The sequence below is a fragment of the Brevundimonas guildfordensis genome (assembly GCF_014836405.1).
GTDB classification, from domain to species: Bacteria; Pseudomonadota; Alphaproteobacteria; order Caulobacterales; family Caulobacteraceae; genus Brevundimonas; species Brevundimonas guildfordensis.
The window spans coordinates 112,244-164,853 of the sequence record NZ_JACSQU010000002.1; the positions used below are offsets into that span (position 1 = coordinate 112,244).

General features: G+C 68.4%; 62 protein-coding genes, 1 tRNA gene, 1 other RNA gene and 1 pseudogene (2 of these 65 running past the window's edge). 45 read left to right on the forward strand and 20 right to left on the reverse strand.

The annotated features are described in order from the left end of the window. On the reverse strand, positions 1–135 hold the 5' end (the start) of the coding sequence (locus tag H9656_RS08940) for an ABC transporter ATP-binding protein (protein WP_191743923.1). Its footprint begins 840 nt before the window's first position; only the first 135 of its 975 coding nucleotides appear in the window; its start codon is at positions 133–135; the stop codon falls past the left edge of the window. A gap of 189 nt (positions 136–324) precedes the next feature. Here H9656_RS08940 and H9656_RS08945 point away from each other — a divergent pair, with 189 nt between their 5' ends. The 10 genes from H9656_RS08945 (at position 325) to H9656_RS08990 (ending at position 7,836) form a co-directional block, all read left to right on the forward strand. After that, complete coding sequence (locus tag H9656_RS08945) at positions 325–615, forward strand: hypothetical protein (protein WP_191743924.1); 291 nt, start codon at positions 325–327, stop codon at positions 613–615. Positions 616–672: 57 nt separating this feature from the next. Next, positions 673–912: a zinc-finger domain-containing protein gene (locus tag H9656_RS08950; protein WP_024355136.1), complete on the forward strand. Its 240-nt coding sequence runs from the start codon at positions 673–675 to the stop codon at positions 910–912. 8 nt (positions 913–920) lie between these two features. After that, on the forward strand, positions 921–1,361 hold the full coding sequence (locus H9656_RS08955; RefSeq protein ID WP_191743925.1) for a VOC family protein: 441 nt from the start codon (positions 921–923) through the stop codon (positions 1,359–1,361). Then, positions 1,358–1,975 carry a DUF6655 family protein gene (locus H9656_RS08960; RefSeq protein WP_318240624.1) on the forward strand — a complete coding sequence of 206 codons (618 nt, stop codon included), beginning with the start codon at positions 1,358–1,360 and terminating at the stop codon, positions 1,973–1,975. Before H9656_RS08955 ends, H9656_RS08960 begins: the two co-directional genes overlap by 4 nt. 135 nt (positions 1,976–2,110) lie before the next feature. Beyond that, a complete protein-coding gene (locus H9656_RS08965) occupies positions 2,111–2,797 on the forward strand; it encodes a nicotinate-nucleotide adenylyltransferase (protein WP_191743926.1) in 687 nt (228 codons plus the stop codon). Between the two features lie 114 nt (positions 2,798–2,911). Next, positions 2,912–3,346 (forward strand): ribosome silencing factor, encoded by a 435-nt coding sequence (rsfS, locus tag H9656_RS08970; protein ID WP_191743927.1) that lies wholly within the window; start codon positions 2,912–2,914, stop codon positions 3,344–3,346. Between the two features lie 24 nt (positions 3,347–3,370). Further along, complete coding sequence (gene rlmH, locus H9656_RS08975) at positions 3,371–3,835, forward strand: 23S rRNA (pseudouridine(1915)-N(3))-methyltransferase RlmH (protein WP_191743928.1); 465 nt, start codon at positions 3,371–3,373, stop codon at positions 3,833–3,835. Continuing rightward, the gene (locus tag H9656_RS08980) at positions 3,835–4,929 is read left to right on the forward strand and encodes a murein hydrolase activator EnvC family protein (protein ID WP_191743929.1); all 1,095 of its coding nucleotides are present in this window, start codon (positions 3,835–3,837) and stop codon (positions 4,927–4,929) included. The genes rlmH and H9656_RS08980 overlap by 1 nt, the downstream gene beginning before the upstream one ends. A gap of 137 nt (positions 4,930–5,066) precedes the next feature. Then, complete coding sequence (locus tag H9656_RS08985) at positions 5,067–6,509, forward strand: S41 family peptidase (RefSeq protein WP_191743930.1); 1,443 nt, start codon at positions 5,067–5,069, stop codon at positions 6,507–6,509. A gap of 121 nt (positions 6,510–6,630) precedes the next feature. Beyond that, positions 6,631–7,836: a divergent polysaccharide deacetylase family protein gene (locus H9656_RS08990; RefSeq protein ID WP_191743931.1), complete on the forward strand. Its 1,206-nt coding sequence runs from the start codon at positions 6,631–6,633 to the stop codon at positions 7,834–7,836. A gap of 21 nt (positions 7,837–7,857) precedes the next feature. On the opposite strand, the gene H9656_RS08995 is transcribed toward H9656_RS08990, so the two are convergent. Further along, positions 7,858–8,631: a CPBP family intramembrane glutamic endopeptidase gene (locus H9656_RS08995; RefSeq protein WP_191743932.1), complete on the reverse strand. Its 774-nt coding sequence runs from the start codon at positions 8,629–8,631 to the stop codon at positions 7,858–7,860. 159 nt (positions 8,632–8,790) lie between these two features. Between H9656_RS08995 and H9656_RS09000 the strand changes: the two genes are divergently transcribed. Genes H9656_RS09000 through H9656_RS09010 form a run of 3 tightly spaced genes read left to right on the forward strand, consistent with a single transcriptional unit; the run spans position 8,791 to position 10,403 of the window. Then, positions 8,791–9,756 carry a hypothetical protein gene (locus tag H9656_RS09000; RefSeq protein WP_191743933.1) on the forward strand — a complete coding sequence of 322 codons (966 nt, stop codon included), beginning with the start codon at positions 8,791–8,793 and terminating at the stop codon, positions 9,754–9,756. Between the two features lie 50 nt (positions 9,757–9,806). Next, positions 9,807–10,004: a hypothetical protein gene (locus tag H9656_RS09005; RefSeq protein WP_191743934.1), complete on the forward strand. Its 198-nt coding sequence runs from the start codon at positions 9,807–9,809 to the stop codon at positions 10,002–10,004. Between the two features lie 51 nt (positions 10,005–10,055). Then, positions 10,056–10,403, forward strand: a complete 348-nt coding sequence (locus H9656_RS09010; protein WP_191743935.1) for a hypothetical protein — start codon at positions 10,056–10,058, stop codon at positions 10,401–10,403. Here the strand turns inward: H9656_RS09010 and bioB are convergent. Further along, the gene (gene bioB / locus H9656_RS09015; protein WP_191743936.1) at positions 10,400–11,416 is read right to left on the reverse strand and encodes a biotin synthase BioB; all 1,017 of its coding nucleotides are present in this window, start codon (positions 11,414–11,416) and stop codon (positions 10,400–10,402) included. The two genes, H9656_RS09010 and bioB, sit on opposite strands and share 4 nt — an antisense overlap. 72 nt (positions 11,417–11,488) lie before the next feature. Beyond that, positions 11,489–12,991: a globin-coupled sensor protein gene (locus tag H9656_RS09020; protein WP_191743937.1), complete on the reverse strand. Its 1,503-nt coding sequence runs from the start codon at positions 12,989–12,991 to the stop codon at positions 11,489–11,491. A 224-nt stretch (positions 12,992–13,215) separates the two neighbouring features. On the opposite strand from H9656_RS09020, the gene ahcY reads away from it, so the two are divergent. Continuing rightward, entirely contained in the window at positions 13,216–14,607 is a 1,392-nt protein-coding gene (ahcY, locus tag H9656_RS09025) for an adenosylhomocysteinase (protein WP_191743938.1), read from the forward strand. 58 nt (positions 14,608–14,665) lie between these two features. Here ahcY and H9656_RS09030 read toward each other — a convergent pair whose 3' ends face one another. After that, positions 14,666–15,790: a hypothetical protein gene (locus H9656_RS09030; protein ID WP_191743939.1), complete on the reverse strand. Its 1,125-nt coding sequence runs from the start codon at positions 15,788–15,790 to the stop codon at positions 14,666–14,668. Positions 15,791–15,907: 117 nt separating this feature from the next. Continuing rightward, positions 15,908–18,067, reverse strand: a complete 2,160-nt coding sequence (locus H9656_RS09035; protein WP_191743940.1) for a TonB-dependent receptor domain-containing protein — start codon at positions 18,065–18,067, stop codon at positions 15,908–15,910. Between the two features lie 141 nt (positions 18,068–18,208). Here H9656_RS09035 and H9656_RS09040 point away from each other — a divergent pair, with 141 nt between their 5' ends. Both H9656_RS09040 and H9656_RS09045 read left to right on the forward strand, forming a co-directional pair. Next, positions 18,209–18,412: a twin transmembrane helix small protein gene (locus H9656_RS09040; protein ID WP_191743941.1), complete on the forward strand. Its 204-nt coding sequence runs from the start codon at positions 18,209–18,211 to the stop codon at positions 18,410–18,412. A gap of 34 nt (positions 18,413–18,446) precedes the next feature. Next, complete coding sequence (locus H9656_RS09045; protein WP_191743942.1) at positions 18,447–19,019, forward strand: cob(I)yrinic acid a,c-diamide adenosyltransferase; 573 nt, start codon at positions 18,447–18,449, stop codon at positions 19,017–19,019. Between the two features lie 10 nt (positions 19,020–19,029). Here H9656_RS09045 and H9656_RS09050 read toward each other — a convergent pair whose 3' ends face one another. Further along, a complete protein-coding gene (locus H9656_RS09050) occupies positions 19,030–19,371 on the reverse strand; it encodes a hypothetical protein (RefSeq protein ID WP_191743943.1) in 342 nt (113 codons plus the stop codon). 125 nt (positions 19,372–19,496) lie between these two features. On the opposite strand from H9656_RS09050, the gene H9656_RS09055 reads away from it, so the two are divergent. The 5 genes from H9656_RS09055 to H9656_RS09075 all read left to right on the forward strand — a co-directional run bounded on the left by H9656_RS09055 (position 19,497) and on the right by H9656_RS09075 (position 24,702). Further along, positions 19,497–20,261: an electron transfer flavoprotein subunit beta/FixA family protein gene (locus H9656_RS09055; RefSeq protein ID WP_191743944.1), complete on the forward strand. Its 765-nt coding sequence runs from the start codon at positions 19,497–19,499 to the stop codon at positions 20,259–20,261. After that, complete coding sequence (locus H9656_RS09060) at positions 20,261–21,190, forward strand: electron transfer flavoprotein subunit alpha/FixB family protein (RefSeq protein ID WP_191743945.1); 930 nt, start codon at positions 20,261–20,263, stop codon at positions 21,188–21,190. Before H9656_RS09055 ends, H9656_RS09060 begins: the two co-directional genes overlap by 1 nt. A gap of 270 nt (positions 21,191–21,460) precedes the next feature. Then, positions 21,461–21,742, forward strand: a complete 282-nt coding sequence (locus H9656_RS09065; RefSeq protein ID WP_191743946.1) for a DUF167 domain-containing protein — start codon at positions 21,461–21,463, stop codon at positions 21,740–21,742. A gap of 116 nt (positions 21,743–21,858) precedes the next feature. Next, the gene (locus H9656_RS09070) at positions 21,859–23,355 is read left to right on the forward strand and encodes an amidohydrolase (protein ID WP_191743947.1); all 1,497 of its coding nucleotides are present in this window, start codon (positions 21,859–21,861) and stop codon (positions 23,353–23,355) included. A 3-nt stretch (positions 23,356–23,358) separates the two neighbouring features. Then, complete coding sequence (locus H9656_RS09075; protein ID WP_191743948.1) at positions 23,359–24,702, forward strand: amidohydrolase family protein; 1,344 nt, start codon at positions 23,359–23,361, stop codon at positions 24,700–24,702. Between the two features lie 79 nt (positions 24,703–24,781). Here the strand turns inward: H9656_RS09075 and H9656_RS09080 are convergent, their stop codons facing one another. Next, positions 24,782–25,573 (reverse strand): SDR family oxidoreductase, encoded by a 792-nt coding sequence (locus H9656_RS09080; protein ID WP_191743949.1) that lies wholly within the window; start codon positions 25,571–25,573, stop codon positions 24,782–24,784. Beyond that, complete coding sequence (locus H9656_RS09085) at positions 25,573–25,869, reverse strand: 4a-hydroxytetrahydrobiopterin dehydratase (RefSeq protein ID WP_191743950.1); 297 nt, start codon at positions 25,867–25,869, stop codon at positions 25,573–25,575. The genes H9656_RS09080 and H9656_RS09085 overlap by 1 nt, the downstream gene beginning before the upstream one ends. A gap of 124 nt (positions 25,870–25,993) precedes the next feature. On the opposite strand from H9656_RS09085, the gene H9656_RS09090 reads away from it, so the two are divergent. The 3 genes from H9656_RS09090 to H9656_RS09100 are packed head-to-tail and all read left to right on the forward strand — an operon-like array spanning position 25,994 to position 28,862. Further along, on the forward strand, positions 25,994–26,779 hold the full coding sequence (locus H9656_RS09090) for a class I SAM-dependent methyltransferase (RefSeq protein ID WP_191743951.1): 786 nt from the start codon (positions 25,994–25,996) through the stop codon (positions 26,777–26,779). Next, positions 26,767–28,350 (forward strand): 2-polyprenylphenol 6-hydroxylase, encoded by a 1,584-nt coding sequence (ubiB, locus tag H9656_RS09095; RefSeq protein ID WP_191743952.1) that lies wholly within the window; start codon positions 26,767–26,769, stop codon positions 28,348–28,350. The genes H9656_RS09090 and ubiB overlap by 13 nt, the downstream gene beginning before the upstream one ends. 20 nt (positions 28,351–28,370) lie before the next feature. Beyond that, entirely contained in the window at positions 28,371–28,862 is a 492-nt protein-coding gene (locus tag H9656_RS09100; RefSeq protein WP_191743953.1) for a hypothetical protein, read from the forward strand. Here the strand turns inward: H9656_RS09100 and arfB are convergent, their stop codons facing one another. From arfB to H9656_RS09130, 6 genes are all read right to left on the reverse strand, one after another. After that, positions 28,863–29,264 carry an alternative ribosome rescue aminoacyl-tRNA hydrolase ArfB gene (gene arfB, locus H9656_RS09105; protein WP_191743954.1) on the reverse strand — a complete coding sequence of 134 codons (402 nt, stop codon included), beginning with the start codon at positions 29,262–29,264 and terminating at the stop codon, positions 28,863–28,865. Then, complete coding sequence (locus H9656_RS09110) at positions 29,261–29,719, reverse strand: YaiI/YqxD family protein (RefSeq protein ID WP_191743955.1); 459 nt, start codon at positions 29,717–29,719, stop codon at positions 29,261–29,263. Before H9656_RS09110 ends, arfB begins: the two co-directional genes overlap by 4 nt. Before the next feature lie 180 nt (positions 29,720–29,899). Then, positions 29,900–31,840 carry a threonine--tRNA ligase gene (gene thrS / locus H9656_RS09115; protein WP_191743956.1) on the reverse strand — a complete coding sequence of 647 codons (1,941 nt, stop codon included), beginning with the start codon at positions 31,838–31,840 and terminating at the stop codon, positions 29,900–29,902. Continuing rightward, a complete protein-coding gene (yidD, locus tag H9656_RS09120) occupies positions 31,837–32,085 on the reverse strand; it encodes a membrane protein insertion efficiency factor YidD (RefSeq protein ID WP_046652428.1) in 249 nt (82 codons plus the stop codon). The genes thrS and yidD overlap by 4 nt, the downstream gene beginning before the upstream one ends. 80 nt (positions 32,086–32,165) lie before the next feature. After that, on the reverse strand, positions 32,166–32,651 hold the full coding sequence (locus H9656_RS09125; protein ID WP_191743957.1) for an iron-sulfur cluster assembly scaffold protein: 486 nt from the start codon (positions 32,649–32,651) through the stop codon (positions 32,166–32,168). 38 nt (positions 32,652–32,689) lie between these two features. Next, positions 32,690–33,502 (reverse strand): tetratricopeptide repeat protein, encoded by an 813-nt coding sequence (locus H9656_RS09130; protein WP_191743958.1) that lies wholly within the window; start codon positions 33,500–33,502, stop codon positions 32,690–32,692. An 89-nt stretch (positions 33,503–33,591) separates the two neighbouring features. On the opposite strand from H9656_RS09130, the gene H9656_RS09135 reads away from it, so the two are divergent. Continuing rightward, complete coding sequence (locus tag H9656_RS09135; protein WP_191743959.1) at positions 33,592–34,974, forward strand: leucyl aminopeptidase family protein; 1,383 nt, start codon at positions 33,592–33,594, stop codon at positions 34,972–34,974. Between the two features lie 80 nt (positions 34,975–35,054). Then, positions 35,055–35,855: a C40 family peptidase gene (locus tag H9656_RS09140; RefSeq protein ID WP_191743960.1), complete on the forward strand. Its 801-nt coding sequence runs from the start codon at positions 35,055–35,057 to the stop codon at positions 35,853–35,855. Between the two features lie 76 nt (positions 35,856–35,931). On the opposite strand, the gene H9656_RS09145 is transcribed toward H9656_RS09140, so the two are convergent. After that, positions 35,932–36,648 (reverse strand): c-type cytochrome, encoded by a 717-nt coding sequence (locus H9656_RS09145; RefSeq protein ID WP_225212415.1) that lies wholly within the window; start codon positions 36,646–36,648, stop codon positions 35,932–35,934. A gap of 133 nt (positions 36,649–36,781) precedes the next feature. Between H9656_RS09145 and H9656_RS09150 the strand changes: the two genes are divergently transcribed. Then, a complete protein-coding gene (locus H9656_RS09150) occupies positions 36,782–37,504 on the forward strand; it encodes a 3-deoxy-manno-octulosonate cytidylyltransferase (RefSeq protein ID WP_191743961.1) in 723 nt (240 codons plus the stop codon). A 33-nt stretch (positions 37,505–37,537) separates the two neighbouring features. Here the strand turns inward: H9656_RS09150 and nudC are convergent, their stop codons facing one another. Then, entirely contained in the window at positions 37,538–38,455 is a 918-nt protein-coding gene (gene nudC / locus H9656_RS09155; RefSeq protein ID WP_191743962.1) for an NAD(+) diphosphatase, read from the reverse strand. A 71-nt stretch (positions 38,456–38,526) separates the two neighbouring features. Between nudC and ffs the strand changes: the two genes are divergently transcribed. The 3 genes from ffs to H9656_RS09170 all read left to right on the forward strand — a co-directional run bounded on the left by ffs (position 38,527) and on the right by H9656_RS09170 (position 41,140). Further along, positions 38,527–38,620: signal recognition particle sRNA small type (gene ffs, locus H9656_RS09160), an RNA gene on the forward strand. 207 nt (positions 38,621–38,827) lie between these two features. Continuing rightward, positions 38,828–39,217 carry a DUF3597 domain-containing protein gene (locus H9656_RS09165; protein WP_191743963.1) on the forward strand — a complete coding sequence of 130 codons (390 nt, stop codon included), beginning with the start codon at positions 38,828–38,830 and terminating at the stop codon, positions 39,215–39,217. A gap of 57 nt (positions 39,218–39,274) precedes the next feature. Further along, a complete protein-coding gene (locus H9656_RS09170; protein ID WP_191743964.1) occupies positions 39,275–41,140 on the forward strand; it encodes a DNA polymerase III subunit gamma/tau in 1,866 nt (621 codons plus the stop codon). A gap of 134 nt (positions 41,141–41,274) precedes the next feature. Here H9656_RS09170 and H9656_RS09175 read toward each other — a convergent pair whose 3' ends face one another. Beyond that, positions 41,275–41,889: a malonic semialdehyde reductase gene (locus H9656_RS09175; protein ID WP_191743965.1), complete on the reverse strand. Its 615-nt coding sequence runs from the start codon at positions 41,887–41,889 to the stop codon at positions 41,275–41,277. Between the two features lie 172 nt (positions 41,890–42,061). On the opposite strand from H9656_RS09175, the gene H9656_RS09180 reads away from it, so the two are divergent. The 7 genes from H9656_RS09180 to H9656_RS09210 all read left to right on the forward strand — a co-directional run bounded on the left by H9656_RS09180 (position 42,062) and on the right by H9656_RS09210 (position 46,160). Continuing rightward, positions 42,062–42,391, forward strand: a complete 330-nt coding sequence (locus H9656_RS09180; RefSeq protein ID WP_191743966.1) for a YbaB/EbfC family nucleoid-associated protein — start codon at positions 42,062–42,064, stop codon at positions 42,389–42,391. Next, positions 42,391–43,008 (forward strand): recombination mediator RecR, encoded by a 618-nt coding sequence (gene recR / locus H9656_RS09185; protein WP_191743967.1) that lies wholly within the window; start codon positions 42,391–42,393, stop codon positions 43,006–43,008. The genes H9656_RS09180 and recR overlap by 1 nt, the downstream gene beginning before the upstream one ends. Before the next feature lie 54 nt (positions 43,009–43,062). Continuing rightward, on the forward strand, positions 43,063–44,277 hold the full coding sequence (locus H9656_RS09190; RefSeq protein ID WP_191743968.1) for a DNA recombination protein RmuC: 1,215 nt from the start codon (positions 43,063–43,065) through the stop codon (positions 44,275–44,277). Between the two features lie 86 nt (positions 44,278–44,363). After that, positions 44,364–44,801 carry a hypothetical protein gene (locus tag H9656_RS09195; RefSeq protein ID WP_191743969.1) on the forward strand — a complete coding sequence of 146 codons (438 nt, stop codon included), beginning with the start codon at positions 44,364–44,366 and terminating at the stop codon, positions 44,799–44,801. Between the two features lie 10 nt (positions 44,802–44,811). Continuing rightward, on the forward strand, positions 44,812–45,009 hold the full coding sequence (locus H9656_RS09200; protein ID WP_191743970.1) for a helix-turn-helix transcriptional regulator: 198 nt from the start codon (positions 44,812–44,814) through the stop codon (positions 45,007–45,009). Between the two features lie 32 nt (positions 45,010–45,041). After that, positions 45,042–45,986, forward strand: a complete 945-nt coding sequence (locus tag H9656_RS09205; protein ID WP_191743971.1) for a TraB/GumN family protein — start codon at positions 45,042–45,044, stop codon at positions 45,984–45,986. Between the two features lie 99 nt (positions 45,987–46,085). Continuing rightward, positions 46,086–46,160: transfer RNA gene (locus H9656_RS09210), tRNA-Gly, on the forward strand. A gap of 55 nt (positions 46,161–46,215) precedes the next feature. Here H9656_RS09210 and H9656_RS14260 read toward each other — a convergent pair. Then, positions 46,216–47,340: a tyrosine-type recombinase/integrase gene (locus H9656_RS14260; RefSeq protein WP_318240625.1), complete on the reverse strand. Its 1,125-nt coding sequence runs from the start codon at positions 47,338–47,340 to the stop codon at positions 46,216–46,218. Further along, entirely contained in the window at positions 47,321–47,689 is a 369-nt protein-coding gene (locus H9656_RS14130; RefSeq protein WP_225212498.1) for a hypothetical protein, read from the reverse strand. The genes H9656_RS14260 and H9656_RS14130 overlap by 20 nt, the downstream gene beginning before the upstream one ends. On the opposite strand from H9656_RS14130, the pseudogene H9656_RS14320 reads away from it, so the two are divergent. The 8 genes and pseudogenes from H9656_RS14320 to H9656_RS09255 all read left to right on the forward strand — a co-directional run. Next, positions 47,570–47,959: pseudogene (locus H9656_RS14320) on the forward strand (glycerophosphodiester phosphodiesterase); the annotation flags it as partial. The gene H9656_RS14130 and the pseudogene H9656_RS14320 overlap by 120 nt on opposite strands. A gap of 109 nt (positions 47,960–48,068) precedes the next feature. Next, positions 48,069–48,497: a hypothetical protein gene (locus H9656_RS14220; protein ID WP_263598620.1), complete on the forward strand. Its 429-nt coding sequence runs from the start codon at positions 48,069–48,071 to the stop codon at positions 48,495–48,497. Between the two features lie 591 nt (positions 48,498–49,088). Continuing rightward, positions 49,089–49,325: an acyltransferase gene (locus H9656_RS14265; protein ID WP_404821566.1), complete on the forward strand. Its 237-nt coding sequence runs from the start codon at positions 49,089–49,091 to the stop codon at positions 49,323–49,325. A gap of 315 nt (positions 49,326–49,640) precedes the next feature. Further along, a complete protein-coding gene (locus H9656_RS09235; protein ID WP_191743974.1) occupies positions 49,641–50,489 on the forward strand; it encodes a hypothetical protein in 849 nt (282 codons plus the stop codon). A gap of 11 nt (positions 50,490–50,500) precedes the next feature. Beyond that, a complete protein-coding gene (locus H9656_RS09240) occupies positions 50,501–50,992 on the forward strand; it encodes a DUF4376 domain-containing protein (RefSeq protein WP_191743975.1) in 492 nt (163 codons plus the stop codon). A gap of 171 nt (positions 50,993–51,163) precedes the next feature. Next, a complete protein-coding gene (locus H9656_RS09245) occupies positions 51,164–51,499 on the forward strand; it encodes a hypothetical protein (RefSeq protein WP_225212417.1) in 336 nt (111 codons plus the stop codon). Beyond that, the gene (locus H9656_RS09250; RefSeq protein WP_191743976.1) at positions 51,496–52,008 is read left to right on the forward strand and encodes a hypothetical protein; all 513 of its coding nucleotides are present in this window, start codon (positions 51,496–51,498) and stop codon (positions 52,006–52,008) included. The genes H9656_RS09245 and H9656_RS09250 overlap by 4 nt, the downstream gene beginning before the upstream one ends. A 257-nt stretch (positions 52,009–52,265) precedes the next feature. Then, a protein-coding gene (locus tag H9656_RS09255; RefSeq protein WP_191743977.1) for an alpha/beta hydrolase crosses the window boundary here: on the forward strand, positions 52,266–52,610 show its start. 780 nt of this gene lie beyond the right edge of the window; only the first 345 of its 1,125 coding nucleotides appear in the window; it begins with the start codon at positions 52,266–52,268; its stop codon lies beyond the right edge, outside the window.

Genomic DNA, 52,610 nt, shown 5'->3' on the forward strand with positions numbered 1-52,610 from the left:
CATCGAGCCGCGCGGAACCGTCAGATCGACGCCGCGCAGGGCCGTCTTCGGCGGCGACTTGCGCGAGCCCTTGTAGGTCTTCTTCAGCCCCCTGACCTCGATGGCGTTGACGGGCAGGGCGGGGGCTTGGGTCATGGCGCGGACTTCGACTCGGGCAGGTATGGGCGGACGGCATAGGTAGGGGGCGCGGCGCGGTTCGCCAAGGCGTCGTCGCGAGGGCGGAGACAAGTCTGCGAGACGATATGTAAAAGTCGCTTGACGGGGTGCAGAGGTGTGTCTAGCTTGCTTGTCAGAAAGACAACTTCGCTTGGATAAGGAAACGCCATGACCACCGCCATCGCCTCGCGCAAACCGCTGACCCGCACTCGCCTGATCGGCTTCATCGCCATGGGCTTCTGCGCCGTCGGCTACGTCGGCTTCGCCCTGGCCCTGGGCGCGGGCAAGCTGGAGTATCTGCCGATGACCCAGGCGGCGATCATCGCCGCTGTCGCCGCCGTGGTCGGCGAGGTCGGCCTGTGGGTCGGCGCCGGCTGCCTGGGCCTGACCCTGTTCAAGAAGCGCAAGGCGCTGTTCGACAAGGTGATGGGCCGCAAGCCCGCCGCGTCGGACGTTTGACCTGAGGTTCCGGTCCGCCTAGGAACGGCGCAAAGCCTCTCCAGACCGGACCGGATCATGCCTCCCCGCCATCTCGAAGCCGTCATTCCTCCCCCCGAAGAGATCGTCGTCTCGACCAAGCGCGTCGCCTGCGACGGCGGCGGCGGCGCCCTGGGCCACCCGCTGGTCTATATGGACATGGGCGAGGACGACTTCATCGAGTGCGGCTATTGCGACCGCCGCTTCGTGCTGTCGGCGCATCCGCAGCCGGAGAACGAATACCTCGACCCGGCGGCCCGCCCGCCCGAGGCGCACTGAGGCCGGTCATGCGTTATCTGCACACCATGGTCCGGGTGAAGGACCTGGACGCCTCGATGCGTTTCTACTGCGACCTGCTGGGTCTGCAGGAGACGCGCCGCGCCGACTATGAAGCCGGGCGTTTCACCCTGGTCTACCTGGCCGCCCCTGCGGACAAGGCGCGAGCCGAGGCCGAGAAGTCGCCTGAGGTCGAGCTGACCTACAATTGGGACGATCAGGATTACGACGGCGGCCGCAATTTCGGCCACCTGGCGTTCCAGGTCGACGACATCTACGCCGCCTGCCAGCGCCTGATGGACGGCGGCGTCGTCATCAACCGCCCGCCGCGCGACGGCCACATGGCCTTCGTCCGTTCGCCGGACGGCATTTCGATCGAACTGCTCCAGGCGGGCGAGCGTCTGGCTCCGGCCGAGCCGTGGGCCTCCATGCCCAACGTGGGCGCCTGGTGAGGGCTGTTCGCAGGCTGCTGCCCGCCGCCCTGCTCTTGATCCTGGGCGCCTGCGCCATGGTGACCGAGACCAATCCGGCGCGGACGGCCACCGACATGCTGCTGGTCAATCGCGCCGCCGACCGCGCGGTCGAGGGGCTGACGCTGCCGATCCCCCAGGGGGCGCGCGTCTTTGTCGACGAGACCTATTTCCAGGCCGAGAACGCCCGTTATGCGCTGAGCGCCATCCGCGCCGCCCTGTCGGAAGCCGGCTACGCCATCGTGCGCGAGCGCGGCGAGGCGGACGCCATCTTCGAGGTGCGGGCCGGGGCCCTGTCGCTGGACCAGCTGCGCCGGGTGGTGGGCATCCCCGACATGCGCGTGCCGATCAATGAGAGCCTGAACGTCGTCTCCATCCCCGAGGTGTCGCTCTATTCCAACCGCGACCGCATGGGCGTGGCCGAGTTCTCGGGCTTTCTTTACGACGCACGCACCGGCATGCCGCTGGGGGCGGTGACGCCGATGATCGGCCAGTACAAGATCCGCGCCCACAAGGCCTTCATGATGATCACCTGGGGGCAGCAGCTGGCCCAGCCGGGCGAGCGCGATCCGGGGTCGAGCTGGAAGGAATTCTAGGGCGCGGCCAAGGCGCGCGCGGGTCTCTCAGTCCGTTCGCGGAGCGAGACAGCCGCTTCGGAGCGTGTTAGGGCGCAGGTGAGCATAAGGCGTTGGCCGCGCTCATTCGTTCGCCGCCCGCCGCAAGAGACGCCCTTGTCCTTCTTCCACGCCGGTCCTGCGCCGAAAGGCTCCGGTCTTCGCCGAGGCGCCCTGCGCGACGGGCTGAACCTGGCGCCGGGGATGAAGGTCGGCCTGCTCGGCGGCTCGTTCAATCCGGCCCACGACGGCCATGCCCATGTCGCGGCCACGGCTATGCAGAGACTGGGGCTGGATCGCGTGGTCTGGCTGGTGTCGCCGCAAAACCCTCTGAAGTCCGCCCATGAGACCGCGCCGCTGGCCGAGCGCATGGCCTCGGCGCAGGCGGCGGCCGAGACGGTCGGCCCGGCGATGATCGTGTCGGATTTCGAGACCCGGGCGGGCACGCGCTGGACCGTCGACACCTTGCGCGCCATCGTCGCGCGCCATCCGGGCGTGCAGTTCGTTTGGCTGATGGGATCCGACAACCTGGCTGATTTCCACCGCTGGCGCGGCTGGACCGATATCATGCGGCTGGTCCCCGTGGCGGTCATCGCCCGGCCGGGCAGCCTGCTGGACAGCCGCACCGCGCCGGCGGCCGTGCGGTTCGCGCGGTATCGCGTGCCCATGGCCCAGGCGGGGCTGCTGCCCAGCCTTGAGGCGCCGGCCTGGACCTATCTCTCGGCGCCCCTGAATCATCGCTCGTCGACCGCCATCCGGGCTTCGCGCGCGGCGCGAGGCGAAGAGTCGAATCCGATCGGGTGACCTTTCGCGCCGGGCGTGCTAGACTGGAGTTTTAGTAAATCGCCTTGGAGCCCTCCGCTGACCCCCTCGACCGCGCACGATGCGCAAGACGCCGTTTCGAATGCGGCGCACGAAATGGACCTGATGGATTCCGTCCATTCCGAAGACGGTCAGGCCGAGGACGGCCCCAGTAGCGACGAGCGCCAGCCCCTGCCGGTCGGCGCGACCGAGCTGGAACAGGCCATCCTCGCCAAACTCGACGAAGACAAGGCTCAGGACATCGTCCTGATCGACCTGCGCGGCAAGAGCCCGATGTCCGACGCCATGATCGTGGCTTCGGGTCGTTCGCACCGCCACGTCGGCGCCATCGCCGACCACCTGCTGCGCCTGTTCAAGGAACGGGGCCTGGGCAAGGTGAAGGTCGAGGGCCTGCCGCACTGCGACTGGGTGCTGCTGGATGCAGGCGACGTCATCGTCCACCTGTTCCGCCCCGAAGTGCGCACCTTCTACAACATCGAGAAGATCTGGGCGGTCGACAGCGCCCACCGCGGCGGCCCCGTCCGCGGCTGATCCACCTGACGACGGGCTGACCTCATGAAGCTGGCGATCGCGGCCATCGGAAAGCCGGGCCGCGGTCCCGAGGCGACCCTCGCCGAGGACTACGCCCGCCGCGCCACCCTGTCGGGGCGGGCGCTGGGCCTGGGCCCGCTCGAACTCATCGACCTGGAGCCGAAGAAGCCCGGCAAGGGACCGGAGGCCGAGCTGCTGCTCGCCGCCGCCGAGGGCGCGCACCTGATCGCCTGCGACGAGCGGGGGCGCGCCTATTCGTCGCGCGCCTTCGCCGACCACGTGGCCGCCTTGCGCGATCAGGGGGAGCGGCGGCTGGTCTTCGTCATCGGCGGCGCCGACGGTCTGGACGAGAGCGTGCGCCGCGCCGCCCGTTCGACCCTCGCCTTCGGGCCGCAGACCTGGCCCCACGCCCTGGCCCGCGCCATGCTGGCCGAACAGCTGTATCGGGCCGTGACCATTCTGGCCGGTTCGCCCTATCATCGCGACTGATGCGATCCGGGGCCGTTCTTCTTCTGACTTCCTCCAGCCTGCTGCTGGCCCTGGCCGGGCCGGCGGCCAGCCAGCGTGCGGGCCAGGCCAGCGCCGAACTGACCCGGCTTCAGGCCGAGTATCGCGACGAGACGGCCCGCGCCCGTCGCCTGCGCGCCGAAGCCGCCGCCGCCGCCGAAGAGATCGTCGACCTGGACCGCCAGTTGCGCGATCTGCGCCGCGCCGAGGCTGAAGACGATGTCCAGATGGAGGCCCAGCGCGCCCGCCTGAAGGAACTGGCCGAGCGCGAGGCCGATCTGGTCGCCGCCCTGTCGCGCGAGCGCGCGGCGCAGGGACGGCTGCTGTCCGCGCTGCAGATGATGAGCCGCAAGCCGCCGCCGCCCCTGCTGATCCCGGCTGATCAGGCGGTGGATACGGTGCGCGCCTCCATCCTGATCCGCGCCATCACGCCCGACCTGCAGAAGCGCGCCGAGACCCTGGTCGAGCGCCAGGCCGAGATCGGCCGCATCCGCCGCCTGGCCGCCCTGTCCAGCGAGCGCCTGTTCACCGTCGAGAGCGCCCAGAACGACCGCCGCGCCGAGATCGAGGGCCTGACGGCGCGCAAGACCGCCCTGCGTTCGGTCCTGCGGGCCGAGGCTGCGCGGGCCGAGCGGGCCACGCGGGCGCTGGAAGCCCGCATCCGCGAACTGGGCGGGCAGACGCCCCAGGTGGCGGAGGCGCCCGAAGCGGCCCCCGTCGCTCGCCTGCCGGCCGGCCGCAACCGTCTGACCCCGCCCATCGCCGGCACGCCGTCGCAGCGTTTCGGCGGTCGCTCGGCCGGTTGGGCCTGGCGCTCCAGTCATGAGGCGGTGGGCGCGCCGGCGGCGGGCCGCGTCGCCTATGCCGGGCCGCTGAAGGAGTGGGGCGAGGTGGTGATCCTGGATCTGGGCCCCGGCTGGCGGGCGGTGATCGCCGGGCTGGACCGGCTGGAGGTCGAGACCGGCCAGCGCGTGGCCGACGGCCAGACCCTGGGCCGCACCGGCGAGGACGGCGAGGCCTATTTCGAACTGCGCCGCCAGGAACGGCCCATCGATCCCGCGCCGTGGCTGCAGTAGCGCCCAACCGCGCGAAATCCCTTTCAAATCGGCGCGGACGCTGATTGTATCGGCGGACTTGTCGCGCGCGCCCCTTGCGGCGTCCGCGCCGCCCTGGACGACCGGAGCCGAGAGCGGATCCGATGGAAAGAGACCGAATGCGTAAACTGCTTCTCGTGGGCGCCGCCGCCCTGGCGCTGGGCGGATCGGCGGCGGCTGTCGCCAGCCAGACTCCGCGCAACGAGACCTTCCGGATGCTCGAGATGTTCGGCGACGTGCTGGGCATCGTCGAGCAGGCCTATGTCGTTCCGGTCGACAACAAGAAGCTGATCGAGGCCGCCCTGCAGGGGATGATGACGGCGCTCGATCCGCACTCCAACTACCTGCCCGCCAAGGGGTTCGACGACCTGCGCGAGCGCACCTCGGGCGAGTATTCCGGCGTCGGCCTGACCATCACCTCCGAGGGCGGCCTGGTGAAGGTCATCTCGCCGATGGACGACAGCCCGGCCGGCCGCGCCGGGGTCCAGGCGGGCGACGTCATCAGCGCGGTCAACGGGCAGAACGCGGCGGGCCTCAGCGTCTCCGAGGTCTCCGACAAGCTGCGCGGGGCCACCGGCACCAGCGTCACCGTCACCTTCCTGCGCGATGGCGAAGAGCCGCGCGAGGTCGTGCTGACCCGCGAGGTCATCAAGGTCGAATCCGTCACTGGCCGTCTGGAAGGCGACTTCGGCTACCTGCGCGTCTCGACCTTCAACGAGAATACCGGCCGCGAGCTGACCGAGACCATCGAGCGGCTGAAGCGCGAGAAGCCGGGCCTGAAGGGCTATGTGCTGGACCTGCGCAACAACGGCGGCGGCCTGCTGACGGCGGCCATCGAGGTGTCCGACGCCTTCCTGGAGCGCGGCGAGATCGTCAGCCAGCGCGGCCGTAAGCCCGAGGAGATCGAACGCTACGCCGCCAAGCCGGGCGACCTGACCGGCGGCCTGCCGGTCGTGGTGCTGATCAACTACGGCTCGGCTTCGGCGTCCGAGATCGTGGCGGGCGCCCTGAAGGATCAGGAGCGGGCGACGGTCGTCGGCCTGACCAGCTTCGGCAAGGGGTCGGTGCAGACGGTGATCCCGCTGCGCGGCGGGCGCGACGGCGCCCTGTCGATCACCACGGCGCGCTATTACACGCCCTCGGGTCGCTCGATCCAGAAGATCGGCATCGAACCGGACCTGGAAGTCGCCCGCTCCGAGGCCGAGGCGCGCATCGTCTCGCGCTCCAGCTTCATCTATTCCGAGGCGGCTTATTCGACGGCGCTGGACTCCTCCATCGGGGCCGAGCGCAAGGGGCCGCACACCCCGCGCGAGGCGCCGGGCGCCGACTACGCCAAGGACAAGGACTATCAGCTGGAGCGGGCGCTGGACGTGCTGCGCGCCGGCGGCGACCTGACCAAGCTGGCCGCCGCGCCCGAGGGCATCGTCATTACCGAGCCGGGCCAGGACAAGGTCGAGACCGCCCAGGCCGAAACGCCCAAGGTCACGGTTACGCCGAAAGACTCCGTCGCGCCGCAGCGCGGCCCGGAAATCACGCCGGGGAACGAGCCGAAGACGGACTGAGGCGCGCAGCTCGAACGTGGTGAACGCGCCGTTAGGGTTTCTTAACCGGCGCAGGGCTTAACTGAGGCTGAGGGGCGCTGCGTCTGTGCGGCGCCTGCAAGCCTGAGCCGTCGCCCTGACCATGTTCGCCAAGCGCCAGTCCGCCCTCGCCGCCGCCGCAGGCGCGCCGCCGGAGCCCCGGTCGCGCGTCGCTATGGACCCGGTCCTGAACGCCCTGAAGAAGCCGCCGGTCGCGGCGGGCGCCGCCGGGGCCTTCGTCATCGGCGCGGCGGCCCTGTTCGTCGCCGTGCTGGGCGACCCGCGCGCGGGCGCGCCGACGGCCAGCGCGGTGCTGGAGCGGCCCGCCGCCGCCGAGACCGCCCCGACCGGCGCCGAGGCCTTCGGCTTCAGCGGTCTGGATATCTATCAGGACCTCGGCCCTATCGATCCCGCCCTGTTGGGCGAGGAAGGCGCGGGAATGATGGGCGAGGCCCTCATCACCCTGCCGGACGGCGCCAGCGTGGCCTCGGGGCAGGGCTTCACCGCCCCGGTGCGCGCGCCGTCCAATCCTCTGCCCAAGGCGCCGATCGCGGGCCTGTTCCAGCCCGGCCCCAACGGCCCGCTGCCGCGCATCGCCGCCGACGGCCGCGTTCCGGCTCAGGCCTACGCCCGGCCCTTCCGCTCGAACGGCAAGCCGATGGTGGCGCTGGTGGTCGGGGGGCTGGGCCTGAACAGCGCCACGACCCGCGCGGCGATCGAGCGGCTGCCGGCCGAGGTGACGCTGTCCTTCGTGCCCTACGCCGAAGGGTTGCAGACCTGGATCGACCTGGCCCGCGCCCACGGCCATGAGGTGATGATCGAACTGCCGATGGAGCCGACCGGCTATCCCGACAACGACCCCGGCCCCTACACCCTGCTGTCGTCCGGCGGCGCTGACGACGTGTCGGTCAAGCTGGACTGGCTGCTGGCGCGCGCGACCGGCTATTTCGGCGTGACCAACTATCTGGGCGACCGGTTCGCGACCTCGGATGAAGGCGTGACGGCCCTGATGACCAATCTGCGCCAGCGGGGTCTGGCCTTCCTCGACGACGGCTCGATGCGCCGCCGCCCCGGCGCCTTCGCCCGCGCCAGCGCCGACCGTGTGGTCGACGAGGAGCAGACCCCCGCCGCCATCCTGCGCCAGTTCAACGCCCTGGAGGCCGCCGCCAAGACCCACGGCTCGGCCCTGGGAACCGGCTTCTCCTACCCCGTCACCGTCGAGGCCGCCGCCCGCTGGACCGCCGGCCTCGAAGCCCGTGGTCTCCAGTTGGCCCCCGCCTCGGCGATGACGCGGCGGCCGGGGCGGTAGCGCCGCCTTCTTCGGGGTGGCCTAGACCCTCAGCCCGTAGAAGATCCACGCGGTCATCATGAGGTTGAAGGCGGCGTGAGCGGCGACCGCGCCCAGGATCGAGCCGCTCGCCCGGCGCGCCCAGGTGAAGGCCAGGGCGGTGGCGAACAGGCCGCACAGCCACCACAGGGCCGGCCACGGCAGCAACGCCCAGCCGGCTGCACGCCACACCAGGCCGAAATGGGCCAGATGGACGAGGGCGAAGGCTGCGGCGTCGATCAGGGCGGCGCGGTTCTCGCCCAGCCGGGCGACGAAGGATTCGTGGACCAAGCCCCGGTAGAACAGCTCCTCGCCGATGGGGCTGAAGGTCATGCCGATCAGGGCGAACACCGCGAACATGATCAGCCGCAGGCTGTCGCTCATTCCATCGGGCAGGGCGGAGTAGGTTCGCGCCACATAGACGAAGGCGTTGTCCTCGCCTTGGCCGAAGAGCAGGGCGGCGGTGGCGATCATCGCCGCGCAGCAGCCCGCGCCCAGCAGGACGCCGAGGCCCAGACCCTTCAGGCGCGGCCGCCAGTTGAGCCCGATCCGCGCTCGCCCCGGCCGGGTCAGCAGGAGCAGGGGCGTCAACGCCATGGCCAGGAAGAAGACCGACACCAGGCCATAGTCGCGGGTGACGTTCGCCATCATGACCAGGGCGAAGCGCGTCACGCCGAAGAGCGCCAGAAGGATCAGCCCAGTCCGAACGTCGAACGCGAACCAGCGGCGGAAGGGGCGTCGGAAGTCCGTCGGGGGCGGGGCGAGCGGCGAGGTCATGATCAAGCTTTGCCGTTAGGCAAACGCGTACGCCAGTGAAATCGCGTTAATCGGGCGCGCCCGGACCCGGCGTCGCGGCCGAAGGTGACAACTCGAGGGCATCAGGTAGTCTATCGATGTTCTTTGTGCTTGAGCGGCTAGGTTAGGACGGGCGTTGACATGCGGAAACTCTTGCTCGCTCTGGCCATCTCCGGACTGGCGACGACGGCCGCCGCCCAGACGGCGCCGGCTCCCGATGCGACCATCCTGCCGGAAATCAACGTTCAGGGCAGGGCGACGCCCGAGGCTGTGCGTGACTTCGTCGGCCGAGTGGCGGCGCCCTCTCCGGGGCGCTCTCTGGCGCAGTGGCGAGGGCCTATCTGCCCTGGCGTCATCAATCTCGAGCGGCAGGCCGCCCAGGCGATCCTTGATCGCGTGAGCAGGACCGCAGCCGAGCTAGGACTTCGAACCGGGGATCCGGGCTGCACGAGCAACCTCGTCGTCGTTTTCGTCGAAGACGGTCGGGAGACGGCGCAAAGCTTGAACCGGGCGAACCCGAAGCTCTTTCGCCAGAACATCACGGGGTGGGATCGCGGCCAGGCGGCGTTTGATGCCTTCCTATCCGAGCAGCGACCTGTGCGATGGTGGTCGCTAAGCATACCAACGGACCCGGACACGGGGGAGCGCGCGGTCCGGGCGCCGGGCGACATCGCAGGTGGTTATGTCGACAAGGACATCGCCGAAATGCTGGGGTGCAGCCCCGGCGACTGCGCGATAGGGGCTGCCCCGACTGTTAGGCGTCGAGCAGGCGCAGCGCGCGTGAATGCGGCCGTGGTGGAGACGCTCTTCAAGGTGATTGTCATCGTCGATATCGACTTGATCGGTTCGGTTAATACGACGCAGCTTGCCGACTACGTTTCCATGATCGCCTTGGCGCAGATCGACGCCAGCGCCGACACGACGGGGTTTGACACGGTCCTGAACCTGTTCTCGGGAAGCGTTCCTGCCGGACTGAGCGACTGGGACCGGTCCTATCTGGCGGCGCTTTACGCGCCTCGCGCGCAAAGGCGGTCGGCTTCGGCCCAAGCGACTGCTGTCATCGATGTGATGACGCGAGGCGAACTGATTGCGCGACGCCAGCCCTGACGGAAAGCAAAACCTCAGTCCTGCATGCGCTGTCGTGTTACATACTGAGCATGAGCACAGATGACGATCACGCCCCCGCCGCCGAACCGGCGGACGCCGTTCCCGGCGAAACGCCCCTTCAGCGGGCGCTGCGCATCAAGAAGGCGGGCATCGACGCGCGCCCCAAGCCGCCGCGCGGCGGCCGCTTCCAGCGTGAGCAGGCAGCGCGCGTGAAGAGCGGAGCCTCGCGGCCCTGGATGAGCAAGTAGGCGCAAGGCTTCCGGCTTGATCGCCTGCGGAAGCTGTGGTCGTCTGCGCTAATGACGACGCTCGCTCTTCTTCTGGCTCTCGCCTACGTCGGCGTGCTGTTGCTGATGTCGCGACGCGCCGCGAGGGGCCTACCTCGTGAGGCCCGGCTGCCGATGCAGTGGGGTTTCGACGGGCGGCCGACCTGGCGGGCGCCGCGCGATGTCGCTCTGACGCTGACCCCCGTTCTGGCGACACTGACCCTGATCCCGACGGCGCTGGCGAGCCTGCTGGGGCCGCTGGAGGGCTCGGACGCCCGGCTCTACTTTGGCGTCCTGATTGTCATGGGGCTAGCCTGGGTCGGCGTCCACGCCCTGCACCTCTGGCTGGTGGGGCGCGGGCGCCGGGCCGAAGGTGTCTAGGCCCGCGCCTCGCTCTTCAGCGGCATGGGCTTGAGGTCCAGCAGGGCGAACAGCTTGGCGTCGTCGTCCTCTTCCGGGTTCGGCGTGGTCAAGAGCTTGCCGCCGACGAAGATGGAGTTGGCGCCGGCCAGGAAGCACAGGGCCTGCATTTCCGGCGTCATGCCTTCGCGGCCGGCCGACAGGCGCACCATCGACTTGGGGCAGACCAGGCGGGCGACGGCGACGGTGCGGACGAACTCGATCGGGTCGATCTCGCCTTCCTTCAGCACCCGCTCGCCCAGCGGCGTGCCGCCGACGGGGACCAGGGCGTTGACCGGCAGGCTGTCGGGATGGACGGGCAGGGTGGCCAGGGCGTGCAGCAGGCCGGCGCGGTCGCGGCGCTTCTCGCCCATGCCGACGATGCCGCCGCAGCAGGTCGACATGCCTGCGTCGCGGACGTGTTGCAGCGTCTCCAGCCGGTCCTGATAGGTGCGGGTCGTCACCACCTCGGCGTAGTACTCAGGCCCGGTGTCGAGGTTGTGGTTGTAGTAGTCGAGACCCGCCTCCTTCAGCTGTTTCGCCTGGTCGGCGTTCAGCATCCCCAGCGTCGCGCAGGTCTCCAGACCCAGGGCCTTCACGCCCGAGATCATGGCCGCCAGCTTGGGCGTGTCGCGGTCCTTCAGCTCGCGCCAGGCGGCGCCCATGCAGAAGCGGCTGGCCCCGCCCGCCTTGGCCGCCATGGCCTCGGCGATGACGGCGGTCGGCTCCATCAGCTTTTCAGCCTTGAGCCCGGTCTTGAAGCTGGCCGATTGCGAGCAGTAGCCGCAGTTCTCGGCGCAGCCGCCGGTCTTGACCGACAGCAACTGGGACTTCTGCACTTCGTTCGGGTCGAAGGTGCGCCGGTGCACCGTCGCCGCCTCGAACACCAGCTCCATGAAGGGGCGGGCGAACAGGCCCTCGACCTCGTCCAGCGTCCAGTCGTGGCGAGGGATCGAGAGATCGCGGGCGGGTCGGAACGAAGCGTCGTCAGCCATGAGGTCCTCCAAGGCGAGGCGTTGCTGTAACAAGCCGGCGCGGGCGCACCAAGGGTGAAGAGGCGAACCCGGTTAGGCGACCAGGCGCGGGCCGGCGGGCCCCGAGGCCTTGCGGGCGTCGGCGACGGGGCGGTCCAGGCGGAAGCGGCCGACCTGCTGGTTCAGGCTGAGCGCCTCATTGGCCAACTGGCGGGCCGCGGCGGTGGCTTCCTCGGTCATGGCGGCGTTCTGCTGGGTGATGTCGTCCATCTCGCCCATGGCGCGGCGAACGCGGGCCAGGCCCTCCGACTGTTCCTGGGCCGAGCCGGCGATGCCGCCAGCCAGGCCGTCGACGGCCGAGACCTTGGCGCCGATGCGCTCCAGCGCCGCGCCGGTGCGCTCGACCAGATCGACCCCGCGGGCGACCTGGGCCGAGGAGGTGGAGATCAGGGCGCGGATCTCGCCGGACGCTTCGGACGAGCGCTGGGCCAGGGCGCGCACTTCCTGCGCCACCACGGCGAAGCCGCGGCCGGCGTCGCCCGCGCGGGCGGCCTCGACCCCGGCGTTCAGCGCCAGTAGGTTGGTCTGGAAGGCGATCTCGTCGATCAGGCTGGTGAAGCGGGCGATTTCGGTCGAGGATTCGGCGATGGCGTGGATGGCGCTGACCGCATCGCCGACCACCTGGGTCGTGTGCTCGACGTCGGCGCGGGCGGCGGCCAGGGCTTCGGCGGTCTGGCGCGCGCCGTCGGCGGTCGAGGCGACCTGACGGGCGATGGCGTCGGCCTCGCTGACGGTGCGCTCCAGATTGGCGGCCTGACGCTCGGTGCGGCTGGCCAGGTCCTCGGAGGCGACGGCCAACTGGCTGGAGCCGGCGCTCAGGCTCTCGACGCTGTCGGCAACGGCGCGCACAGCCGTGCGCAGGGCGCGGGTCGCGGCGTGGAAGTCGTTCTGCAGCGAGCGGTATTGCTCGGGGAAGACCTCGGGGATGGTCACCGACAGGTCGTTGTCGGCCAGGCTATGCAGGGCGGCGCCCAGGGCGCGCACGACCTCGGCCTGACGCGCTTCGGCGGCGGCGTGCTCGGCCTGAACGCGATCGCGCTCTTCCTGCAAGGCGTCCAGATAGATGGAGATGGCCAGTTCCATGTCCAGCATGACCCGCTGGGTCAGTTCGGCCACGGCCTCGGAGGTGATCCGGTCATGCTCGCGTCGGTTGGCGAACAGCTTCCTGGGGCGTTCGACGATGGCGCGGGTGAGGTGGGCCAGGATGACGCTGTAGCCGCCGATGTACCAGCGCGGCTCAAGGCCGATGCGGGCGTGCACCCGGCCGATGGTGCGCACCGAGACGGCGTAGTCCTCGTCGGCGCGGCCTTCGATGATGGCGTCCCAGTGATGCTGCTGGGCGTTGCTGGCGGCGGCGATATGGCCTTCGTCACGGAAGAAGCGGCGGGTTTCCGGCTCGGCGCGCACCCGGTCGTAGAAGGCGGCCAGGGCCAGAGGGACGGAGCGGCGCAGCAGGCCCGAGACGACGCTGTAACCGGCGGTCGGCCGTCCCAGCCCCATGAAATGCATACGGCGGTCGATCTCGTGGGAAGCCATGACGCAAACTCGTTTCAACGACGGGGCGGGGGAGGGCCCAATACCCCTTGTCGCCAAGAGGGTATTCGTCGGGTTAAGGCGCGATTGCGTAAATTTCCTTAATCGGCGCCCGGGGGCGTGGCTGGGCGGTCATATAAAGACATCCTTATGTCTTGATTGCCCCGGCAGCCGCGCCGCGCTATAGCGGCGACGATACCCCGACAGTGGCCGAAAGACATTTCAGCATGACCGACTACATCGTCCGCGACATCTCCCTGGCCGACTTCGGCAACAAGGAAATCGCCATCGCCGAAACCGAAATGCCGGGCCTGATGGCGCTGCGCGACGAGTACGGCGCCGCCCAGCCGCTGAAGGGCGCGCGCATCGCCGGCTCCCTGCACATGACCATCCAGACGGCCGTGCTGATCCAGACGCTGGAAGCCCTGGGCGCCGAAGTGCGCTGGGCCTCGTGCAACATCTTCTCGACCCAGGACCACGCCGCCGCCGCCATCGCCGCGTCGGGCACGCCGGTGTTCGCCTTCAAGGGCGAGAACCTGGTCGAATATTGGGAATACGCCCACAAGATTTTCGAATGGGCGGACGGCGGCTATCCGAACCTGATCCTGGATGACGGCGGCGACGCCACCCTGCTGTGCGTGCTGGGTCCGAAGGCCGAGAAGGACGCTTCCGTCCTCGACAACCCGCAGAACGAGGAAGAGGAAGCCCTCTTCTCGGTCATGAAGCGCTATCTGCAGGAGAAGCCGGGCTTCTACTCGGCCATCCGCGACGCCATTGGCGGCGTGTCGGAAGAGACGACCACGGGCGTCCACCGCCTGTATCAGATGGCCGAGCGCGGCGAGCTGCCCTTCCCCGCCATCAACGTCAACGACAGCGTTACCAAGTCCAAGTTCGACAACCTGTACGGCTGCCGTGAATCGCTGGTCGACGCCATCCGTCGCGGCACCGACGTCATGCTGTCGGGCAAGGTGGCGGTGGTCTGCGGCTACGGCGACGTGGGCAAGGGCTCGGCCGCTTCGCTTCGCAACGGCGGAGCCCGCGTGATCGTGACGGAAATCGACCCGATCTGCGCCCTGCAGGCAGCGATGGAAGGCTATGAGGTCCAGACCCTGGAAGACGTCGCCGACAAGGCCGACATCTTCGTCACCACCACGGGCAACAAGGACGTCATCCGCGTCGAGCACATGCGCGCCATGCGCAACAACGCCATCGTCTGCAACATCGGCCACTTCGACTCTGAGATTCAGGTCGCCGGCCTGAAGAACTTCAAGTGGGACAAGATCAAGGATCAGGTCCACCACGTCGAGTTCCCGGACGGCAAGAAGATCATCCTGCTGTCGGAAGGCCGTCTGGTGAACCTGGGCAACGCCACGGGCCACCCGTCCTTCGTGATGTCGGCGTCCTTCACCAACCAGACCCTGGCCCAGATCGAGCTTTGGACCAACGCCGCCAAGTACGAGAACAAGGTCTACACCCTGCCCAAGCACCTGGACGAGAAGGTCGCCTTCCTGCACCTGGCCAAGCTGGGCGCCAAGCTGACGACGCTGAACCCGGAACAGGCCGACTACATCAATGTGCCGGTCCAGGGCCCGTTCAAGCCGGAACACTACCGCTACTAAGACCGGCTTCAGGTCTGAAAAGCAGAACCCCGCGCTGGCGACAGCGCGGGGTTTTTCGTTACGCCGCGATATCGCGCGGATCGAACTCGTCCGGTCCGCGTCCCATCAGGCCGGTCTCGAAGTCCATGAAGATGTCGATCAGTTCGTCCACGCCGACCGGCGGGGACTTTGGATTGAAGCGGAAGCGCCAGAAGCTGACGATGTGCTGCACTGCGCCCAACTGGTCGCCCAGGCGGGTGAACATGGCGGGCGCCTCCAGCAGGAAGTCGCGAAACGCCGTCGGATTGCCTTCGCGCGTCAGCCCCGCATAGGCGTCGTCGTAATAGCGCAAGGTGCGGCTGACTTCGTCGCAGGTGGTCATGATCCGGCCGCGCAGGACCCCGCGCCCGCGCTGGATGTATTCGGCGGCGGCGCGATCGCTGGGGCCGACGGGCTTCACGGTTATCACCTCGTCGGCGACGTGGACGATGTCGGCCATCAGGCTGCTGAGCGCCCATTTGTAATAGAGGAAGCCCTTCCAGCAGAAGACGCCCTCCTGATACTGCTCCGGCTCCAGCTTCAGCGTGAGGCGCAGCGCCTCAAGCCGGTCGCCGGGGGCGTTGGAGAGAATTTTCGCCGCCATGCGGGCTGTCGAGCCGGCCGCCACCACGCCTTCGCCGAGGCTGAGCGTGACCAGGGGTTCGATCTCGCCTTGGACGAACTCCAGCATTCGCTCCAGGTCCGCTTCGCTGAGGGCGAAATAGCAGGCTGCGGCGTCCACGCCGCCGCGCCGCAACTGCTCGCGCAGCAGGAAGGGATCCAGCGACGGCAATCGGTCCATCAGCCGCAGCGTCTTCAGGTCCGGGTGCTCGGGGTCGACGCCGAACGCCTCCTGCATGGCCCGCTCGAAGCCGATCTGATTGACGAAGATGAAGCGGCCGCCGGTCTTCAGGTCGGTGCTGTCGATCGGCACCACGATCTTGGTCGCGACCTGACGACGTCCGGGGAAGGCGTCGGTCTCGTTGCGCCGCAGCCGGTGCTTGATGATCAGGCAGCGGTTCAGCGCGGGGGTGCGGAACATCGGGCGCTCCGCCCAGTCATCGGTGTCGCCGTGCTCATCATAGACCTTGAGCAGATTCAACACGCGCGCGGTCGAGGCTGTGCGGCGCAAATGTTCGAGATTTCGAATGGCGCGATCGGTCATGGCGACCACCATGCCCCCAAAAGGTGACCAAACGGCTTAGTTTGCTGACGGCCAAAAAAACGGGCCGCTTCCCGAAGAAGGCGGCCCGGTCAGTCGGGGAGGAAACTGAAGAGGGTATTAGAAGGTCGTCGTCACTGACATCCAAAGCCGGCGGGGCTCCTGGTTGTTGGCGTACTCCGGCGAATAGGCGACCGGCGTCCCATAGGGAGCCAGGCGCACGAAGTCCTTGTCGAACAGGTTGTAGATGGCCGCGTTGAGCGTCACCCGGTCGTTGACCTCATACGAGCCGCCGATGTGGAACAGCTCATAGGCCTTGAAGTCGCCCAGGGCGTCGCGGGCGGCGCCTTCGCCGCGCCAGCGCTCGGAGCGGTATTCGCCGCGCACCCAGGTCGACAGGCGGTCGGTCGGCTGCCAGCGCAGCTGGGCGTTGATCATGTGCTCGGGCGTGTCGGTCAGGGGCTGGCCGGCCTGCGAGCCGGTCTTCTGCTCGCTGTCGGTGTAGGTGTAGTTGCCGTGCAGGCTCCAGGCGTCGGCGAAGCGCCAGCGCGCGGCGACCTCAAGCCCCTGGGTCGTGGCCTCATCGATGTTTACGCTCTGGCCGAATTCGGGAATCGCGGACCAGAAGCCGACGTCGGCGCAGCCTGTCTTGGCGTAGTCGCCGGCGTCATACTGGGCCTGGCTCAGGCCGAAGGTGCAGTTGGCGATCGGCTGGCCCGAGGCGATCTTGTCCTCGAAATCGTTGCGGAAGACGGTGGCGTTGGCGCGGAAGGTCGAGCCGTTGTCGAAATAGACGCCGAACTCATAGGCGACGCTCGTCTCCGGGGTCAGGCCGGGGCTGCCGATCAGCGGCAGGGCGCCCTGGCGGCCGAAGCCGTTGATGCCGGGGGTCAGTTGCTCCAGGCGCGGGGTCTTGTAACCGCCGCTGACGCCGCCCTTCAGCGTCCATTGATCGTCGGCGTTCCACACCAGATAGGCGCGGGGGCTGACGTGATCGCCAAAGCTGGAATGCTCGTCGTAGCGAAGGCCGAGGGTCAGGGCCAGGTCGTCGCGCAGGCGCCATTCGTCTTCGGCGAACAGGGCCCACTGCTCGAAGGTGAAGTTGCCGGTCGCCACGCCGTCGATCATCTCGGCGTCCATATACTGGCCGCCGACGGTGAAGGTGTGGTCGCGCCACTGGCTGTTCAGCTTGGTGTCGAACAGGGTGGTAGTCGTCTCAAGGGTGCGGTCGCCGCCGGCGCCGGGAACGCCGCGGGGGATCAGGCGGCCCAGAGTCTCGGTCTTGTTGTGCGAGAGGGTGGATTCCAGCGTGCCGAAGCTGAAGCGCCAGTTGTGGGCCAGCAGGTACTGCTCGCGGTTGAACTCCAGGAAGTCCTTGTAGCCGCCGGCGACGGTGTTGGTTCCCATCTGGCCCTTGGCGTTGTCGTACCACTGGCTGCCCGCGTCGACGTCCAGCCACAGGTCGTGGTCGGCGTTCGGCGTCAGGCTGAGGCGGGCGCCGAGGGTCCAGATTTCATAGGCGGTGGCGCTGCGGCCGAAGCCGGTGACGTCGACCTCGTCGCCGTTCACGTCGCGATACTTCAGGTCCGACTGCTCGCGCTCGGACCACGAGCCGCGCAGGGCCAGGCCGAGGCGGTCGGCGATCAGCGGGCCGGAGGCGTAGCCGTTGATCCCCCAGAAGTCGCCGAACTCGTCGTCGCCCTGCAGCGTGTAGTTGGCCGAGGCCGAGCCGGTCCAGGCGTCGCCGACCTTGCGGGTGATGATGTTGACGACGCCGCCCATGGCGTCCGAGCCGTACAGGGTGGCGACCGGTCCGCGCACCACCTCGACCCGCTCGATGGCCGACACCGGCGGCAGGAAGCTGTTGGCCGTTTCGTTGAACCCGTTCGGCGTCACGCTGCCGGCCGTGTTCTGGCGGCGGCCGTCGATCAGGATCAGGGTGTAGTCCGGGCCCATGCCGCGGATATTGATGGTCTGGCCGCCCGATTTGCCCACGCCTGAGCCGGTGTCCACGCCCTCGATGTTGTTCAGGATCTCGGCGATCGACGTGGCGCGAAGCTCTTCGATCTCCTCACGCGGGAGCACGCTGATCGAGGCGGGCGCCTGGGTGATCTTCTGTTCGAAGCCAGAGGCGGTGACGACGACGTCGGCGACCTTGTGCGCCTGCTCGTCCACCACGTCGACGGCCTCTTCGGCCAGGGCGGGCGCGGCGCCCGCGAGAGTCATCATGGCGCTGGCGGCCAGCAGGGACGAGCGGCGGGAAACGCGGAAGCAGGACATGCGTAGGAGGCCTTCAGAAATGAGAACGCTTCTCAACAGCACTCGCAACTGCTTGGCAATAGGGGTGTGCGAATAGGTCGCATTTGCGGCAGTGGTGCGACACGACTGGCGCGCAAATGCGCCCGGGCCTAAGAAGCGCTCATGGACATCATCGACATCCTGATCCTCATCGTCGTGGCCGCCGTCGCGATCACCCTGGGCCTGGGCCTGTACAACCTGCAGCGCGGGGGCGAGGGCGCCGACGTGCGGTCCAACAAGCTGATGCGGTGGCGCGTGGCCCTGCAGGCGGTGGCGGTGCTGCTGCTGATGATCGGAATGTGGCTGAAGCGCACGCACGCGGGCTGAGGCCGGCGGCGGCGGAGACAGGGGAGGGCGCGCCATGGTGACGCTGAACAAGATCTATACCCGCACCGGGGACGCCGGTCAGACGCGGCTGGCCTCGGGCGCGCCGGTGTCCAAGACCGATCTGCGGGTCGAGGCCTATGGCGGGGTGGATGAACTGAACGCCGTCATCGGCGTGGCCCGGCTGCACAGCGGCCAGAACGACCGCATCGACGCCATGCTGGGCCGGATTCAGAATGAACTGTTCGATCTGGGCGCCGATCTGGCCACGCCGCTGGAGCCCGCGCCCAAGTGGGAGGCCCTGCGCATCATCGCCTCTCAGGTCGAGCGGCTGGAAAGCGAGATCGACTGGATGAACGAAAGCCTCAAGCCGCTGGACAGCTTCATCCTGTCAGGCGGTTCGCCGCTGTCGGCGCACCTGCATCTGGCGCGGACCGTCTGCCGCCGGGCCGAGCGCGACGCCGTGCGGCTGGTCGAAGCGGGCGAGACGGTGAACCCCGAGGCGGTGCGCTATCTGAACCGCCTGTCGGACCATCTGTTCGTGGCGGCCCGGCGCGCCAACGCCAACGGCGCCGCCGATGTCCTGTGGCGGCCCGGCGCGACGCGCTGAGGCGCGGGCCCTACTGCGACTGCAGCGCCTTGACCCGCTTGCGTTCGGCCTCGGTGGCGGCGCCCCGGGCGCGCTTGTCGGCGGCGATCTGGTCTTCCAGCTTGACCAGGTCGCGGTTGCCCTCAGCCGAGGCTTCGGCGCGGGACATGCCTTCGGGCCGTTTGGTGATGTCGGGGATATAGATGGGCTGGGCGCAGATGCGCGTCTCCAGGTCGTACCAATAGCCCTTGGCGGCGCAACGCTCGCCCGGATCGACCCAGAAACGCTGCAGGATAAACAGCCCCGCCAGCGTCACCGCAAACAGGCTGAAGAAAATAAAGCTGAGGCGACGGATCGTCAGGAAGCGTTTCATGCCGGTCTCAATAGATCAAAAACGCGCCCGCGACACGACCGCAGTTCACGTAGCGTTACGTTGACAGGTCGGTCTCGTCGGTCCAATCCCTCGGCCGATATTTCGATGACCAAGTGGATAGTCTCATGAAGGTACTCGTCCCGGTGAAACGGGTGATCGACTCCAACGTCAAGGCTCGCGTGAAAGCGGACCAGACCGGCGTCGACCTGGCCAACGTCAAGATGAGCATGAACCCGTTCGACGAAATCGCCGTCGAAGAGGCCGTGCGTCTGAAGGAAGGCAAGGAACACCATGCCGCAGGCACGGCGACCGAGATCGTCGTCGTCTCCATCGGCGTGACCCAGGCTCAGGAAACCATCCGCACCGCCCTGGCCATGGGCGCCGATCGCGGCGTCCTGGTGCAGTCGGACACGGACCTGGAGCCGCTGGCCGTCGCCAAGGTGCTGAAGGCCGTGGTCGACGAGGAGAAGCCGGATCTGGTCCTGCTGGGCAAGCAGTCGATCGACGGCGACAACAATGCGGTCGGTCAGATGCTGGCCGCCCTGCTGGACTGGCCGCAGGCCACCTTCGCCGGCAAGCTGGTCATCGAGGGCGGCAAGGCTGTCGTCACCCGTGAAGTCGACGGCGGCCTGCAGACGGTTGCGGCCGACCTGCCCGCCGTGGTCTCGGTCGACCTGCGCCTGAACACGCCGCGCTATGCGTCGCTGCCGAACATCATGAAGGCCAAGAAGAAGGAGATCGCCATGAAGGCGGTCGCCGACTACGGCGTCGATACGGCCGACCGCCTCAAGGTGCTGAAGGTGACGGAGCCGCCGAAGCGTTCGGCGGGCGTCAAGGTCGCCGATGCGGCCGAACTGGTTTCCAAGCTCAAAGACGCAGGGGTTCTGTAATGGCCGTTCTCGTCATCGCCGACCACGACGGCTCGGCCGTTCGCGACACCACCCACAAGACGGTGACGGCCGCCCTGGCGCTGTCGTCCGACGTGGACGTTCTGGTCCTGGGCAAGGGCGCTCAGGGCGTGGCCGACGCCGCCGCCAAGATTTCGGGCGTGCGCAAGGTGCTGCTGGCCGAAGGCGACGCCGTCGCCCACGGCCTGGCCGAGGCCGTCGAGGCCACCGTCCTGCCGCTGGCCGGTAACTACGACGCCATCCTGACCCCGGCCAACACCGACGGTAAGAACTTCGCGCCGCGCATCGCCGCCAAGCTGGACGTCGCGCCGATCTCGGACATCGTCGAGGTCGTCTCGGGCGATACCTTCGTGCGTCCGATCTACGCCGGCAACGCGCTGGAGACGATCCAGTCGGCCGACGCCAAGAAGGTCATCACCGTGCGCCCGACGGCCTTCGCCGCCGCCGCCGAAGGCGGCTCGGCCCCGGTCGAGAGCGTCGCCGCCGGCGAAGCGCCCAAGACCGCCTTCGTCTCGGAAGAGATGGTCAAGTCGGACCGCCCGGAACTGGGCGCCGCCAAGATCGTCGTTTCGGGCGGCCGCGCCCTGGGTTCGGCCGAAGAGTTCCACGCCGTGATGGATCCCTTGGCCGACAAGCTGGGCGCCGCCGTCGGCGCCTCGCGCGCGGCGGTCGACGCGGGCTACGCCCCCAACGACTATCAGGTCGGGCAGACCGGCAAGGTCGTGGCTCCGGCCCTCTACATCGCCATCGGCATCTCGGGCGCCATCCAGCACCTGGCCGGGATGAAGGACTCCAAGGTGATCGTCGCCATCAACAAGGACGCCGACGCCCCGATCTTCCAGGTCGCCGACTACGGTATCGTGGGCGACTACAAGACCGTCGTCCCGGAGCTGATGGCCGCTCTGGGCTGAGAGCGAGCTTCACGCTGAGTTGGAAGCGCGCCGGGCGAGGGATCGTCCGGCGCGTTTTCTTTTTGCACGCCTTCTCTTTCGTCGTCCTCCGGCGAGCGAAGCGAGACCGGGGGACCCAGCGGCGCCGAAGGCGATATTTACGGCAAGGGTGGCGCGTGGAGTTTTTCGCCCTGACGGGCGCCGCTGGGTTCCCCGGTCTGCGCCGCTGGGCGGCTTGCCGGGGAATGACGAAAATTTGGACCTTTCTCCTCCTTGGGCCAAACACCTCCCATGACCGCCCGCATCCCCGTCAAGCTGACCCCGCGCGCCTCGGCCGACCGCATCGACGGCTGGGACGTCGACCCGGACGACCGCCCGGTGCTGAAGGTCCGCGTCCGGGCCCAGCCGGTCGAGGGCGAAGCCAACACCGCCCTGATCGCCTTTCTTGCCAAGGCGCTGGGCGTGCCCAAACGCGACGTGACGCTGGCGCGCGGCGGCCAGTCGCGACTGAAGATGATCGAGGTCGAGGGCCTGGACGACGCGGAAGCGCGGACCCGTCTGGACACCCGCTGAAGGCGGCGATGATTTTGCCGCGAGCCGGGGCTTTTAAAGCTTTACCCTGACGGAAACAGTCGATTGTATACGGCCCATTGTTTGCCCGCCGTTCGCGGGCGCGAGGGGGCTCGCCCATGTTGTTCAGTCGCCTGCGGGGTCCAAGCCTCGCTGTCCTCACCTGCGCGCTCGGCGCGCTCAGCCTTTCGGCCTGCGCCACGACCGGCGACGCCGCGTCGCAGACGCCGACCGCTTCGGCTTCGTCCTCGTCCAAGGACCGGACGATGGCGGCCGGCCTGGACGGCTGGACCAATCAGGACCCCTATCCCTCGACCTATCGCGGCCTGCCGCGCCAGAACATGGCCATCGTCGGCGCCACGGTGCTGACCGGAGCCGGCCAGAAAATCGAGGGCGGCGTCGTCGTCGTCACCGACGGCCGCATCGCCGCTGTGGGCGGGGCGGACACCCCGGTGCCGGCCGGCCACCAGGTGGTGGACGCGCGCGGCCGCTTCGTCACTCCGGGCATCATCGACATCCACAGCCACTTGGGCGTCTATCCTTCGCCGGGCGTGCAGGGGATGAGCGACGGCAACGAGGCCACCAATCCCAACACGGCCCAGGTCTGGGCCGAGCACTCGATCTGGCCGCAAGACCCCGGCTTCAACACCGCCCGCGCGGGCGGTGTGACGACGGCGCATATCCTGCCCGGCTCGGCTAACCTGTTCGGCGGCCGCGGCGTGACCGTGCGCAACGTGCCGTCGGTCACCATGCAGGGGATGAAGTTCCCGAACGCCCCCTACGGCCTGAAGATGGCCTGCGGCGAGAACCCGAGCCGCGTCTATGGCTCGCGCAACCAGTCGCCGGCCACCGGCATGGGCAATGTCGCGGGCTATCGCACCGCCTTCATCGCGGCGCAGGACTACAAAGAGAAGTGGGACAAGTGGCGCGAGACGGGCCAGGGCACGCCCCCGACCCGCAACCTGCAGCTTGAGACCCTGGCGGGCGTTCTGGACGGGTCGATCCTGGTCCAGAACCACTGCTACCGCGCCGACGAGATGGCGGTGATGCTCGATGTGGCCAAGGAGTTCGGCTACAAGATCACCACCTTCCACCACGCGGTCGAGGCCTACAAGGTCGCCCCGTTGCTGGCCCGCGAAGGCGTCTGCGCGGCGATGTGGACCGGCTGGTGGGGCTTCAAGATGGAGGCCCTGGACGGCATCGAGGAGAACGCCGCCCTGACCGACGCGCCCGAAGGCTCGTGCGCCGTCATCCACTCCGACGACGCCGAACTGATCCAGCGCCTGAACCAGGAAACCGCCGCCGCCCTGTCGGCCGGTCGCCGCGCCGGGATGGACATCTCCGAAGAACACGCCATCAGCTGGATCACGCTAAACGCGGCCAAGGCCATCGGCATCGACAAGGAGACGGGGTCGCTGGAAAGCGGCAAGCGCGCCGACGTGGTGATCTGGAGCGCCGATCCCTTCTCGATCTACGCCCGCGCCGATCAGGTGTTCATCGACGGCGGCCTAGCCTATGACCGCGCCAACCCCGCCTTCCAGCCCGTGTCCGACTTTGAACTGGGCCAGCCCGGCTTCGGCGTGTCCGCCGCTGGCGTCGCCCAGGGAGCCCGCTGAACCATGCGTATCAAAACTCTGCTTGCGGGCGCAGTCGCAGCCTTCGCACTGACCAGCCCCGCCCTGGCCCAGGACGTGGCCATTACCGGCGGCCAGGTGCTGACCGGAACCTCGGTGATCGAGAACGGCACCGTGGTCATCCGTAACGGCAAGGTCGTCTCGGTCGGAACCGGCGCGGCCCCGGCCGGCCTGCGCGTCATCGACGCGCGCGGCAAGATCGTCACGCCGGGCTTCGTCGCCGTGGATTCCGGCCTGGCGGGCACCGAGGTCGGCTCGGTGCGCGGCTCCAACGATCTGGCTAACCGCGCCAACACCCTGACGGCGGCCTTCGACCTGTCCTATGGGCTGGACCCGTGGTCCTTCACCCTGCCGGTCGCACGGCTTGGCGGGGTGACCCGCGCTGTGGTCACGCCGCAGCACGGCGGGTCGGGCGGCGGCCACAGCCATGACGACAGCGACTTCGCCGGCGCCGGTCAGGGCGGCTTCCAAACGCCGGGCCTGTTCGCGGGCCAGGCGGCGGTCATCAAGCTGGGCGGCTCGGATATCCTGGTGAAGCCGCGCGTGGCCATGGTCGCTCCGTTCGGCGAGGCCGGGGCGGCGGTGGCGGGCGGCGCGCGCGGCGCCGAGTTCGTCCTGTTCAAGGAGACCCTGGGCGAGGTGCGGGCCTACGCCCGCAACAAGGCCGCTTATGAGCGGGCCGACATGCGCGCCCTGTCGCTGTCGCGCGCCGATATGGAGGCGCTCATCCCGGTTGCTGACGGGCGTATGCCGCTGATCGTCACCGTCAACCGCGCCTCGGACATCCAGCAGGTGCTGCGTCTGGCGCGCGAGGAAGGGATCAAGGTCATCCTGGACGGCGCCGCCGAAGGCTGGCTGGTCGCCGATGAGATCGCGGCGGCCAAGGTTCCCGTCATCCTGCACCCGACCACCAACCTGCCCTCGAACTTCGAGATGCGGGCGGCGCGGATGCAGAATGCGGCGGCCTTGAACGCGGCGGGCGTGGTCATCGCCCTCAAGGGCAATGAGGGCGCGGCCCACCGCGCCCGCGACATCCGCTACAACGCCGGCAACGCTGTCTCGCACGGCCTGCCGTTCGCGGCGGCCATCCAGGCGATCACCGTCAACCCGGCCCGCATTTTCGGGTTCGACGGCCAGTTCGGCGAGCTGAAGGCCGGGGCGGCGGGCGACGTCGTGGTCTGGTCGGGCGACCCGCTGGAGCCGCTGAGCCAGCCCTCGGCCGTGCTGATCGACGGGGTGGAGCAGCCGCTGCAGGCGCGCAACCTGCTGCTGCGCGACCGCTACCGCACCGGCGGCGAGGGCGCCATGCCGCCCGCCTACGGCAACTAAGGCTTCAAGGCCTGAAGACGGAAAGGGCGCTGCGGGAGACCGCGGCGCCCTTTTCTTTTCGCCTATATGCCCGCGCCGCCTACTGCGCCGTCAGTCCGCCGTCGATCTTGAACTCGGCCCCGGTCACGAACTTGGACTCGTCCGAGGCGAGGTAGAGGACGCAATAGGCCACGTCGTCCGGTTCGCCGATGCGCTTCAGCGGGATGCCGCGCGCCAGCCTCTCGTGGGCGCTCGCCTCGTCCCCGCCGGCCATGGCGACGAACGGATCGAGGATCGGCGTCTTGATGAAGACCGGGTGCACCGAGTTGGCGCGCACGTTCCAGCCGGCCTTGGCCGCCTCCAGCGCCACCGTCTTGGTGTAGAGCCAGACCGCCGCCTTGGTGGCGTTGTAAGCGCCCATGCCCGGCGCCGCCGCCAGTCCCGCGATGGACGAGATGTTGACGATCGAGCCGGCGCCCGAGGCCCGCAGCGGCGCCATGGCGTGCTTGCAGCCCAGCATGACGGATTCCAGGTTGATCGCCTGCACCTTGCGCCAATTCTCCAGCGTGTCCTGCTCGGCCCACAACAACTGGCCGCCGATGCCGGCGTTGTTCACCAGGATGGACAGGCCGCCCATGTCCTGAACCGCTGCGCCGACGACGCGGACCCAGTCGTCCTCGCGCGTGACGTCGTGCTCATAGGCGAAGGCCATGCCGGGGTGGTCGGCGTTGATCGTCTCGGCCAGGGCGCGCGCGCCGTTCAGGTCAACGTCGCTGAGGGCTACCTTCGCGCCCTCGCGGACCAGCATCCGCGCCATCGCCTGGCCCAGCCCGCCCGCGGCGCCGGTGATCAAGGCCGCCTTGCCCGCGACGCGTCCGTGACGGGCGGCCATTACTCGACCTGGCCCTTGACCGCCGCGTCGATGAAGCGAGCCATCGCCACGTCGCGCTCGGTCACCCCGTCGGCGTCATGGGTGGTCAGCAGCACCTCGACGCGGTTGTAGACGTTCGACCACTCCGGATGGTGGTCGACCTTGTCGGCCAGCAGGGCGACGCGGGTCATGAAGCCGAAGGCGGCGTTGAAATCGGCGAAGCGCAGGGTCCGCGCGATGGCCGGGCGCGGATCGTCGGCGCGGCGCCAGTCGGGCAGGCCCGCCAGAACTTCGGTCACGTCGAGGGCGGCGGTCATGAGCGTCTCCTTGGATTTTCTTCAGGCGTATCGCGCGCCCCGGGATGCGACAAGTCGCGACGCGATGTCCGGGGCGGCGCTTCCCCGGATGACGGCGGCGACGGGAGGCGTTACACCCGCATCCATGACCCAGGCCGATCCCTCCTCCAGCGCTTCCGGCAAGACCTCCTCCTTCGGCTTCCGCGACGTGGACGCCAAGGAAAAGGTGCAGATGGTGCGCGGCGTGTTCAACTCCGTCGCCTCCAACTACGACCTGATGAACGACCTGATGAGCGCGGGCGTCCACCGTGTCTGGAAGGACGCCACGGCGGCCAAGCTAAACGCCCGCCCCGGCGAGGTCATCCTCGACATGGCAGGGGGCACCGGCGACATGGCGCGGCGCTATTCCAGGATGGCCCGCGCGGCTCAGAATCGGCGCGGGGGCGAGGACGCCACCGTCATCGTCATGGACTACAACGCCGAGATGATCCTGAACGGCGTGGCCAAGGGCGGCGAGCCCGAGATGGCCTGGGGTGTCGGCGACGCCATGCACCTGCCGCTGCCGGACGCCTGCCTGGACGCCTATTCGATCAGCTTCGGCATCCGCAATGTGGCCGACATTCCGCAGGCGTTGCGCGAGGCGCGCCGCGCGCTGAAGCCGGGCGGCCGCTTCATCTGTCTGGAGTTTTCGCGCCCGACGACCGGCGCGCTGAGGAAGGCCTATGACGCCTGGTCCTTCCACGCCATTCCGCGCATCGGCCAGCTGGTCGCCAAGGACCGCGACAGCTACCAGTATCTGGTCGAGAGCATCCGCCGCTTCCCCGACCAGCAGACCTTCAAGCGGATGATCGAGGAGGCGGGCTTCAGCCGCGTCAGCGTCACCAACCTGTCGGGCGGGATCGCCGCCATCCACCACGGGTGGGCGATCTGAGCCGGTTGACCTTCAACGCCCCGCCGCCGACGCCTGAGGCCCAGCCGGTCCGTCACCCGGTCGGCGCCGCTCTGCGCATGATCCGCTGGGGGTGGGTGCTGGCGCGCCACGACGCCCTGATCCCGCGCGAGGCCAACCCCTTGCTGCCCGCCTGGGGCCGCCCGTTCGCCCGCCTGGTCCAGCTGTTCGCCAGCCGCAGGCATCGCGCCGGGCGACCTGGTCAGCGCGTCGGCGAAGCCTTCGAGCACCTCGGTCCCGTCGCCATCAAGCTGGGGCAGGTGCTGGCCACCCGCGCCGACATCTTCGGCCTGCAGTTCGCCCAGGACCTGGGCCGCCTGAAGGACAAGCTGCCGCCCTTCCCGCTGGAGGAGGCCAAGCGCGAGATCGAACGGTCGCTGGGCCGCCCGGCCGAGAGCCTGTTCATCGATCTGAGCGAACCGATGGGCGCCGCGTCGCTGGCCCAGGCGCACCCGGCCTGGCTGGCCGACGGGCGCAAGGTGGCGGTCAAGGTGCTGCGTCCCGGCGTCGAGCGCCGCGTGGCCCAAGGGCTGGACGCCATGCGGCTGGGGGCCAAGCTGGTCGACCGCTTCGTCGAGCCCGCCCGTCGGCTGGAGCCGCGCGCCTTCGTCGAGATCATCGCCCAGTCGCTGCAGCTGGAGCTGGACATGCGGCTGGAGGCGGCGGCCGCCTCCGAACTGGCCGAGGTCATGGCCAAGGACGGCTATATGTCCGCGCCCGCCGTCGTCTGGGACGGGGTGGGCAAGCGGGTGCTGACGCTGGAATGGGCGCCCGGCCTGCCGATGACGGACCCGGCCCTGGTCGACCTGCCCGGCCTCGACAAGGACGCCCTGGCCGACAAGGTGGTGCGCGCCTTCCTGGTTCAGGCGCTGGACCACGGCGTCTTCCACGCCGACCTGCACGAGGGCAATCTGTTCGCCGACGCCCCCGCGCAGCTGACGGCCATCGACTTCGGCATCGTCGGGCGGCTGGGGCCGGCCGAGCGCCGCTACCTGGCCGAGATCCTGTGGGGCTTCATCAGCCGCGACTACGACCGCATCAGCCGGGTCCATTTCGAGGCCGGTTACGTGCCGCCGCACCATTCGGTCGACACCTTCGCCCAGGCCCTGCGCGCCGTCGGCGAGCCGGTCATCGGGCGACAGGCCAGCCAGGTGTCGATGGGCCGCCTGCTGGGCCAGCTGTTCGAGATCACCGCCCTGTTCGACATGCATATGCGGCCCGAACTGGTGCTGTTGCAGAAGACCATGGTGTCGGTCGAGGGGGTGGCGCGCCGCCTCAACCCCGACCACGACCTGTGGGAGGCGGCCAAGCCGGTGGTCGAGCGCTGGATCCGTCGCGAGCTGGGGCCGGCGAACCAGGCCAAGGAGGCGATGGACGAAGTCGTGGCCACGCTGAAGGCCCTGTCGCGCCTGGTGCAGAACCCGCCTCAATCTCAAGCGTTGGTGATCGAGAAGGCCGGAACGCGGCCCTGGGTGGTCGCCGCCGTCACCGTCGCCGTATGCGCGTCGGCGGCCGCCTTGGTGCTGACGCTTTGGCCGATGATCGTCGCCTGACGTTTCTTCGGAGCCTGCCCATGAAGACCCTTTCGCTGACCGCCGCCCTGATGGGCGCGACCCTGCTGGCCGTCCCGGCGCTGGCGCAACAGGCGCCCGCACAGCCCGCGACAGGCTCAGGCGCGGCGGCGGCCACCCTGCCGCACGCGTTCGAGGGCGACGCCGCTCCGGCTCGCCCGCAGGCTGCTCCGGTTGCGCCGACGACGGCGACCGCGCCCGACATCGCCCGCTCCGAAGAAGCCCTGCGCGCCGTCATCGCCGCCATGCAGGCGGGTCAGATCGACTATACGGTGTTCACCCCTGACATGGCCGAACAGATTCGCGCCCAGTCGGGACAGGTCGCGCCGCTGCTCCAACAGTTCGGCCCGCTGAAGTCCATCTCGCACCTGGATCAGCAGAACGGCGCCGACGTGTTCCGCGTCATATTCGAGAAGCAGGCCACCGCCTGGGTCATCGGCTTCAACGAGGAAGACCTGATCGCCGCCCTGCTGTTCCGTCCGGCTGAGGACTGATCAGTCCAGCGACGGCTTGCCGCGCCCGCTCTTGATCGAGGACCGGCTGGACTTGGCCTTCAGCCGGCGCTCCTTCGACGCCCGGGTCGGGCGGGTCGGCACGCGGTAGACCGGCTTGATCGAGGCCTCGGCGACCATGGCCTTCAGCCGTTCGACGGCGTCGGCCCGGTTGCGTTCCTGGGTGCGGAAGCGCACGGCGCTGATGACGATCACCCCGTCCAGCGTCAGGCGGCTGCCCGCCAGCTTCATCAGCCGCGCCTTCACCGGCTCGGTCAGGCTGGGCGAGTTCTTGACGTCGAACCGCATCTGCACGGCGGTCGAGACCTTGTTGACGTTCTGCCCGCCCGGACCGCCCGCGCGGAAGAAGCGGAACTCCAGCTCGTCCTCGGGAATGCGGCTCATAACGCCTCCCGGCGCGCCCGCACGACAGCGGCGTCCAGCGCCTGTAGGAAGCGCGAGCGGTCGGCGGCCGAGAAGGGCGGGGGTCCGCTGGTCGGCACGCCCATCGAGCGCAGATGCTCGCCGATCATCCGCCCGGCCAGGGCCGAGCCGATGGAGTCCGCCGTGAACGGCTGGCCGTTCGACTTCAGCGCCTGGGCGCCCGATTCCAGCACCCGGTCGGCCAGCGGAATGTCGGCGGTGATGACGATGTCGCCGCGCCCCGCGCGCTCGGCGATCCAGTCATCGGCCACGTCCGGCCCGGCGTCGACGACCACCTGTTCGATCAGCGCTTCGCGCGGCGTGTTGATCCAGGCGTTGGACACCACGAAGACCTTCAGGCCGCAGCGGCGCGCCACGCGATACACCTCCTCCTTCACGGGGCAGGCGTCGGCGTCGATGTAGAGGGTGGTGGCCATGACAGGCTTATGGCCCGAGACGGGCGAGGGGAGAAGGTCGCGCTTCTCCTCCCCATGCAATGGGGAGGTGGATCGGCGGCGTAGCCGCGGAGACGGAGGGGCCGCTTGGTTCCGCTGAAGCAAAGCCCCTCCACCGCTACGCGGTCCCCCTCCCCACTGCGTGGGGAGGAGAAAGCATGGTCAGCCTTGGCCGTCGCGGATGCGCTTCAGATCCGGCGCCAGGGCCTCGTCCGTCAGCATGGCGATGGCTTCCTCGACCGTGACGATGGTCTGGGCCTGGGAGCCGAAGCGACGGATGGCGACCTTGCCTTCCTCGGCTTCCTTGCGGCCGACCACGGCGATGGCGGGCACCTTGGCGACCGAGTGTTCGCGGATCTTGTAGTTGATCTTCTCGTTGCGCAGGTCGATCTCGGTGCGCAGACCCGCCGCCCGGAACTTGGCCAGAACTTCTTCGGCGTAGCCGTCGGCGTCGGAGGTGATAGTCGCCACCACGGCCTGCGTCGGCGCCAGCCACAGCGGGAAGGCCCCGGCGTAGTTCTCGATCATGATGCCGATGAAGCGCTCGAACGAGCCCAGGATCGCGCGGTGCAGCATGACCGGGCGGTGCTTCTGGCCGTCCTCGGCGATGTAGGTCGCATCCAGGCGTTCCGGCAGCACGTAGTCCAACTGGATCGTGCCGCAGGTCCATTCGCGGCCGATGGCGTCCTTGACGATGAAGTCCAGCTTGGGCGCGTAGAAGGCGCCGTCGCCCTCGGTGATGATCGGCTCGGACCCGGCGGCGCGGGCGGCTTCCAGCATCTGGGCCTCGGCCTTGTCCCAGAACTCGTCCGTGCCGGCGCGCTGTTCGGGGCGGGTGCCCAGGCTGATGTATTTGGTCTCCATGCCGAGGTCGGCGTGGACGCTGCGGCACAGCTTGATGAACTCGGCCGTCTCCTCGACGATCTGGTCCTCGCGGCAGAAGATGTGGGCGTCGTCCTGGGTGAAGCCGCGCACCCGCATCAGGCCGTGCAGCGAGCCCGACGGCTCATAGCGGTGGCAGGCGCCGAACTCGGCCATGCGCAGCGGCAGTTCGCGATAGGACCGCTGGCCCTGATCGAAGATCTGCACGTGGCCGGGGCAGTTCATCGGCTTCAGGCTGAGCGTCTCGCCCTCGACCGTTTCGCAGACGAACATGTTGGGCCGGTACTTGTCCCAGTGGCCCGAGGCCTCCCAGAACTTGCGGTCCAGCACCTGCGGCGTCTTGACCTCGACATAGCCCGAGGCGTCCAGACGGCGGCGCATATAGGCCTCCAGCACGCGCCACAGCACCCAGCCCTTGGGGTGCCAGAAGACCATGCCGCGACCCTCTTCCTGCATGTGGAAGAGTTCCATGGCGCGGCCCAGCTTGCGGTGGTCGCGCTTCTCGGCCTCCTCGATGCGCAGCAGATAGGCGTCCAGGTCTTCCTTGGTCGCCCAGGCCGTACCGTAGATGCGTTGCAGCTGGGCGCGGCTGGAATCCCCGCGCCAGTAGGCGCCGGCCAGCTTGGTCAGCTTGAAGGCCTTGCCCACGAACTTGGTCGTCGGGAAGTGCGGCCCCCGGCACAGGTCGGCCCATTCGCCCTGCTTGTAGACGGTGATCGTCTCACCTTCGGGCAGGTCGCGGATCAGTTCGGCCTTGTAAGCCTCGCCGACGCCCTCGAAGTGGGCGATGGCCGTGTCGCGGTCCCAGACCTGACGCTCCAGCGGGGCGCCCCGGTCGATGATCTCGGCCATCTTCTTCTCGATCTTCGGGAAGTCGTCGGTCGAGAAGGGCTCGTCGCGGGCGAAGTCGTAATAGAAGCCGTCCTCGATGGCCGGGCCGATCGTCACCTGGGTGCCGGGGAACAGTTCCTGCACCGCTTGCGCCAGCACGTGGGCGGCGTCGTGACGGATGGTCTCCAGCGCCTCGGGATCGTCGCGCATCAACAGGCGGAAGTCGCCGTTCCCGTCGATGACGCGGTCCAGGTCGCGCTGCTCGCCGTTCCAGACGACCAGGGCCGCCTTCTTGGCCAGCGAGGGCGAGATGGCGGCGGCCACGTCGCGGCCCGTCGAGCCGGCCGGATACTGACGCACGGCGCCGTCGGGGAATTTCAGTTCGATCATGACGGTCGTTCTTTTTCAGACTTGGCGGGCGGGACGGGATCATAGCCCGAACCGCCGAAGGGATGGCATTTACAGAGGCGCCGCACGGTGAGCCATCCCCCCCGCACCGGACCGTGCTGGATCAGGGCGTCGCGCCCGTAATCCGAACAGGTCGGCATGAACCGGCACTGCTGGCCGATCAGGGGGGACAGCGTCAGCTTATAGCCCCGATGGGCTGCGCGGACGCTGCGTTCGTAGAGAGACATCTGTCCCTTCGCCGGGGGCTCTGTTGCGGGTTCGTCGCGCTTATCCCTCTTCACAGCAGGGGGATCAACCGACGCGCCGTTCAGGCCGCGCCGGCGAGGCGAGTTCGCGTATCGCTGTGGTGCTTTTCCAATGCCCGATTCTCTTGGGCCTGCTTGACGGCGTCCAGCGTCGCCTCCAGCGCCACCATGGTGGAGGCGTGGCGGGCGGGATAGTCGGCGACCTGCTTCAGGACGCGCAGGGCTTCGAAGCGGCCCTCGGGGCCGTCGCCGCCGGATTTCAGCATGGCCGACATGGCGTCGCGCGCGGCTTCGATCTCATCCGCTGAGGCGCCGATGACGTTTTCGCCGACCACGCCCGCCGCCGCCTGCCCCAGGGCGCAGGCCTTGACCGTCTGGGCGAAGTGGCTGACGCGGCCATCGGCGTCCAGCGCCACGTCGACGATGGCCTTCGACCCGCACAGCTTGGCCACCCGCTCGGCCGAGCCTTCGGGCGCAGGCAGGCGCCCGCTGTGCGGCAGGTTGGCCGCCAACGACAGGATGCGCGCGCTGTAAAGGTCGTCGATCACGGGATGAAGATAGGCGCTGCGGCGGCTTTAGAGAAGGGTCATCCGCCCTGCAGCGACGACCAGGTGCGCGACGTGGAGGAGGTCTCGACGACCGTCGCCGCCGGGCTCGGCTCCGGCTGCATCCGCGCGGCCAGCCAGCGCAGGTTCTGGTCGGCGGCCTCGGGCGGCAGGTCGCGACGCAGGATGGCCTCGGCCTCGGCGGTCTTGCCCTGCAGCCCCAGCGCCAGGGCCAGGTTCTGGCGCACCTGCAGCCCGGCGCCCGGCTGGCTCGCGGCGCGGCGCAGCAGGATTTCGGCCGAGGGCGCATCCCCCTCGCCGATGCGGGCGATGGCGGCGTTGGTCAGGACATCGGCGTTGTCGGGCGACAGGCGCAGGGCCTCGTTCCAGGCGGCCTTGGCGTCGTCGGGACGGCGCACCTGCTGATAAGCCACGCCCAACAGCGACAGGGGGCGCCAGTCGCGCGGCGCCGCCGCCTTCGCCTGCTCCAGCGCGGCGATGCCGTAGAAGGCCTGACCGCGCGCGATGTGGGCGCGACCGACCTCCAGCATGGCCTCGACATTGGCGGGCTGGACGACCAGCACCCCTTGCGCTGTCTCGGCGGCGCGGTCGAACTGACCCAACTCGCGCAGGGCCTGCGACAGCTTCACCCCGGCGACCGGGTCCATCGGATCGATCTGCTGCTCATTGGTCCAGAACACCGAGCGGCTGAGGGCGTCGGCCCGGTCATAGCCCGCGCGCGTCGCGGCGTCGGCAGGCGCGCGAGGCGCGGGCGCGGTCTGGCTCAGGGCCGGGGCGGCGAGGGCCAGCAGCGTCAGGCTGACGGTTGCGGCGAGGGCGGCGTTGCGCGACATGGAAGGGGTCCGTGGCGGTTCAGCCCATAGGGTCGCGCCGACGGGTCAAGGTTTGGTTAATCGACGTTAAGCGTCGGAAAGGTCGCCCCATGTCCCCTCAGTCCGAACTGTTGATCGCCGCCGCCGAGACCGCGCGCCCTGTTCGCATCGTCGCAGCGGGCGCGGCGCTGGAGGGGCGCATCGCCGTCTGGGCCGAGGTCAACGGCTTCACCGGCAAGGCGGGCCAGCTGCTGGTCGTGCCGGGCGCCGACGGCGCGCCGGAGCAGGCCCTGTTCGGCGCCGGCGAGGCGTTCGACCCCATGAGCACGCGCGGCCTACCGACGCGCCTGCCTGCGGGCGATTGGCGGCTTGAGGGCGTCGAGGGCGAGGCGGCGCATTCGGCGGCCCTGGCCTTTGCGCTCGGCGGCTATCTGTTCGACCGCTACAAGGCCCGGCCGGAGCGCGGCCGCGCCCGCCTGGTCGCGCCGGACGGCCTCGACCTGACGGCGACGCTGAACATCGCCGCCGCCTGCGCCCTGACGCGCGAGATGGTCGACACCCCCGCCGCCGACATGGGGCCGTTGCAGCTTGAAACCATCGCGCGCGAGATCGCCGAGGGCGCGGGCGCCAGCCTGACCGTCACGACCGGCGACGCCCTGCTGGAAGACAACTACCCGGCCGTCCACGCCGTCGGCCGCGCCGCCGCCGCGCACCGCGCGCCGCGCGTGCTGGAGATCGGCTGGAATCTGGACCGGGCGGACCTGCCGCTGGTGGCCCTGGTCGGCAAGGGGGTGGTGTTCGACACCGGCGGCCTGGACCTGAAGCCCGCCGCCGGGATGCGCAATATGAAGAAGGACATGGGCGGCGCCGCCCACGCCCTGGCTCTGGGGCGCCTGATCATGCAGGCCGGTCTGCCCGTGCGGCTGGTGGTGCTGGTCGCGGCGGTCGAGAACGCGGTGTCGGCCGACGCCTTCCGGCCGGGCGACATCCTGAACAGCCGCAAGGGCCTGACTATCGAGATCGGCAACACTGATGCGGAAGGGCGGCTGATCCTGGCCGACGTCCTGACGCGGGCGGGCGAGCATGAGCCGGACCTGACGCTGGACTTCGCCACCCTGACCGGCGCGGCGCGCATTGCGCTAGGGCCGGAGCTGCCGCCGCTCTACACCGACGACGACGCCCTGGCCGAGGGCGTGCTGAACGCCGGTCGCGCCGTGGGCGACCCCCTGTGGCGGATGCCGCTGTGGGCCAGCTATCGCGCCTCGTTGGACAGCGAGATCGCCGACGTGCGTAACGATTCCGCCGCCTGGGCCCAGGCCGGGTCGGTGACGGCGGCACTGTTCCTGCAGAAGTTCGCCCCGACGACCGGCAGCTGGGCGCACATGGACGTCTTCGCCTGGAATCCGCGCGCCCGTCCCGGCTGGCCCGAGGGCGGGGAAGCCCAGGCCATCCGCGCCTGCTTCCGTTACCTCAGTGACAAATTCGTCAAATAGCCAAGGCTGTTAACGCCCCCTTTGGGATCGGCGCCTAGGGTCGGCGGTTCGATTTGTACGAGCCGTCGAGAGACCGCCGCTTGACCGATGTCCTGGCCCTGCTGCCGCCTGGCGCGCCCCTGATCCTGCGGGAGGGGGGCCGCGTTGTGCTGGCTGAACAGGCGCTGGAAGGTCTGATGCGGGCCGAAGCCTATCGCCCGACCGATCCCGCCCACTGCCGCTTGCCGATCGCCGACATCGTCGCTGACGACGGACAGCGCATCGACCAGCTGCTGTTCGGCGAGGCCTTCGACGTGTTGGAGCGCCGTCAGGACCGCGCCTGGGGCCGCGCCCGACGCGACGGCGTGGTCGGCTGGGTCTCGCTGGCGGCTCTGGCCTCCGGCGCGCCCTCGGCGACCCGGCGCGTGACGTCCGTTTCCGCCGCCTTGCCGCTGAACGCCCTGATCGGCGAAGACGCGCAAGGATTGGCCGAGACTGATCTTGAATCTGTCGGCGCGTTCGAGCGCGATCTGGTCGCCGTGGCCGAGCGCCTGCTGGGACGTCCGCACGCTCTGGGCGCGCGGTCTTCGGTCGAGACCGACTGTTCGGGCCTGGTGCAGCAAGCCCTGTTCGCCTGCGGCCTGCCCGGCCCGCGCCGTGCGGCGGAGCAGGCCGAGCTCGGCCGCGCCCTGCCGCGAAACGAGGCCCAGCGCGGCGATCTGGTGATCTGGCTGTCGTCGGCCGAGGGCGACTGGACCGGCCATTCGGCGCTGATGGTCGACGCTGAGCGCATCATTCATGCGACCGGCGCGCGCGGCGGCGTGGTGATCGAGACCTTCGCCGAGGTCGAGGCGCGGCTGATCGCTGACGGCTTCGCGGCGGCGATCTTCCGCCGGGTCTGAACTCTCAACCTGATCCCTGAAACGAAGAAAGGCGACCCGAGGGCCGCCTTTCCGTCGTCTGTTATGTCGTCAAGCCTCAGGCTTGCGGCGCCGGGTTCGTCGCCTGGGTCGCGGGGGCGTCGACGGCCGGGGCCTCTGCCGGAGCCGAACCGGCTTCAGTCGCCGCGGCGCCTTCAGCGGCCGGGGCTTCGCCTTCGGCCGGGGCGGCGGCGCCCGGTTGGCGCGCGGGGTCCGGAGCCGGGATGGCGTAACCGCCCGAGCCTTGCGTGCGCAGCCAGGCGATCAGGTTGATGCGGGTCTGCTCGTCGCGAATGCCGGCGAACGACATCTTGGTGCCCGGCACATAGCGGCCCGGCGCGTTGATGAAGTGATCCAGCTCGTCGTAGTTCCAGTTCGGAGCCGCAGCCTTGTGCTTGGCCATTGCGTCCGAATAGGCGAAGCCCGCGCGGTGCATGGCGGGGCCGCCGACCACGGCGAACAGGTTCGGGCCGATGCCGTCGGCGCCGCCCGAGTTCACGGTGTGGCAGGCCTGGCAGCGCGCGAAGGCGGCCTCGCCGGCGGCCAGGTCGGCGGTCGGCAGAACCGTGCCCCAGTCGATCGGCAGCACCGCCTCGGCGGGGCCGGCGGCGGATTCATCCGGCGCGTCGACGAAATAGCCCATCTTTTCGGGCTGCTTGGTGTGGTAGACCATGCCCGAAACCTGCTGGACCACCAGGATCGCAAAGGCGGTGCCCAAGCACGCGCCCATAATCTTGTTCCACTTCAGATCGCCGCTCATTCCGCGTCGTCGCATCCCGTCTCTAGATGAGCCCCGCGACCGCACAGCGGCGCTTAGGCGTATTCTTGCGTGGGCGTCTCTTACACGCTAGCGCGACCTTCGCAACCGGCCCGGACGTTTCCGGGCGTTTTCAAGGCGCATGGCGACCATGAAACCCCTGATAATGATACCCGCTCGCATGGCCGCCACCCGTTTGCCGGGCAAGCCCCTGGCCGACATCGGCGGCAAGCCGATGATCGTGCGTGCTTGGGAGCAGGCCTGCCTGTCCGGATTCCGCGTCGCCGTGGCGGCGGGCGACCCCGAGATCGTCGCGGCCGTTCAGGCGGCGGGCGGGGAGGCGGTGCTGACCGATCCGGACCTGCCCAGCGGCTCGGACCGCATTCTGGCGGCGGCTCAGGCGGTCGATCCTGACGGCGTGCATGGGATTGTCATCAATATTCAGGGCGACATGCCCTTCGCCTCGCCGGGGCTGGCTCAGGCCTGCGCCGAGCTGCTGGCGCGCGAATCAGCCTGCGACATCGCCACCCTGGTTGCGGCCGAGGCGGATGCGTCGGATCGAAGCAATCCGGACGTGGTCAAGGCGGTCCTGGCCCTGCCGGAAGGCGCGACGACGGGCCGCGCCCTGTATTTCACCCGTTCGACGCTCTACGGCGACGGACCCGTCTGGCGTCACGTCGGCATCTACGGCTATCGCCGCGATGCCCTGGCCCGCTTCTGCGCCGCCCCGCCGTCGCCGCTGGAGACGCGCGAGAAGCTGGAGCAGCTGCGCGCCCTGGAGATGGGGTTGCAGATCTGGGCGGCGGTGATCGATGAAGCGCCGTTGTCGGTCGACAATCCGGCCGATCTGGAGGCGGCGCGGGCGCTGGGGTGACTCTCTTCCTTCTCCCGCAAGGGGAGAAGGGTTTTAGTCCGCCGCCCAGCTTTCCAGCAGCCGCCGCGCGATGGCGTAGGGCGGCGGGGCGTGGATGGTCGGGTGAGTCTGGTCCAGCACGGCGCGCGCCTCCGCCTTGGTCAGCCAGGCGACGGCTTCCAGCTCGGTCTGGTCGGGGGCGGCCTCATCGGTCGTGACCTCGGCGATCAGGCCGATCATCAGCTGGGCCGGGAAGGGCCAGGGCTGGCTGGAGTGGTAGCGCACGTCCGACACCGTCAGCCCGGCCTCCTCCATGACCTCGCGGGCGCAGGCCTCCTCGATGGCCTCGCCCGGCTCCATGAAGCCCGCCAGCGCCGACATCCGGCCGGCGGGCCAGGCGGCCTGACGGCCCAGTAGGCAGCGCGGTTCGGCGCCGCCCTTATAGACCGGCAGCATGATGACGACCGGGTCGACGCGCGGGAAATGCTCGGTCCCGCAGGCCGGGCAGACGCGCTTCCAGCCGCCCGAGGCCTGGTCCGTCGCCTTGCCGCAGGCGGCGCAGAAGCCGTGGCGGCGGCGCCAGTCGAACAGGCTCTTGGCCGTGGCGGCGATGGCGGCGTCCGCCTCGGGCAGGGCCAGCGCGGCCTCGCGCATCTCGACGAAGCGGCCCAGACCCCCGGCCGGTCCGCTGGTCGGGTCGATGGAGCCCTCGAACTCGGCGGCGAACACCGGGGCGCCCTTCCACAGCCCCAGGAAGACGTCGCGATCGCGCGCCATGTCACGCGCGTGGCCCAGCGACAGCCACACCAGCCGCTCGCCGCCGTCATGCGGTTCGATCAGCGGGCGACCCTCCCACAGGATCATGGCCAGGGCTTCGGGGTTGGCTTCCTGCTCAGCCAGCCAGGCGGCGTCGTTGCGAAGGTCGCCGGAGCGGTCGAGCGGATTGCCGGAGAAGGCGTGACGGTAGGGCATGGCGCTTCATACTCCCGACCGCGTGCGCAGGGGAGGGCTTGATTCCCGCGCCGACCGCCGTCATATCCCCTCTCGGAGATCGCGGGCGAAGGCTTCGCCAACCTGGTCAGGGCCGGAAGGCAGCAGCCACAACGAATTCCCCTTCGGGTCGCGGTCTCCACCTTTCCTGATTTTTAGTGCGCTATCGTCGATCACGCGGTGATCGACTGCTTGAGCGCTTTTTTGTGCGCTATCGCTCGGCTCGCGGAGCCTCGCTGCTTAGCGCGTTTGCACGCGGGCCCCGCCCAGCTCGAACCGCCGTCGTGCAAGCTTCACGGAACCGGGCCGCGCCTCATTCGCTGAAAGGGCTTCATCTCTTTCAGGAGCAGGCGAATGAGCATTCTCGGCAAGATTCTCGGCGGCGTCTTCAAGAAGAAGGAAGCGACGCCTGCCGCCCCCGCCCCCGAAGCGGCGGCCCCGACCCTGGCCCCTGCTCCGACTGCAGCGGCCGTCGCGCCCCAGCCCGCCCCCGAGGTCGACGTCGCCGGCATTCTCGACTTCATGAACGAGCAGCGCGCGCAGAAGCTGAACTGGCGCACCTCCATCGTCGATCTAATGAAGCTGGTCGGCCTGGAATCCTCGCTGGCCGAGCGCAAGGAGCTGGCCGACGAACTGGGCTACACCGGCGACAAGTCGGACAGCGCCAGCATGAACATCTGGCTGCACAAGCAGGTGATTCAGAAGATCCGCGACAATGGCGGCCAACTGCCCACCGATCTCTAAGCCTCTCTGAGGCGCGAGGGGGTGCGCGACCGCATCCCTTCGCGCTAAGACAGGCCCATGAGCGACGCCGATCACAGTCTCGATGGTCCTCCGTGGGAGGAAGACGCGCCCGAAGTCGAGGAGCGCGACCCCAACACCGACGACATGTTCGGCGCGCCGCCGCCCGTCGCTGCAGCCGAACCCGCGCCTGGACCGACGGCGGAGCCCGCGCCTGCGCCCGCGCTCAAGGCTTTCGAGGCGCCGCCCGCGCAGGGCGAGGCCTATACCGTCCTGGCCCGCAAATACCGGCCGCGCGCATTCGAGGATCTGATCGGCCAGGAGGCGATGGTCCGCACCCTGACCAACGCCTTCGCCACCGGCCGGATCGCCCACGCCTTCATGCTGACCGGGGTGCGGGGCGTCGGCAAGACGACGACGGCGCGCCTGCTGGCTCGCGCCCTCAACAACGAAACTGAGACCATCGACAAGCCGTCTTTGGCCCTGACGCCCACCGGGCGGCACGACGCCGCCATCATGGCGGGGCAGCACATGGACGTAATGGAGATGGACGCGGCGTCGCACACCGGCGTCAACGACATCCGCGACATCCTCGAGAGCGTCCGCTACGCGCCGGTCGAGGCCCGTTACAAGGTCTATGTGCTGGACGAGGTCCACATGCTGTCGACGCAGGCGTTCAACGCCCTGCTGAAGACGCTGGAGGAGCCGCCGCCCCACGCCAAATTCATCTTCGCCACCACCGAGATCCGCAAGGTGCCGGTGACGATCCTCAGCCGCTGCCAGCGTTTTGATCTGCGCCGCGTGGAGCCGGAGGTTCTGGTCGGCCACCTGGGCCGCGTCGCCGATCGCGAAGGCATGAAGATCGAGCAGGAGGCCCTGGCCCTGATCTCGCGCGCCGCCGAGGGCTCGGTCCGCGACGGCCTGTCGCTGCTGGATCAGGCGCTGGTTCAGGCCGAGCGCGGCGCGGTGGTCGAGACGGCCACGGTGCGCGACATGCTGGGTCTGGCCGACCGCACCCAGACCATCGCCCTGTTCGAACAGACGATGGCGGGCAAGACGGCCGAGGCGCTGACGACCTTCCGCACCCTTTATGGTTACGGCGCCGATCCGGTGCAGGTGGCCAACGACCTGCTGGAGCATTGCCACGCGGCGTCGGTCGCCAAGATGCTGGGGCCGAACGCCACCCGCCTGCCCGGCGATCAGGCGCAGAAGCTGGCGGCGCTGGGCGCAGCCATCTCGGCAGGGACGCTATCGCGCACCTGGCAGATGCTGCTGAAGGCGCTGGACGAGGTGCGGCGCGCGCCCAATCCGGCCGATGCGGTGGAAATGGCCATCGTGCGGCTGGCCTACGCCGCCGACCTGCCGGGACCCGAAGAGGCGCTGAAGGCGATCCAGTCGGGCGGCGTCCCCGGCGGCGGCGCTGGGCCTCGCGGCGGCGGTTCTGGCGGTGGCGGAGGCGGCGGGGCCTCGGCCATGCTGGCGGCGCGGCCGATGCAGGCGCCCGCCCTGCCTGACCCGCAGAGCTTTGAGGCCGTGGTCGCCCTGATCGGCGAGAAGCGCGAGATCACCCTGCAGATGGACGTGGAGCGCTACGTCCGCGTCGTCAGCTTCCGCCCCGGCGCCATCACCTATGAACCGGCCGAGGGCTCGCCTCACGATCTGGCGCGGCGTCTGGCCGGGCGGCTGAAGGAATGGACCGGCCGCACCTGGCTGATCGCCGCCAACGGCCAGGGCGGCGGCGAGACCCTGATCGAGGTCGAGAAAAAGGCCCGCATCGCCCGCCGCGCGGCGGTCGAGGCGGACCCCTTCGTAGTGTCGATCATGCAGGCCTTCCCCGGGGCCGAGATCAAGGAGATCGTCACCCTGGCGCCGGCGGTCGAGATGCCCGCCATCCCCGAGGACGGCGAGGCGGGCGACGACGACTGAGCTTCTCCTCCCCATTTCATGGGGAGGTGGCGCGGAGCCGCAGGCGACGTGACGGAGGGGCCTCTGGGTTTCGCAGTCGTTAAGCCCCTCCACCGCTTCGCGGTCCCCCTCCCCACAAAGTGGAGGGATTCCGCTTACAGGATCTGCGCGGCTTCCTCGAAGTCGAGGCGGGGCGAACGGGGGAACAGGTTCTCGTCCGTGCCGTAGCCCAGGTTCATGATGAAGTTCGGCTCGACATTGCTGTCGGGGAAGAACTCGGCCTTCACGCCCGCCGGATCGAAGCCCGACATCGGACCGACATCCAGACCCAGCGCTCGCGCGGCGATGGTCAGATAGCCGCCCTGCAGCGAGGCGTTGCGGAAGGCGGCCTCGCGACGACCGGCCTCGTCCAGGAACCAGTCGCGGACGCCCTGGGCATGCGGAAACAGCTTGGGCAGGGTGTCGTGGAAGTCGATGTCCTGGGCGATGATCAGGTTGACCGGCGCGGCCAGGGTCTTGGCCCGGTTGCCCTCGGCCATGTGCACCGACAGGCGCGCCTTGGCTTCCGGCGAGGTGACGAAGACGAAGCGGGCGGGGGTCATGTTGACCGCCGTCGGGCCGAACTTGGTCAGGTCGTAGAGCTTGCGGATCAGCTCTTCGGACACCGGCCGGTCGCTCCAGCCGTTGTGCGTGCGGGCTTCGGTGAACAGTCGGGCCAGAACGGCGTCGGCGACCGGAACGTCACGGTTGGAAACTGCGTCAAAGGCCATTAGGGCTTCTCCAGAAACTAATTAGCAACTTCAGTTGTGGCTAATTAGGAAGGGGTGGCCGAGGCGTCAAGGGATCGGCTGGCGATTTCAGCGAAATAACCGCCAAGGCGCCGCGACACGCTTTCTTCGGCGGGGTCTGGAGCCGGGCGGCGCTTGGTCCTATCTAGGGGGCATGAAAGATCTCAACGCCCTGATGCAACAGGCCCAGGCGATGCAGCAGAAGCTGCAGGACGCCCAGGCGAAAATGGCCGAATCCACCGCCGAGGGCACCTCGGGCGGCGGCCTTGTCACCATCGCCCTGAAAGGCCCCGGCGAAATCACTTCGGTGAAGATCGACGACAGTCTGATGACCGCCGGCGAGGGGGATATTCTGGCCGACCTGATCGTCGCCGCCCACGCCGACGCCAAGCGCAAGCTGGACGAGATCAACAACGCCCTGATGCGCGACGCCGCCGGGCCGATGGCCGGGATGAACATCCCGGGAATGCCGAAACTCTTCTGATGGCCGCCTCCGCCGGGCCGGAAATCGAACGGCTCATCAGCCTGCTGGCCAAGCTGCCAGGCATGGGCCCGCGCTCGGCCCGGCGCGCGGCCCTGGCCCTGCTGAAGCGGCGCGAGCAGCTGCTCGTCCCGCTGGCGGCGTCTCTGGTCGAGACGGCGGACAAGGTCGTCAACTGCTCCGTCTGCGGTTCGCCCGATACGCGCGACCCCTGCTCGGTCTGCTCGGATCAGAGCCGCGACAACGCCCTGATCTGCGTGGTCGAGGAGGCCGGAGCCCTGTGGGCCATGGAGCGCTCGGGCGCCTTCCGCGGCAAATACCACGTGCTGGGCGGCCTGCTGTCCGCTCTGGACGGCGTCGGGCCGGAACAGCTGCGCATCGCCGAACTGATCGGCCGGGTCAAAGGCGGCGAAATGGGCGGCGGCGAGGCGAGGGAGGTCGTCCTGGCCCTGCCCGCCACGGTCGATGGCCAGACCACGGCCCACTACCTGGCCGAACGCCTGTCGGCGGCGGGGGTGCAGGTCACGTCCCTGGCGCGCGGCGTGCCGGTCGGCGGCGAGCTGGACTGGCTGGACGACGGCACCATCATCCAGGCCCTGCGGGCGCGGCGTCCCGCCTGACCCCGCTCCGACGGGCGACTTTCTTCCGTTCCCGACTCCCGCTAGGAACGGAGCATGAACACGCTCGAACTCATCCTGCTGGTCGTCGCGCTCATGGCGGGCGGCGGTTTCCTCTGGGCCTACATGGGCTGGCAGAAGGCGCGCGGCGCGCTGGACGCCGCCGACGCCCGGCTGGAGCTGATGGAGGAGAGCCGCGATTCCATGGCCGAGTTCCTCAAGGCCCAGGCCTCGCAGTCGGCCGAGGCCGTGGCGACCAAGCTGGTCGCCCGCGCCACCGAGACCTTCCAGGCCCAGGATCGCGTCGCGCGTGAGCGGATGGAGGCCCAGCTCAAGCCCGTCTCGGAAACCCTCGCCAAGTTTCAGGAGCACGTCACCGCTCTGGAGAAGAGCCGCGCCGACGAGACCGGCGGGCTGAAGGAGCAGCTCAACCTGCTGATGGCCGCCTCGACCGCCACCCGCGACGAGGCGCGGCGCCTGACCGAGGCGCTGAAGGGCAACACCGGCCGGCGCGGCCGCTGGGGCGAACAGACCTGCCGCAACGTGCTGGAGGCGGCGGGCATGGCCGGCCGCTTCGACTTCGAGGAGCAGAACTCGTCGGCCGCCGACGAGGGCCGCCAGCAGCGACCGGACTTCATCGTCAAACTGCCCGGCGGCGGCATGTTCGTCATCGACGCCAAGGTCTCCCTGGCCTTCCCGGACGAGGCGGACGGCGACGAGGAGGCCCAGGCCCGCGCCATGTCCCTGCGCACCGCCGCCAGCATGAAGACCCACGTGCGTCAGCTGTCGTCCAAGGCCTATCAGGACCAGTTCAAGCCCAGCCCCGACTTCGTCGCCATGTTCGTGCCGGGCGACGCCTTCCTGGCCGCCGCCCTGGATCATGAGCCCGACCTGATGACCACGGCGATGGCCTCGCGCGTGGTCATCGTGACGCCCACCACCCTGTTCGCCCTGTGCAAGGCGGTCGCCTACGGCTGGCGCGCCGAGGAGCAGGCCAAGAACGCCGAGGACGTCGCCCGGTTGGGCAAGGAGCTTTACAAGCGGCTGTCGGTCATGGGCGGCCACGCCGCCTCGGTCGGCAAGGCGCTGGACGCCGCGGTTGGCCGCTACAACCAGTTCGTCGGCTCGCTGGAGAGCCAGGTCATGGTCTCAGCTCGCCGCTTCGAGGACCTGAAGGTGGACCACGAGGGCAAGGAACTGCCCGAACTGAACGCCGTCGAACAATCGCCGCGCGCCCTCAGCCGACCGGAGCTGCTGAACGCCCCGGAGTGACGACGGCCAAGGGTGACAAACACGCTTGACTGTGTGCGGCCTGGCTGTAAAACTCGCTTGTCAACTCACTGACGCGCGGCGGGGCCATGAAACCGAAAAAACCTCTGAGCTTGAGAGATGGGGCCATCATGCTGGCGGGGGTCCTGCTGATCGGCTTCGTCGGCGGTTTGGCCAGCGGGATTCTCGCGGACCGTCCGGGTTCGGCGGCGTTCTGGACCACGGTGGCCTTTACCGTGGTGATGATGGCGGCGGTGCTGGGGGTGTCTTTCTGGTGGTGGCGTCGTCTCGACGAAGCCGCGCGCGAGGCGCACAAATGGGCGTGGTACTGGGGCGGCAGCATGGGGATGCTGATCGGCGTCGTCCTGCTGGTCGTGCTGACGACGCGGCCGGCGGACATCGTCATTCCCGCCAGCTTCGGTCAGACGCCGGCTGACCTGCTGGGCGCCGGCATGATCGCCATCCTGGGATTCCAGCTCATCGGCTACGGCCTGGCCTGGGCCTGGTGGTGGTTCGGACGGCGTTGAGGGGGCTGTCATGAAAAACCGCCTCAAGGTGCTGCGCGCCGAGCGCGACTGGAGCCAGGCGCACCTGGCCGACGAACTGGGCGTCTCGCGCCAGACGGTCAACGCGCTGGAGACCGGCCGCTACGATCCCTCCCTGCCGCTGGCGTTCAAGATCGCCCGGCTGTTCGCCATGCCGATCGAATCCATCTTCATCGACGAGGAAGGCTGACGGCCTTTGTCGCGACCCTTCAGGAGCCTGACATGATCCGCCGACTTTTGAGCCGCACCGCCGTCTCCGTCGCCGCCCTCGCGGCCGTGCTTCTGGCGCCGACCACGCCGGCCTTCGCCCAGGCTTCGCCCGCCGCTGATCCGGACGCCGTGGTCGCCGCGCCGGCGGGATCGGGCCCGCGTCTGTGGGTGGTCAAGGACGAGGATTCGACCCTCTATCTGTTCGGCACCGTCCATGTGCTGAAGCCCGAGACCCCGTGGGGCAGCGCCAGGCTGGACCGCGCCTTCGCCAGCGCTGACGAATACTGGTTCGAGATCGCCGATCTGAACGACATGGCGGCCGCCGTGCCGCTCATCCAGGCCAAGGGCGTGTCGCCCGACCGGCCTCTGTCCAGCCTGCTGACCGCCGAAGAGCTGGCCGACCTCGACGCCGCCGCCCGCACCATCGGCGCCACGGCCGCCCAGCTAGACCAGCTGCGCCCATGGTTCGCGGCCCTGCAACTGGCCATGGCCAGCATCACCAAGGCCGGCTACCTGCCCCAGAACGGCGGCGACCAGGTGCTGCACGCCCGCGCGGCGGCGACCGGCAAGGCGATCAAGGGCTTCGAGACCATGCCCCAGCAGATCGGCTTCATCGCCGATATGTCCGAAGAGGCCCAACTGGCCATGCTCCGCTCCGGACTGAAGGAGTTCGATCAGGCGCCGGAGTTCCTGGGCCGCATGGTCAGCGCCTGGGCAAGCGGCGACGTCGACGGGCTCGACGCCCTGATCGGCCAGGAGATGAAGGCGCAGTCGCCAGAGATGTACGACGTCATGCTGACGCGTCGGAACGCTGACTGGACCAACCAGATCGTAACCCTGCTGGAAGGTTCGGGCACGGCGTTCATCTCGGTCGGGGCCGGGCATTTGGCGGGCGCCGACAGCGTGCAGGCCATGCTCGCCAAGCGCGGCGTCGCGGTCGAGGAAGTTCGCGACTGAACCGACGCGCAGGCATTGAAAAAAAAGCGTAAGGCCCGGCCCGCCGGGCCTTTTCTTTTGCCCCGCGCCCTATATCTTCGCCGTCCGCCTCGGCGCGGCGCGGGTATAGTTCAGAGGTAGAACGTCAGCTTCCCAAGCTGAATGTCGCGAGTTCGATTCTCGCTACCCGCTCCAATCATTTCAACGACTTAGAGCCTCTCCGACCCGCTGCGAAAGACGCAGTTGGGAGTTAGTTGGGAGAATCTGTCGCCGTTTCGTTCCGCCGGATGCGGTTCGCGATCTCCATAACGATGCTGTCCCGATCGACGTAAACGGCCAGTAGGCGCTGCACCCGGTCCTCTTCCCATCCAAGGATGTCCGCAATCTCGGCGGCGGTCAGGCCGGCCCTTCGCAGGCGGGTGGCGAAGGTGCCGCGCGCGTCGTGCAGGTGCTTGTCGATACCGGCCTCAGCCTTGGCGCCGACGACCTGATGTTCCAGCCCGTCCAGGCTCCACGGCCTGCCGCGCGTGTTCGACAGAACGGTCAGGCATCTGACTGGCGCCGGTCGGTTCTTCCGCTCGGCCGCGGTCGCCAGATCGGCGTGGCGGCGATGCTGCTGGGCGCGGATCTCGTCAAGCAGTTCCTTCGTGTCGTCCAACAGTGGGATGACGGCTGTCTTCTTCCCCCGGCTCTTCTTCGTCGCCTTGACGATGGCGAGGTCTCCGACGTGAGACCAGCACAACGAGGCCAGGTCTTGGCGGCGCAGGCCGGTCAGGCAGGCGAGGCGGACAATGAAGCCAACCTCGGGCGATTTCGCTGCGGCGGTGTAGCGATCGATTTCGTCGGCCGTCCAAATCTGATCAGCTCGATTGCTCGTGTAGAGCTGTTTGATCCCGGCTGCGGCATTGGGCGCGAGCAGGCCGCGATCCATTCCCCACGACAGCACACGCGACAGCACCTGGATGCCGTAGTCGGCCTTGCGGGGCCGGTCTGCCCACTGGTCGCGCCAAGCCAATATCTCGGCCTTCACGCGGCGGTCGTCCAGCGCATCGAACGGCAGGCCGCCGATGGCGAGAGGGCTGCTTCTATCGTCCATGATGACGTCCAGCCAGCGCGTCCATTCGCGCTTCGTGCTGTCGCCCAGCCCATCGAACTCCGGCGACTGCTTGTAGAGGATGGCTAGGGGTCGCAGCGTGTCGGTCTTCGGCGCCCTGCGCTCGGCCACTGCCGCGTTGTAGGCGGCCATGAACTCAGGCGAGCCCGGAGAGCCGGGGAGGCGAGGTCCGCCCTTCCACGCATACCAGTAGGTTACGCGGGTGCCGTCCGCGCGCTTCTTGGTGATCTGGTTCAGGCCCTTAAGCCGCACCCTGGCCACGCCTTTGCTCCCGCCACGCGTCCAGAGCGGACACAGAAGCGGATTGGTGGGCCGTCGAGGGCTGACCCGTCAAGATCATGACCTCGCCGCCCGGCTTGATGGTGACGCCTGCGATCTCATGCCCAGCCGCCTTCAGAGCGGCGAGGCTGCGGTCCAGATCGGTGCGTCGGACTGTCGGAACGCGGCTCACTGCCACAAGGTCGAGGTCGCGGCGCATCGGGGCCTGCATATGGGCGGCGTGGCCCCGGAAAACTCTCTGGACGCCTATCGGCTGGCCGCCCGCGCCGGGTTCGACCTGGTCGAGACGGACCTTCAGGCCACGTCCGACGGCGTGCTGGTGTTGATGCATGACAGCACCCTGAACCGGACGTGCCGGAACGCGGCGGACTATACGCCTCTGAGCGGCACGGTTCGGCTGGATCAGACGTCGTTTGCCGACCTGCGGGCCAACTATGTGTTGGCGGCGACGGATCCGGCGATGCGGCGCCCGGTGCCGACGCTGGCTGAGTTCGTGCAGGAGTGTCGCGCGGTCGGCGTGGTTCCTCTGATCGAGTTCAAGGGGCACATGCCCAACTCGCGCATCGATCAGGTGATCAGCGAGACGGTGCCAGTGCTGGGATGGGACGGCGTGGTCTTCATCGCCTTCGTCCATAACCAGATCGACTATATCCGCAGCGCCCGTCCGCTCCGGGTCGGTTTGGGCCTCGGTGATCTCCAACGAGCGGAATGTGACCGGCGGGCGCGCGGGCCACACCCTCGGCAGCGGGCCTGTCGATGCCGACATTCTGCGGATGAACTTCGCGCCTGCATCGGGAAATCCCTATGCCGACGCGACGCAGGTGATCCAGCAAGCCCCGAGGTTCCTGATCGGGAAGACGCAGCTTGTCGACGCCGAGACGCAAGGGCGCCTGTTCAACATGACGGACGGTCGGGTCTCTCCTGCAGGAAGCTGGACAAGAACCAGTGAGGCCACCGCCCAGGCGCTGCCCGATGAGGCGGCGTTCCCCTATCGCATCGGCGCGAACTACCTGGGCACCAACAACTCTGCGGAACTGGCCTTTATCGCCAGCTTCCCGTTCGTGACCACGACCGACCAGGACGGGGCCATGTACGGATCGGTCAAGGCCATCCTGGCGCATTCCGGCGTCGTCATCTGACACGTCGGCGAAGCGCGCAAGCTGGCCGCGAGCAGCGCAGATGTCCTTGACGTTTATGTGTCCGGGCAGAATAAGTCGGGCCCTACAACGGGGGGGGGGGCGGCAGGCTCGAATGGCCAGCAACGATATGATTGCAATCTCGGTGGCGGATTTGCCAAAGAGATGCTTCGTCAATTCTTTTGCTAGAGAAATGAGCGGGAGCGTTACATTTAGACCGGAAGACGAGGCCGCATTAGAGAGCAACTTCCGAATAAACGCTCACGGCCATGCTTGCCAGAATCCTTCCGACGCGAATGTATCTGTTGTATTGGGATCAATACCCAGTATTGGCCTATCAATTGGCTCTCTCAACTCAAGCCTAACGGTTCGCCGTAAGTGTGCCGGCCGATTCAGCATGAATCTGTTCTTCCCGACGAATGTTTCGATCGGCAATGGCGTTACCAGTAACGGCGTTAACATCTTGGGTTCTGGAGGGGTCCTCTCAATCGGCGACGATTGCATGTTTGCAGATGCCATTCTATCCACATTGGCGACAGTCATGGCGTGATCGATGTAGCAACCGGCGAGATTATCAACGCTGGAAGGAACGACGTGGCGATCGGGGATCATGTGTGGATCGGAGCTGGAGCGCGGATATTGAAGAATGCGCGCATCGGTAAGGGCTCGATCGTAGCGGCCGTGTCCCTCGTTGCCGGCAAGGACTACCCTCCTTGCAGTTTGATTGCCGGATCTCCGGCGGTCGTGAAGAGATCCGGCACCTCCTGGACGAGGAGCTCGATCGGCGTAGGGTGGGAAAGCACGAAGGCCAAGTTTGGCCTAACGGAATAAGTCCGACCCGACCGAGGCTGCGTGCAGATATTGACTTCTGTTACGGCTTCGGGGCCGCTCACACCTATCGGTGATAGCGGCGTGTAGGCCCTGGTGAACGGGCGCCTGTTGCAGATGCAGCCCGACGCCAGCCCAGGCAGGGCGCTGCGGCCATGTGACGTGCTCGTCAGCGGCCATCCTGCCCATGCGCGCGCTTGACTTCTAGAATATTCAGACCGCGCGGCCCCGCTTTTTGCATACGCCGCGGACGGTCGCCGCTCGCCCACGGCGGCATCCGCGTTGGGCCGCGAGGCGACATCATGCGCAGCCTTCGAGGTGGCCAGCGCCCCGTCCGCTCGCCTGATGCCTGGTTGCCTAATCGAAACACGCATCGGAGAAGAAATGGCAGTCAGGATTGCGCTGCGGCTCACGTCGCAAGGCTGGGTTATTGATGATCAGGTGGTAGCCGCCCTGCGCGAGGAGGGCATAGGCGGCGGCGAGAAGGGCTGGTCTCCGGTCATCGCCGGGGAGATCGACGGTGCGCGCCGCGTTCTGCGCGTGGTGGACTGGACAGGCGGCGCCGGCGCCAAGCCAATCGCCCTCGGCTACATCGCCGCGACGGGGCTATCTGCGAACATCGCCGACGCCATCGACGTGGGCGGCGCGGTCACGGAACAGGCCGTGCTGGACGCGCTCGGATTCACCCCCGCCGATGGGGCCGACACCTACACCAAGGACGAGGTGGACGCGGCGTTCGATGCGCTGCCCGCGCCTCCGACCGTCCCGACCTTCGCCACGGTGGCCGAGGTTCGCGACGGGACGGCGGATGGCAAGATCATCGCGCCGAAGGTGTTGGCGGATGCGCTGGCGACGGTGCCGGTCACGCCCGCGACGGCAACGGCTGGGCTGGACTTTTCCGGCTTTATCAACGCCGAGATCGCGATGACCGGCAACCTGACGGCCGGGCCTCCCAGCGGCGATTTGCGCGCAAGACGGGCGAGATCGACTTCGTGCAGGACGCGACGGGCGGGCGGACGGTCGCCTTCCACGCCGACTACATCGTCCCAGCCAAGTTCAGCCTTCAGGCCACAGCCAACGGTCGCACGTCGGTCCCGTATCGCTATCAGGCCAACGGCAAGGTTCGCCTCGCCCACGCCCCCCGCGACCCCTCGTCCGGCTGGCTGATCATTGACGACGTGCAGTATCCGCCCGACTGGCCGCATGACGACCTTGTCGCGCTGGGGCTGGAATGGGTCGAGCCCGAGCCGCCGGCACTGACGGCCGATGACATTTGCCGCCAGATCGACGCCGAGCGGGACCGGCGCACGGCGCTGGATTTCGCCTATGACTTCGGGGAAACCCCGGCCGTGGACGACAGCGGCGGCGAGATCGCAGCGGGCGAACGCCTGTTGCAGATGCGCCCCGAGGATCAGCGCAACTGGCAGGCCCTGCAGGGCGCGGCGCTGACGGCTGTCGTGTCGGGCGCGCCTGAAACCGTCCTGCCCATGCGGGCCGAGGACAACTGGAACATCCAGACCACGGCGGCGCAGGTGCTTCAGGTGCTGGCGGCCATGACCGCTCACGCCTCGGCCCTGCTGCTCCACGGCGGGGCGCTGAAGTCTCAGGTGCGGGCGGCGGCTGATCCGGCGTCTGTCGACTGGATGACGGGATGGCCCGGCGATGTTTGACCGCCTGATCCTAGAAGTCGGCCTGATCGCAGGCCTGATCCTGCTGGCGGTGTTCGCCGCGGGCTTTGCGACGGGGCGACTGACCCGGCGCTGACGAACCCGGTTCGTCCCTGAAGCCACGCCCACGCGTCGGCTGCCTATCACTCATGGCCGACATTCTTGGAGGGGCGGATGCTCGACCCGAGGGATTTCCCCGCGTTCTGGGGCCTGTGCGGCGGTTTGCTTTTCGGAGCCGTCGGTCTGGTCACCGCCTATTCCGCCAAGGCCGGCAATCCGCTGGCCCAGCGTAAGGCGTGGCTGCATCTGGGGCTCGGCGTCGTGGCCGGTCCCATTCTGGCCGAAGCGTTCACGCCCAGCCTAATCTCCGTTGTTCCTGCGCTCGATATGCGTGGGGTGGCGATGACCTTGGGCTGGATCGCGGCGAACGACCCTCGCGGCTTCTTCGGCTTCACCAAGCGCCTGGTCTATGGGGCGCTTCACGCGGTTCTGAAGGAGACACAGCGATGACCGCTCACGACTGGATGGTTCTGGCGACGGGGCTTGTTTTCCTGTCGGCCGGGGCGGTGCTGAGCCAGGTGTTCCGCCTGCTTGGGCCGACCTATCACACCAAGATCACGGCCCATTGGGCGGTGCGGGGCTTCTTCTTCGCATCGACCATCATCCTTGTGGCGCGCGGCCTCTCCTTCGTCTTTCCGGGCAAGGCCTTCGCGGTTCAGCACATGAGCGCTCTGGTCCCGGCCTCGGCCTTTGTCGTTCTCGGCCTCTCGCTCGTCCTGCTCGAATGGGTGATGCGGGACCGGGCACCGCCGCCGTGGACGGAACGCCTGCTGGGCTTCGCTGTGCGCCGAGGCGTCTCGGATCAGGCGGTTGCGGAGATGGCCTTCGCCCTGCCGCCCGAACCGCATGGACGATCCGCCAGCGAGCGCGAGCCGTGCCGCAGCATGCGCCTATGCATGATGGCGGGGGCCGTCGCGATCATTCTGGTCATTTTGGCCGTGCTGCTTACGGGAGCATGATCGCGGATAGCGACCAATCGCTCGGTATCAGTTGGGGAGTGAGCAATCGGATGCCAACAATCTGCACCCTTGATAGACCCGCATCTCTCGGCCTGAACTTTTGTTATTCTAGGCAGCGGGCGGATCACCTTGTGAGTAAGGTTTAGTAAAATAAGATCCGACCTCTGAATGTTTCCTTTGCGGCTCGCGATGCTGCTCACCTGTTGCTAGCCACGAAGCCCTGGCGCCAGGGTTATAGTTGCGCTAGTCATCCGCAGATGTTTACGCTAGAGTTCGATGAGAGAATCTATAGCTTTGGTAAGTACGAGGCGCTTGTCAGAGTAGGGACAACCGATAGGCTGATTATCTCGCTGTCTGGCGTGGGCAATGTCGCCGCGAACCAAATGGGCTTTGAGTGGCGAGCGACCATCCGGAGGCAGTCGGAAGGCGCAACTTATGTCATCGTTAAAGACACTGCTCGGTCATGGTTCAACGAAGACGATGGGTTCTCACAGTTAGTCGATTTTATCCGCCGGCTAATTCTTGATCAGCATATTTCCGACGCTGTCGCCATCGGCTTGAGTATGGGCGCGTACGGCGCATTGGTGCTTGCTAGTGTGCTT

What these genes read in the sequence shown, in the direction of transcription:
- H9656_RS08945 (WP_191743924.1), top strand. Translation starts at nt 325, where the DNA reads ATGACCACCGCCATCGCCTCGCGCAAACCGCTGACCCGCACTCGCCTG.
- H9656_RS08950 (WP_024355136.1), top strand. Translation starts at nt 673, where the DNA reads ATGCCTCCCCGCCATCTCGAAGCCGTCATTCCTCCCCCCGAAGAGATC.
- H9656_RS08955 (WP_191743925.1), top strand. Translation starts at nt 921, where the DNA reads ATGCGTTATCTGCACACCATGGTCCGGGTGAAGGACCTGGACGCCTCG.
- rsfS (WP_191743927.1), top strand. Translation starts at nt 2,912, where the DNA reads ATGGACCTGATGGATTCCGTCCATTCCGAAGACGGTCAGGCCGAGGAC.
- rlmH (WP_191743928.1), top strand. Translation starts at nt 3,371, where the DNA reads ATGAAGCTGGCGATCGCGGCCATCGGAAAGCCGGGCCGCGGTCCCGAG.
- H9656_RS08980 (WP_191743929.1), top strand. Translation starts at nt 3,835, where the DNA reads ATGCGATCCGGGGCCGTTCTTCTTCTGACTTCCTCCAGCCTGCTGCTG.
- H9656_RS08985 (WP_191743930.1), top strand. Translation starts at nt 5,067, where the DNA reads ATGCGTAAACTGCTTCTCGTGGGCGCCGCCGCCCTGGCGCTGGGCGGA.
- H9656_RS08990 (WP_191743931.1), top strand. Translation starts at nt 6,631, where the DNA reads ATGTTCGCCAAGCGCCAGTCCGCCCTCGCCGCCGCCGCAGGCGCGCCG.
- H9656_RS08995 (WP_191743932.1), bottom strand. Translation starts at nt 8,631, where the DNA reads ATGACCTCGCCGCTCGCCCCGCCCCCGACGGACTTCCGACGCCCCTTC.
- H9656_RS09000 (WP_191743933.1), top strand. Translation starts at nt 8,791, where the DNA reads ATGCGGAAACTCTTGCTCGCTCTGGCCATCTCCGGACTGGCGACGACG.
- H9656_RS09005 (WP_191743934.1), top strand. Translation starts at nt 9,807, where the DNA reads ATGAGCACAGATGACGATCACGCCCCCGCCGCCGAACCGGCGGACGCC.
- H9656_RS09010 (WP_191743935.1), top strand. Translation starts at nt 10,056, where the DNA reads ATGACGACGCTCGCTCTTCTTCTGGCTCTCGCCTACGTCGGCGTGCTG.
- bioB (WP_191743936.1), bottom strand. Translation starts at nt 11,416, where the DNA reads ATGGCTGACGACGCTTCGTTCCGACCCGCCCGCGATCTCTCGATCCCT.
- H9656_RS09020 (WP_191743937.1), bottom strand. Translation starts at nt 12,991, where the DNA reads ATGGCTTCCCACGAGATCGACCGCCGTATGCATTTCATGGGGCTGGGA.
- ahcY (WP_191743938.1), top strand. Translation starts at nt 13,216, where the DNA reads ATGACCGACTACATCGTCCGCGACATCTCCCTGGCCGACTTCGGCAAC.
- H9656_RS09030 (WP_191743939.1), bottom strand. Translation starts at nt 15,790, where the DNA reads ATGACCGATCGCGCCATTCGAAATCTCGAACATTTGCGCCGCACAGCC.
- H9656_RS09035 (WP_191743940.1), bottom strand. Translation starts at nt 18,067, where the DNA reads ATGTCCTGCTTCCGCGTTTCCCGCCGCTCGTCCCTGCTGGCCGCCAGC.
- H9656_RS09040 (WP_191743941.1), top strand. Translation starts at nt 18,209, where the DNA reads ATGGACATCATCGACATCCTGATCCTCATCGTCGTGGCCGCCGTCGCG.
- H9656_RS09045 (WP_191743942.1), top strand. Translation starts at nt 18,447, where the DNA reads ATGGTGACGCTGAACAAGATCTATACCCGCACCGGGGACGCCGGTCAG.
- H9656_RS09050 (WP_191743943.1), bottom strand. Translation starts at nt 19,371, where the DNA reads ATGAAACGCTTCCTGACGATCCGTCGCCTCAGCTTTATTTTCTTCAGC.
- H9656_RS09055 (WP_191743944.1), top strand. Translation starts at nt 19,497, where the DNA reads ATGAAGGTACTCGTCCCGGTGAAACGGGTGATCGACTCCAACGTCAAG.
- H9656_RS09060 (WP_191743945.1), top strand. Translation starts at nt 20,261, where the DNA reads ATGGCCGTTCTCGTCATCGCCGACCACGACGGCTCGGCCGTTCGCGAC.
- H9656_RS09065 (WP_191743946.1), top strand. Translation starts at nt 21,461, where the DNA reads ATGACCGCCCGCATCCCCGTCAAGCTGACCCCGCGCGCCTCGGCCGAC.
- H9656_RS09070 (WP_191743947.1), top strand. Translation starts at nt 21,859, where the DNA reads ATGTTGTTCAGTCGCCTGCGGGGTCCAAGCCTCGCTGTCCTCACCTGC.
- H9656_RS09075 (WP_191743948.1), top strand. Translation starts at nt 23,359, where the DNA reads ATGCGTATCAAAACTCTGCTTGCGGGCGCAGTCGCAGCCTTCGCACTG.
- H9656_RS09080 (WP_191743949.1), bottom strand. Translation starts at nt 25,573, where the DNA reads ATGGCCGCCCGTCACGGACGCGTCGCGGGCAAGGCGGCCTTGATCACC.
- H9656_RS09085 (WP_191743950.1), bottom strand. Translation starts at nt 25,869, where the DNA reads ATGACCGCCGCCCTCGACGTGACCGAAGTTCTGGCGGGCCTGCCCGAC.
- H9656_RS09090 (WP_191743951.1), top strand. Translation starts at nt 25,994, where the DNA reads ATGACCCAGGCCGATCCCTCCTCCAGCGCTTCCGGCAAGACCTCCTCC.
- H9656_RS09100 (WP_191743953.1), top strand. Translation starts at nt 28,371, where the DNA reads ATGAAGACCCTTTCGCTGACCGCCGCCCTGATGGGCGCGACCCTGCTG.
- arfB (WP_191743954.1), bottom strand. Translation starts at nt 29,264, where the DNA reads ATGAGCCGCATTCCCGAGGACGAGCTGGAGTTCCGCTTCTTCCGCGCG.
- H9656_RS09110 (WP_191743955.1), bottom strand. Translation starts at nt 29,719, where the DNA reads ATGGCCACCACCCTCTACATCGACGCCGACGCCTGCCCCGTGAAGGAG.
- thrS (WP_191743956.1), bottom strand. Translation starts at nt 31,840, where the DNA reads ATGATCGAACTGAAATTCCCCGACGGCGCCGTGCGTCAGTATCCGGCC.
- yidD (WP_046652428.1), bottom strand. Translation starts at nt 32,085, where the DNA reads ATGTCTCTCTACGAACGCAGCGTCCGCGCAGCCCATCGGGGCTATAAG.
- H9656_RS09130 (WP_191743958.1), bottom strand. Translation starts at nt 33,502, where the DNA reads ATGTCGCGCAACGCCGCCCTCGCCGCAACCGTCAGCCTGACGCTGCTG.
- H9656_RS09135 (WP_191743959.1), top strand. Translation starts at nt 33,592, where the DNA reads ATGTCCCCTCAGTCCGAACTGTTGATCGCCGCCGCCGAGACCGCGCGC.
- H9656_RS09145 (WP_225212415.1), bottom strand. Translation starts at nt 36,648, where the DNA reads ATGCGACGACGCGGAATGAGCGGCGATCTGAAGTGGAACAAGATTATG.
- H9656_RS09150 (WP_191743961.1), top strand. Translation starts at nt 36,782, where the DNA reads ATGAAACCCCTGATAATGATACCCGCTCGCATGGCCGCCACCCGTTTG.
- nudC (WP_191743962.1), bottom strand. Translation starts at nt 38,455, where the DNA reads ATGCCCTACCGTCACGCCTTCTCCGGCAATCCGCTCGACCGCTCCGGC.
- H9656_RS09165 (WP_191743963.1), top strand. Translation starts at nt 38,828, where the DNA reads ATGAGCATTCTCGGCAAGATTCTCGGCGGCGTCTTCAAGAAGAAGGAA.
- H9656_RS09170 (WP_191743964.1), top strand. Translation starts at nt 39,275, where the DNA reads ATGAGCGACGCCGATCACAGTCTCGATGGTCCTCCGTGGGAGGAAGAC.
- H9656_RS09175 (WP_191743965.1), bottom strand. Translation starts at nt 41,889, where the DNA reads ATGGCCTTTGACGCAGTTTCCAACCGTGACGTTCCGGTCGCCGACGCC.
- H9656_RS09180 (WP_191743966.1), top strand. Translation starts at nt 42,062, where the DNA reads ATGAAAGATCTCAACGCCCTGATGCAACAGGCCCAGGCGATGCAGCAG.
- recR (WP_191743967.1), top strand. Translation starts at nt 42,391, where the DNA reads ATGGCCGCCTCCGCCGGGCCGGAAATCGAACGGCTCATCAGCCTGCTG.
- H9656_RS09190 (WP_191743968.1), top strand. Translation starts at nt 43,063, where the DNA reads ATGAACACGCTCGAACTCATCCTGCTGGTCGTCGCGCTCATGGCGGGC.
- H9656_RS09195 (WP_191743969.1), top strand. Translation starts at nt 44,364, where the DNA reads ATGAAACCGAAAAAACCTCTGAGCTTGAGAGATGGGGCCATCATGCTG.
- H9656_RS09200 (WP_191743970.1), top strand. Translation starts at nt 44,812, where the DNA reads ATGAAAAACCGCCTCAAGGTGCTGCGCGCCGAGCGCGACTGGAGCCAG.
- H9656_RS09205 (WP_191743971.1), top strand. Translation starts at nt 45,042, where the DNA reads ATGATCCGCCGACTTTTGAGCCGCACCGCCGTCTCCGTCGCCGCCCTC.
- H9656_RS14130 (WP_225212498.1), bottom strand. Translation starts at nt 47,689, where the DNA reads ATGCATCAACACCAGCACGCCGTCGGACGTGGCCTGAAGGTCCGTCTC.
- H9656_RS09245 (WP_225212417.1), top strand. Translation starts at nt 51,164, where the DNA reads ATGCTCGACCCGAGGGATTTCCCCGCGTTCTGGGGCCTGTGCGGCGGT.
- H9656_RS09250 (WP_191743976.1), top strand. Translation starts at nt 51,496, where the DNA reads ATGACCGCTCACGACTGGATGGTTCTGGCGACGGGGCTTGTTTTCCTG.